Origin of the sequence: Rhizobium leguminosarum, assembly GCF_019798305.1 — a bacterium.
In the GTDB taxonomy this organism is placed as follows: domain Bacteria; phylum Pseudomonadota; class Alphaproteobacteria; order Rhizobiales; family Rhizobiaceae; genus Rhizobium; species Rhizobium leguminosarum_U.
In genome coordinates, this window is record NZ_JAAXDD010000013.1 from 110,057 (window position 1) to 166,271 (window position 56,215).

Sequence of the window (56,215 nt, forward strand, 5' to 3'; positions counted from 1 at the left end):
ATGGAGGAGATCATCGAGCGCTACGGCGAGGTGCAGGCGCGCTACGAGGAGCTGGATGGTTATGCGCTCGAGGGACGCGCCCGCGAAGTGCTCGCCGGCTTAAGCTTCAGCCAGGAGATGATGGACGGCGATGTCGGCGCGCTGTCGGGAGGCTGGAAGATGCGCGTGGCGCTCGCCCGCATTCTCCTCATGCGTCCCGACGTCATGCTGCTCGACGAGCCGAGCAACCATCTGGATCTGGAAAGCTTGATCTGGCTGGAAGAGTTCCTGAAGGGCTACGACGGCGCGCTGCTGATGACCTCGCACGACCGCGAGTTCATGAACCGCATCGTCACCAAGATCATCGAGATCGACGGCGGCACGCTGACGGCCTATTCCGGCGACTACGAATTCTACGAGCAGCAGCGGGCGCAGAATGAGAAGCAGCAGCAGGCCCAGTTCGAACGCCAGCAGGCAATGCTCGCCAAGGAAATCAAGTTCATCGAGCGCTTCAAGGCACGCGCCTCGCATGCCTCGCAGGTGCAGAGCCGCGTGAAGAAGCTGGAGAAGATCGATCGGGTGGAGCCGCCCAAGCGCCGTCAGATCGTTTCCTTCGAGTTCCAGCCGGCGCCGCGCTCCGGTGAGGACGTTGTCAACCTGAAGAACGTCCACAAGAAATATGGCAGCCGCAGTATCTATGAGGGTTTGGATTTTGTCGTGCGCCGCCGGGAGCGCTGGTGCATCATGGGCATCAACGGCGCCGGCAAGTCGACGCTGCTGAAGCTGGTGACCGGTTCCACCGCGCCGGACCAAGGCAGCGTTGCGCTCGGCGCCAGCGTCAAGATGGGCTATTTCGCCCAGCACGCCATGGATATTCTCGATGGCGAGCACACCGTCTTCCAATCGTTGGAACACCGGTTTCCCCAAGCAGGGCAGGGACCTTTGCGCGCGCTGGCCGGATGTTTCGGCTTCTCCGGCGACGATATCGAGAAACGGTGCCGGGTGCTGTCGGGTGGCGAGAAGGCGCGGCTGGTCATGGCGATCATGCTGTTCGATCCGCCGAACCTGCTCGTGCTCGACGAGCCGACGAACCATCTCGACCTCGACACCAAGGAAATGCTGATCACGGCGCTGTCGCAATATGAGGGCACCATGCTGTTCGTCTCGCACGATCGGCATTTCCTGGCCGCACTCTCCAACCGGGTACTGGAGCTGACGCCCGAGGGCATCCATCAATATGGCGGCGGCTATACCGAATATGTGGCGCGCACCGGCCACGAGGCGCCCGGCCTGCGAAGCTGACGATTATCTTTGTGCGGCATGTCGAAACCGTCAGCGTCGAAGCGACCAGTTGAGAGCCGGCCAGCGATATCGGTTGGCCGCTCGAAGCAACGGAGGAGAAAATGCCCATGCTGTTGGATCGGATCGAGGGCGTCACCCTGTTCGTCGATGAGATCGACGCGGCCAAAGCGTTCTACCAAAAGGTCTTTGCGCCAGAGGTCGTCTATCAGGACGCGGTATCGACGGTCCTGAAATTCTCGGGAACGATGATCAACCTGCTCGATGCAGCGCAGGCGCCTCAACTGGTCGAGCCGGTCGCAGTGTCAGCCCCCGGTTCGGGCGCGCGGGTCCTGCTGACGATCAAGGTCCATGACGTCGATTCGGTCTGTGCGGAGCTGCGCAAACTCGGGGTCACGCTGCTCAATGGTCCGATCGATCGTCCGTGGGGCCGCCGTACGGCGGCTTTTGCGGATCCGTCGGGCCATGTCTGGGAGGTCGCGCAGGAATTGCGCTAACTCCTCTCGTGCGCTCCGGCGCCACCTTCGAATTTTGCCGTCATCGGCCGTACGGGCAGGCGGCTTCTTCCACGCGAGGAACGGATTCGGCGGCTATTGCCACGATGATGACCAAATTCCGTGGTGTTCGGAGGCCTCTTCATACAATCGGGACGGGCGCATCGGCATGGACTGGATCAATCGTTATATCGATCAGCCGCTACTGCACGGCGCGGCGGGCTTGCTGCGGAGTTGGCATCTCCGCACGCGGCAACCGCCGGAGCTGCTGGAGCCGACATGGAATCTCGTCGTGCTCTCCTTTCTCCTGATCGCGAGCGGGCAAGTCATGGCCGGCGAGACTTTCACGCTCAGTGTTGCCGCGCTGGTCATGCTGGCGCTGCCGTCCGCGCGAAAGCTGCTTTCGGCTCTGATGGCAGGGCAAGGCGGTTACGGCGCCCGGGAGTACAAGTCGCTGAGAGCGCGCGCCATCGCCAAACGTGAGACGGAGTGGTCGGTGCGGATCATCGTCCTCTTCGCATCGGCCTGCCTTCCATTCATCGCCCGCATCGACGATCCGGTGGGAGCCTGTTTCATGCTGGGAGCCAGCATCTGGTTCGTCCTGACCGGGCCGCTCAAGGCCTATCTCGATGCGGCCGAACCTCCCGAGCCGAATGAAGGCGACCGGATGTACAGCGGCGTCTTTCACGTCGGCTGAATGGAGCTGATGCGACGCTGCATGTGCCGGCCGTCAGACGAACGGGAACCAAATGGGGCGGCCTCCGTTATCTCCGCAGCAACGTACAAGGAGATTGCGATGCTTTATTACGCTCTGGTGTTTCTCGTCGTGGCCTTGATTGCCGGCGTCCTCGGATTTGGCGGCATCGCAGGGGCTTCAGCTTCCATTGCCCAGGTTCTGTTCTTCATTTTCCTGGTGCTGTTCGTCGTATCGCTCGTCATGCAACTGATGCGAAGAGTATAACGCGAACAGATTAAGTGTAAAACCCGGCGAAGCACATCGCCGGGTTTTCTCTATTGGCACATTCGGTTTGACGTCTCCGTCACTGAAGATTGCCGTCCCGGTCGTGGTCGGCGGTCGCGAAATCCGCCATCACCCGTTGCATGAATTCGCTTCGGCTGATGCGGCTGTTGTGGTTCGCATCTGTCAACGTGAATTGCTCGACCGTGAGGATCTGCACCGTCTCCTCGGACTGCAGGCTGCCGTCCTTGTTCTTGTCGAGATTTCCGAAAGCCGTTCCCATGAAGGTCTCGTATTCCGAACGGTCGACGGTCTTGGTGGTATTTGTGTCAAGCCGATCCATCTGGCCCTGATACATCGATCCGGGCTGTTGCTGTTGTTGCGCCACTGCCCCAACGCATTGGCACAGTATGAATGTGGTCACCAAAGCTAAGGTCTTCATCGCTTGATATCCCTCCCCAATTAGCGGCAAGCCAGACGGTTGCCGACGTAACCGCCGCCGCCGATGCCGGCGCCGATAGCAAGCACCTGCCCGGTTCCAGCGCCGATCGTGCTGCCGATCAAGCCACCGACAATCGCGCCGCCGACGGTTCCCGCGATGCAGCCGAATTCGGAATTACGATCCGAGACGGCCTGCGACGTCGGCCCGGACTGGCAGGCAGAGACGGCAAGGCATCCCGCCAGTATGATGTTTGTCCTGCGTATGCGCATCTTTCCCTCCCGATGAATTGCCCGCTATCTCCAATAGAGATCGGCAGGCGTACGATTGTTCGGCCCCGCGAAAATATCGCCTGATTATATTTCTCAAATTCAGACTTAGTTTCTGTTCGAACAGAAGCAGAATTCCCGAAAGCGAGCGGAAATTCTGCGGCAATGCCAGGACATCATGCCGTTTCCTCTCCAGTTACAGTGCCGCATGGAGAGTATTTTCAAAAATAGTACAGCTATCTATATGGCATGGCAACCTGCGCGATCATCGATGGTCTACGCAAATAGGGATGCCTGCGATGTGCATGGTACCGATCGTTGAGAGTTGACAGCGATCGGGATCGTGCCTTTCCGGCAACCATCCCTGACAACATCGTGAAATAACCGGATGACGCGAAAAGATGCCTTCGAAATGTCCCAATAGGGGCTGAACCGTAAGCGTGTTTGTCGCTTGCGCCCTCCCACGCGCTTTGACATGCGATGCGTAAATGATGCCGGTTCGGGATCGTTTTGCGGTTCCGTCCGTAATCTGTTGCCGAATCTGGTGGCGAGTAGCCGGGTATGCTCCCGTCACGATTTGAGAAGGAGAGACTTATGAAGAAAATTGTTGCGACGGCGTTTGCCGCGGTATCGTTGACGCTTGTCGGCGCAGGGGCGGTCAATGCCGCTGACCTCGTCACGAGGACATATGAAGAGCCGGACCTGCGCAATGGCGTGAAGATCGGCTACCTCACCTGCGATATCGGCGGCGGCACGGGTTACGTGCTCGGTTCCTCCAAAGAGGCCGACTGCGTCTTCCAGTCGACCGTCGGCAACGAACTTTCGGATCGCTATACGGGCGAAGTGAGAAAGCTCGGCATCGACATTGGCTTCACCACGCGCAGCCGCCTGATCTGGGCCGTGTTCGCGCCGACGGCCGGCTATCACCGCGGATCGCTCGCCGGCCTCTATGTCGGCGCCACAGCCGAAGCAACGCTCGGCGCCGGTGTCGGCGCCAATCTCCTGATTGGCGGCACCTCCGGTTCGATCCATCTGCAGACGGTCAGCCTGACCGGTCAGCTCGGCCTCAACGTTGCGGCCGGCAGTGCCTCGATGACACTGACGGCAGCGAATTGATATGCCGCTTTGGCGCCTCCCGCCGCATAGCGGCAAGGGGGCGCCACCTCTTCTGAGGAGCGATTTCGCGCCCTCGCACGCCCAAGCCGGATCACGACATCATGGATATTCGAATAGCAACGCCCGACGAGGACGAGGTCTTGGTGGGGCACTATCTGAAGATCTGGGACAGCTACGGCACGCCGCCAGAGAGAAAGACACTTAGGAACCGTCGTCAGATAGCCAAATCCTTAGTTTGCCGACTGACCTGAAGCCGAGCTTTGTCATTTCGTTTAGCGCTGCGCCACTGTCATAGCCGACTAGCGGCACATCGGGTGAAAAGGCGATAGTGGCCAACGAAATGGCATCTCGGAAGGCCTGCGGCGAACCAGTCAAGTTAAAGATGTTGGAGATCCCTACAGCTTGGGGTGATCGATTTACGATGCAGCCCGCATCAAAACCATCGCCGGCCCATCGGCCATAGATGTGCATGTTGGGATCGGAAAGCAGCGCCGGTGTGAAGACGTTGGCATCGGTCGGGCTCCCAGACTCTTTCCAGGAATGTTCCCAGCGATCCAGTGCCGCCGGATCGCGAATGCGTGCCCAATCTTGAGGCATACGCGCTGAAAGTCTGTGAGGTTCAGCCCAAATCCATGATGCGGAAAACAACAACTGGAATCCCTTGTTGACGAGATCGAGCCTGGAAAACCCGTCTTTGAAACCAGGTCGCCGTCCTAGTCGATCTGTCAGTCGACTGATTTCAATCAGCTGTTCCTCTGTTGCGTCCGGGTCGAGTGTCGTCATGTTGGAATAGTAGGGGGGTGCGATCGCATCGCTTGACCAAAATGCACTGGTCCGCTGATCAGGCAGTCCATGGGCACGGAACATCGCCTGATACAGGTCTGCATTGTTCGCGGCACATATGCGCGCTTTTTCTGCATCGGATCGCACCGTGTGTTTCAGGATATTGCTTCGCGAGGAGCTGCCTATCATAAGAAATCCTGTTGCTCGGAGGTCTCTTGCCATCGAGTGGCTGACGCCGCGGTTTCTTTCCCTTCGCCCGCGTAGCGGCATGCCGTCGTTTGTCTGCTCTGAGATCACCTGGCTCGATCTAGCGCGGGCCGTCCGTTCCGCCTACGCTTTCACTCGGCCGGGTGCGATAAAAGTAGCGATCGTCGCCTCGTCATGGCCGGCCTCGCGCAGAAAGCGGCTGGCGAATTCGATGGCAGGGCTTCTAAGCGCATCGTCCGGTCTAATCAGGTGAAAGGCCACATGGTAATCGAGCGTCCGCTCCGAGACAGTGACGACGCGCCCGGCCGCCAGCGCGGCATCCGACAGCGGCGGGCGCGCGAGCGCGATGCCGAGCCCCTGCGCACAGCCATCAATCACCAAATTGTAGTCCTCGAAGCGACGGTCGTGGCCGCGCGGCGTATAGTCGACACCCTCACGGGAGAGCCAGCGGCGCCAGCCTTCAATATTCGAATCATGCAGGATCGGCATCTCGAGCAGCGAAAGGGCATCGGAGCGCTGCCCGAGCCGGTCCGCCAGCATCGGGGCGGCGATCGGAAACGATTTTTCCTGCCAGAGCGGCAGCGCACGCACGCCGGCCCACGGCCCCTTGCCGCAGCGAATGGCGAGATCCGTGCCTTCGCCGAAATCCGCCAGCCGGTGTTCGAGCGTCAACTCGACATGCAGCTCGTTTCCTTCGAGCTTCGGCAGGCGCTGAAACAGCCATAGAGAGGCGACGGAGGGCGTCACCGAAAGGCGCACCACTGCCTTGTTGCGACGAGGCAGCCAGCGCTCGCCGCTATTGCCGAGCAGCGCGAGCGCTTCCTCCGCCCGCGCGAAGAACCGCATACCTTCCGGCGTCAGGCGCACGCCCCGAGCTTCGCGCGCAAACAGCCGTACGCCCATCCAGCGTTCCAGGCGAGAGACCTGTCTCGACACCGCGCCGTGGGTGATGCCGCTTTCCTCGGCTGCAGCCGAAAACGATCCGAGCCGGGCGGCGCGGGCAAAGGTCTCGAGCGTATCGAGCGGTGGAAGCACTGGCGAGCTGTGAACCATACGCACATTTGATCATCGATTGCGATGCTTTTCAAGCACGCATCGAAGGCCTAATCACTGTCGCAGGAACATATGGAGGCGAAAATGAGCATGGCGGCAAGCGCACCGATTTCGACGAAACAGCAAGGCGGGTTTGATCTGGTGGCCCTTGCGGCGATCCTCGTCACCATTCTCTTCTGGGCGTCCTCCTTCGTGGTGATCCGTATCTGTCTCGGACCGTTGACGCCGATCGAACTGGCCACGGCCCGCTATGTGGCAGCCGGTGTCATTGCTCTCGTCTATCTCGTTATCTACCGGCCGCTGCCGGAAAAACGCGATTTCGTTCGCCTCTCCGTTGCCGCCGTGCTTTTCGTCGCCGCCTATGCGGTTCTGCTGAACACCGGCGAGCAGACCGTTGCGGCGGGACCGGCAAGCTTCATCATCAATACCATGCCCGTCTTCACCGCCCTCATCGCCACATTCGCGCTCGGCGAGCGCTTCGGCCGCTGGGGCTGGGCGGGCACCGCGGTTTCCTTCGGCGGTGTGGCGCTGATCGCGGTCGGCTCCGATGGCGGCTTCAAGCTCGATCCGAATGCCGTCCTCATCCTGGGCGCAGCGCTCTGCTCGGCCGCCGCCAGTGTGCTGCAGAAGCCGCTGCTCGGACGGCTGCCGGCGCCTGCCGTCACCGCCTGGATCCTGCTCATCGGTTCCGTGCCGCTGTTTCCGGCCGTTCCAGCGACGATCCAGGCGCTTGCCACCGCACCGGCGGAGGTGAACTGGGGGGTTGTCTATCTCGTCATCTTCCCAACCGCGATCGGCTACCTCACTTGGGCGATCGCCCTGAAGCGGTTGACCGCCGCCCGCGCCTCGAATTTCCTCTATGGCGTTCCGCCGGTTGCCACGCTGATCGGGTTCGTCTGGCTGGGCGAAACGCCGACGGTGCTCGGCGCGGTCGGTGGCGTCATGGCGATCCTCGGCGTGCTGGTCGTCAACGTGATGCGGAAGCGGTAGCGTCGGCCGGGAAGGCGGCCCGGTAACAGATAGGCATTGCGCTGCGGTTCGCTTTCTTTAAAACGAAAGCAGATCGAAAGGCGCGCGCCCATGTTCTTGACCGACCGGCAAATTGAAATCGTGGCGATTGCGAAATCGAGCGGCAGGGTTCTGGTGGAGGAGCTCGCCACCCGCTTTTCGGTGACGCCCCAGACGATCCGCAAGGACCTGAACGATCTCTGCGATGCGCAGCTGCTGACGCGCATCCATGGCGGCGCCACATTCCCGAGTGGGACGGAGAATGTCAAATACGAGGCGCGCCGTCAGATCGCCGCTTCCGAGAAACAGGCGATCGGCATTGCGACGGTCGAGCTCATCCCGAGCGGGGCCTCGCTCTTCATCAATATCGGAACGACGACAGAGGCGGTGGGCGAGGCGCTCGCCAACCATCACGAGCTAATGGTAATCACAAATAACATCAACGTTGCCAATAGATTACGCCTTTTCCCGGCAATCGAGGTGGTAATCGCAGGTGGAGTCGTGCGCGGTTCGGACGGCGGGATCGTCGGTGAGGCGGCCGTCGATTTCATCCGCCAGTTCAAGGTCGACTACGCCGTGATCGGCGCGTCTGCGATCGACATCGACGGTGCGCTTCTTGACTATGATTTTCGCGAAGTGAAGGTCGCCCAGGCGATCATCGCCAATGCCCGACATGTCATTCTCGTTGCCGATTCGACGAAGTTCGAACGCACCGCACCGGTCAGGATCGGCCAGCTTTCCCAGGTTCATACCTTCATCACCGATCACTGTCCGGTGCCGTCGATCCGCAATCTCTGCCTCGAAAACAATGTGAAGCTGATCGAAACCAACGGCAGATTTCGCTAGACAGCCATCTCCCGCCAAACATTCGTTTGACATTCGGATCTCTTTCGTTTTAACTGATCTTGCTTTCGCAATTGCGCAAGTTTTGTGCGATGCGAAATTGGGAGTGGGCTCGGAGGGGATATTGGGCCGGGAGATTTACGACATATTCGTCATTGGCGGCGGCATCAACGGTTGCGGCATTGCGCGCGATGCCGTCGGGCGTGGCTATTCGGTGGCGCTGGCGGAAATGAACGATTTCGCCTCTGGTACCTCGTCGGGCGCCACCAAGCTGATCCATGGCGGCCTGCGTTATCTCGAGCATTACGAGTTCCGCCTGGTGCGAGAATCGCTGATGGAGCGCGAGATCCTCTGGGCGATGGCGCCGCACATCATTTGGCCTCTGCGTTTCGTACTGCCCTACCACAAGGGCGGCATCCGGCCGGCCTGGCTGATCCGGCTCGGTCTCTTCCTTTACGACCATCTTGGCGGCCGCAAGCTGCTGCCACCGACATCGGTGCTTGACATGCGCCGCGATCCGGCCGGTAAGCCGCTGAAGGCGCTGTTTTCCAAGGCCTTTGAATATTCCGACGGCTGGGTCGACGATGCCCGCATGGTGGTGCTGAACGCCCGCGACGCGGCCGACAAGGGTGCGACCATCATGCCGCGTACCAAGGTGGTGTTGGCAAGGCGCGAGAACGGCCTGTGGCATATCGAGACCACCGATACCGTCACTGGCCGCAATGACAGCCATCAGGCCAGAATGCTGGTCAACGCCGCCGGTCCCTGGGTCGATCACGTCATACGTTCCGCTTTCGGCCAGAACGAAGCCCACCATGTCCGCCTCGTCCAGGGCAGCCACATCGTCGTGAAGAAGAAATTCGACGACGTGAGAGCCTATTTCTTCCAGAATCCCGACAACCGCATCATCTTCGCCATCCCTTACGAGGGCGACTTCACCCTGATCGGCACCACGGATCGCGACTACACCGCCGATCCCAAGGATGTCAGGATTTCGGAGGAGGAGACGGCCTATCTCTGCAATGCGGCGTCGGAATATTTCAAGGAGCCGGTCAGGCCGGAGGATATCGTCTGGACCTATTCGGCGGTCAGGCCGCTTTATGACGACGGCGCCTCGAAGGCGCAGGAGGCGACGCGCGATTACGTGTTGAAGCTGGAAGGCGAAGGAAATGCCGCGCCGCTGCTCAACGTCTTCGGCGGCAAGCTCACCACCTATCGCCGGCTTTCCGAACATGCGCTGGAGAAGATCGGCGCTGCGATCGGCGTCAAGGGCGCCCCGTGGACGGCCAAAAGCCATCTACCCGGCGGCGACTTCCCGGTCCAGGGTTACGATGCCGAGGTCGCCGATCTGAAACGGCGTTATCCGTTCCTCGCCGATCGGCATGCCCGCCGGCTGGTTCGCCGCTACGGCACCAGGGCAAAGGCACTGCTCGGCGAAGCCCGCGGGCTCGACGATCTCGGACGGCTGTTCGGCGGCGATCTCTACGAGGCCGAGGTCACTTATCTGGTCGAACATGAATGGGCCCGGCACGCTGAAGACGTGCTGTGGAGGAGAACAAAGGATGGTCTGCGCCTTTCGAAGGAGCAGGCCCAGTCACTGGAGGAGTACATGGCTGCCATACCGGCGATGGCCGGGTAGGAGCCATGTGGTCCCCGCTGCGTGGAGGCACGGGAACAGGAATGCTGGAACTGCGGAAGGCCGCAAAGATGGTGGGAGGAGACTATCATATCCACCCGACCGATCTTGTTTTTGAAAGAGGAACGCTAAACGTTCTGCTTGGGCCGACCTTGTCGGGCAAGACCTCGTTGATGCGTCTGATGGCCGGCCTTGATCGGCCGACGGCCGGTACGATCCATTTTGATGGTGCTGACGTGACAGGTATGCCTGTCCAGAAGCGCAACATCGCGATGGTCTACCAGCAGTTCATCAATTATCCGGCATTGACGGTCTACGAGAATATTGCCTCGCCGCTGCGGATTGCCGGCAAGGATGCCAAGAGCATCGATCTAGAGGTGCGCAAGGCTGCCGAACTTCTGAAACTCGGGCCTTATCTCGATCGCACGCCGCTCAACCTCTCGGGCGGCCAGCAGCAGCGCACGGCGCTTGCCCGTGCACTCGTGAAGAATGCGAGCCTTGTTTTGATGGACGAGCCGCTTGCCAACCTTGACTACAAGCTGCGTGAGGAACTGCGGCAGGAATTGCCGCGCATCTTCGCGCAGTCCGGCGCAATCTTCGTCTATGCCACGACGGAACCCTCCGAAGCCTTGTTGCTGGGCGGCAATACGGCAGCGCTCAGCGAGGGCCGGATCACCCAGTTTGGCCCGACGGTCGAGGTTTATCGCCATCCGCTCGATCTGACGACGGCGAAAACCTTTGCCGATCCGCCGCTGAATTTCATTGATCTGGTCAAATCGGAAGACAACTTCCTGCGCGACGGCGTTTTGCTTTTTGCAGTGCCGCCGCATCTTCAGAATGTGCCGGACGGGCCGGCAACGATCGCGTTTCACCCGCATCATCTTGCACCAACTGCCCAGACGGCTGGTTCGGCGCGGATGACGGCAAGGACGCAGGTTTCGGAGATCACCGGGTCGGAAAGTTTCGTGCATCTGCAATTTGCCGACACCCGCTGGGTGATGCTTGCGCACGGCATCCACAACGTCGACCCGGACACGGATCTCTCCGTTTTCATCGATACGCGCCACCTGATGGCGTTCGGCGCGGACGGCCGGGCGATCACCACTGCCAGGCAGAGGGGCTAGGAGAAGATCATGGCACGTATCACCCTCGATCATATCCGACATGCCTATGGGCCGAACCCGAAGAGCGAGAAGGACTACGCTCTCAAAGAAGTGCACCACGAGTGGAACGATGGCGGTGCTTATGCGCTGCTCGGACCTTCAGGATGCGGAAAGACCTCGCTGCTCAATATCATTTCCGGCCTTATTCAGCCCTCCAAAGGGCGAATTCTCTTCGACGGACAGGATGTTACGAACCTGCCGACGCAGCAGCGAAATATTGCGCAGGTATTCCAGTTTCCGGTCATCTACGACACGATGACCGTCTATGACAATCTGGCTTTCCCCTTGCGCAACCGCGGCGTCGCGGAGCCTGATGTTGATCGTCGTGTCCGCGAAATATTGGAGATGATTGATCTTGCAGACTGGGCCAAGCGTCGCGCGCGCGGTTTGACGGCGGACCAAAAGCAGAAGATTTCGCTCGGCCGCGGCCTCGTGCGCTCGGATGTGAACGCGATTCTCTTCGACGAGCCGCTCACTGTTATCGATCCGCATATGAAATGGGTGCTGCGATCGCAGCTGAAGCGGCTGCATAAGCAGTTCGGTTTTACCATGGTCTATGTCACGCACGACCAGACGGAGGCGCTGACCTTCGCCGACAAAGTCGTGGTGATGTATGATGGCGAGATCGTGCAGATCGGCACGCCGTCCGAACTCTTCGAGCGTCCGAGCCATACCTTCGTCGGCTACTTCATCGGTTCTCCGGGCATGAACTTCATGCCAGCCAAGGTGGAAGGCCGCACGGTTCGGGTCGGCGAGCATGCGCTGACGCTCGACTATGCGCCAAAGACTTCGGCAGCCGCCAAGGTAGAGCTTGGAATCCGGCCCGAGTTTGTTCGGGTCGGCCGCGAGGGCATGCCTGTGACCGTCAGCAAGGTGGAAGATATCGGCCGGCAGAAGATCGTCCGCGCGCAGTTTGCCGGCCAGCCGATCGCGATCGTCGTCCCTGAGGACGAGGACATTCCGGCTGATCCCCGGGTGACCTTCGACCCATCGGCTATCAGTATTTATGCCGACTCTTGGCGCGCCGGACCGGAGGCTTGATGATGGAAAAAACCTGGAACAACAAAGCGTGGTTTCTGGTCCTGCCGGTCCTCGTGCTGGTGGCATTCTCGGCCGTCATTCCCTTGATGACGGTCGTGAACTATTCCGTTCAGGACACTTTCGGAAACAACCAGTTCTTCTGGAACGGAACGGACTGGTTTACCGAAATCCTGCATTCCGACCGATTCTGGGCCGCCCTACAGCGAAACCTGATTTTTTCGTTGATCATTCTCGCTCTTGAGATCCCGCTCGGTATCTTCATTGCGCTCAACATGCCGAAATCGGGCATCGGCGTGCCGGTGTGCCTGGTTCTGATGGCGCTACCACTGCTGATCCCGTGGAACGTTGTCGGCACGATCTGGCAGGTGTTCGGCCGCAACGACATTGGTTTGTTCGGCTATTACATCAATGCCATCGGCATCGATTACAACTATGTGCAGGATCCGTTCGACGCCTGGGTGACGATCATCATCATGGATGTCTGGCACTGGACGAGCCTGGTCGTCTTGCTCTGCTATGCAGGCCTCGTTTCCATTCCGGATGCCTTCTATCAGGCAGCCAAGATCGACGGTGCCTCTCGTTGGGCTGTGTTCCGCTATATCCAGCTGCCAAAGATGAAGCGCGTTCTTCTGATCGCCGTGCTGCTGCGTTTCATGGATAGTTTCATGATCTACACCGAGCCTTTTGTCGTCACTGGTGGCGGTCCCGGCAACGCGACCACTTTCCTGTCGATCGATCTGGTCAAGACCGCCCTCGGACAGTTTGACCTCGGTCCGGCCGCTGCCATGTCGCTGGTCTATTTCCTGATCATCCTGCTGCTTTCGTGGGTGTTCTACACCGTCATGACAAGCCACGACGCGGAGAATTGAAATGAGCGCCTCCAACGAAACGACAGCGAGCCGAAAAATCTCTGGCGTTACCAGTGTCGCAAGCGGTCTCTCCTCCGATGAAGTCAGCCGTCTGATGCGCCGGCGCGGCGAGGAATCACGCTGGTGGTGGGTGGTCCCGACGATCTATATCATTGTGCTCCTGCTGCCGATCTATTGGCTCGTCAACATGAGCTTCAAGACCAATTCGGAAATCGTCAATTCTCTGACGCTTTATCCTCATAACCCGACGATCGCCAATTACGTCACGATCTTCACGGAGAAGGCCTGGTATTCCGGCTACCTTAATTCAATCAGCTATGTCGTCATGAACATGGTGATCTCGGTGGCAGCCGCGCTGCCGGCGGCCTATGCCTTCTCCCGTTATCGGTTCCTTGGTGACAAGCATCTTTTCTTCTGGTTGCTGACGAACCGGATGGCGCCGCCGGCGGTCTTTGCCCTGCCGTTCTTCCAACTCTACTCAGCCTTTGGACTGATCGATACGCACATCGCCGTGGCATTGGCGCATTGCCTCTTCAACGTGCCGCTTGCGGTCTGGATCCTTGAAGGCTTCATGTCCGGCGTGCCGAAGGAAATCGACGAAACGGCCTATATCGATGGCTATTCGTTCCCGCGCTTTTTCCTGAAGATCTTCACGCCGCTAATTGCGAGCGGCATAGGTGTCGCCTGCTTCTTCTGCTTCATGTTCTCTTGGGTCGAGTTGCTGATCGCACGAACGCTGACGACGACCGACGCGAAGCCGATCGCTGCCACCATGACCCGTACCGTCTCTGCATCCGGCATGGACTGGGGCCTTCTCGCCGCCGCCGGTGTTCTGACCTTGATCCCGGGGGCGCTGGTGATCTGGTTTGTGCGCAATTACATCGCCAAGGGCTTCGCCCTGGGGAGGGTTTGATGAGCTTTTCGCTTCCCGATTTTTCATGGATGGCATGGACCTGGCCGACGGCCACTTTCTTCGTCGTCATCGCATTGCTGCTGATCGGCATGGGGGTCTGGGAATACGCCGCTCCGGGCGGCAATCCCCGGATCGGAATCCTGCGCTTCGAGACGACGCGCGGTGACCGGCTTTTCCTTTCGCTGCTCGGCAGCGCCTTTATCCATCTTGCCTGGCTTGGTCTCGCGGGATCAAGCCTCTGGTGGGCTCTCGCTCTCTCCGTTGTCTACGCTGTTGGCGTATTCCGTTACGTGTGAGGCAAACTGATGCAGATGGCCGGAGATTTTTCTGGCCGCCTGAGACTGAAGACTGCAATCGCAAAACCCTGGGAGGATATCATGCGAAGGCATTTATTGACGACGACAGCAGCGGTACTGCTGGCCATGACCGGGTCGGCCTACGCCGGCATGGACGAGGCAAAGACTTTTCTGGACAAACAGATCGGCGACATGTCGACGCTCTCTCGCGCCGACCAGGAAAAGGAAATGCAGTGGTTCGTTGATGCTGCAAAGCCGTTCCAGGGCATGGACATCAAGGTTGTCTCGGAAACCTTGACCACTCACAAGTATGAGTCCGAGGTTCTGGCTCCGGCCTTTACTGCGATTACCGGGATCAAGGTCACGCACGACGTCATTCAAGAGGGCGATGTTGTCGAGAAGATCCAGACGCAGATGCAGACCGGTCAGAACCTTTATGACGGCTGGGTCAACGACTCCGACTTGATCGGTACGCATTGGCGCTATCAGCAGGTGCGCAACCTGACCGACTGGATGGCCGGCGAAGGCAAGGACGTTACCAACCCCGGCCTCGATATCGACGACTTCATCGGCACCAAGTTTACGACGGCACCGGACAAGAAGCTCTACCAGCTTCCCGACCAGCAGTTCGCAAACCTGTACTGGTTCCGATATGACTGGTTCAACGACGAGAAGAACAAGGCCGATTTCAAGGCGAAGTATGGCTACGATCTTGGCGTTCCGGTCAACTGGTCCGCTTATGAGGACATCGCCGAATTCTTCACTGGCCGCGACGTGAACGGCAAGAAGGTCTTCGGCCATATGGACTACGGCAAGAAGGACCCGTCGCTGGGCTGGCGCTTCACCGACGCATGGCTTTCGATGGCTGGCAACGGTGACAAGGGTCTGCCGAACGGTCTTCCGGTCGACGAATGGGGTATCAAGGTCGACGAAAAGTCGCGTCCTGTCGGCTCCTGCGTCGCGCGCGGCGGTGACACCAATGGCCCAGCTTCCGTCTACTCGATCCAGAAGTATCTCGATTGGTTGAAGGCGTACGCACCGCCGGAAGCTCAGGGCATGACCTTCTCGGAATCCGGTCCGGTGCCCGCGCAGGGTAACGTCGCGCAGCAGATCTTCTGGTACACGGCGTTCACCGCAGACATGGTCAAGCCTGGCCTGCCTGTCATGAATGAGGACGGTACGCCGAAATGGCGCATGGCACCGAGCCCGCATGGCGTTTACTGGAAAGACGGCATGAAGCTTGGTTATCAGGACGTCGGTTCCTGGACGCTGATGAAATCGACCCCGACGGACCGCGCGAAAGCTGCCTGGCTCTATGCACAGTTCGTGACCTCGAAGACGATTGACGTGAAGAAGAGCCAGCTCGGTCTCACCTTCATCCGCGAATCCACCATTCGCGATAAGAGCTTTACGGAGCGTGCTCCGAAGCTTGGCGGTCTGATCGAGTTCTATCGTTCGCCTGCGCGTGTTCAGTGGTCGCCAACCGGCACCAACGTTCCCGACTATCCGAAGCTGGCTCAGCTTTGGTGGCAGGCTGTCGGTGACGCCGCTGCCGGCGCCAAGACGCCGCAGGAAGCCATGGATTCTCTTTGCGGCGAGCAGGAGAAGGTCATGGGCCGTATCGAGAAATCGGGCGTCCAGGGCGATATCGGCCCGAAACTCGCCGAAGAGCATGACCTCGCTTACTGGAACGCGGATGCGGTGAAGAAGGGCAACCTTGCGCCGCAGCTGAAGATCGAGAACGAGAAGGAAAAGCCGGTCACGGTCAACTACGACGAACTCGTCAAGAGCTGGCAGTCGAAGTAAGGCGGACCTCGGCCGGAGGCAACGAGGCTTCCGGCCATCACTTCCCGCCACCGGCCGCAAGCCGGTGGCACCCATAATCTTTCTCTCATGAAATCTCCGCATCCGCCCTCTTTGCCAGGCGGCGCGGTTTCGTGCGAGCCGGAGACGGATATGAGCGGCTATATTCTTTCGATCGACCAGGGCACAACGTCGTCGCGCGCGATCATCTTCGATGGCGGCATGAAAATGGCCGGCTCGGCGCAGACTGAGATCACCCAATATTATCCGCAGCCCGGCTGGGTGGAGCATGACGCCGCCGAAATCTGGCAATCCGTCATCGATACTGTGCGCAGGGCGATCGCCGATGCCGGTATTGATGCCGCCGACATTGCCGCGATCGGAATTACTAATCAGCGCGAGACGGCGGTCATCTGGGACCGACGGTCAGGCGCGCCGCTTCACCGGGCGATCGTCTGGCAGGACAGGCGCACAGCCGAAATGTGCGAGAGCCTGAAAGCCGATGGCTATGAGAAGCTGTTCAGCGCCAAGACCGGCCTGCTGCTCGACCCCTATTTCTCCGGAACGAAGCTGCGCTGGCTGCTCGACAACGTCGATGGCCTGCGTGAGAAGGCCGAGGCCGGCGATGTCTGCTTCGGCACGATCGACAGCTGGCTGATCTACAATCTGACTAATGGAAGCGTGCATGCCACCGATGCGACCAATGCGTCGAGAACGCTGCTCTATAATATCGACGACGGCGTCTGGGACGAAGAGCTTCTCGGCATTCTCCGCATTCCGGCCGCCATGCTTCCTGACGTCAGGGAATGTGCCGATGACTTCGGCCGCGTCGACAAGGCGCTGTTTGGCGCGGAACTTCCGATCCTCGGGGTCGCCGGCGACCAGCAGGCTGCGGCGATGGGCAATGCCTGCTTCGAGCCCGGCATGATGAAATCCACCTACGGCACCGGCTGCTTTGCCCTGTTGAACACAGGCCGGGATCGTGTTTCTTCCTCCAACCGAATGTTGACGACGATCGCCTGCCGGCTCGACGGCGAGACGACTTATGCGCTCGAAGGCTCGATCTTCATCGCCGGTGCCGCTGTGCAATGGCTGCGCGACGGCCTCGGCATCATCGGCCAGGCATCCGAGGCCGGGGGGCTTGCCGCCAAGGCCGATCCCGGGCAGCAGGTCTACATCGTTCCGGCCTTCACCGGCCTCGGCGCCCCCTATTGGGATCCGGCGGCGCGCGGCGCGATCTTCGGTCTGACGCGAAACAGCGGGCCGGCGGAATTTGCCCGCGCCGTGCTTGAATCCGTCGCCTACCAGACGCTCGACCTGCTGGTGGCGATGAAGAAGGACTGGGGCGCCAACCAGTTGGAAACGGTGCTGCGCGTTGATGGCGGCATGGCGGATTCGGATTGGACGATGCAGTGCCTGGCCGACATGACCGGAAACCCTGTCGACCGCTCGGCGATCCGCGAGACGACGGCGTTGGGCGCAGCCTGGCTTGCCGGCTCGAAAGCCGGAATCTGGCCCGGCAAGCGGGATTTTGCCAAAGCTTGGGCCTGCGACCGCCGCTTCAGCCCTTCGATGGATGAGACCGAGCGGCAGGGCAAGATCATCGGCTGGAAGAATGCCGTCTCCAGAATGATTTCCGACGCCTCGGCGGGGTAGAGCCGCTTCCGGCTCTTACGCGCCGGCGGCCTTTCTGTTGATGAAGCTCAGGGCGAGCACGGCGAAGATCAGCGTTCCCGTGCCGACCTGCTGCCAGTAGAAGTTCAGATCGGTCAGCAGCAGCCCATTGGCGACGATGCTGAGCAGCAGCGCGCCGAGAACGGTCCCGCCGACATTCGGCCGTCCGAGCGGGCTGAGCGTCGTGCCGATGAAGGTCGCGCCGATCGCATTCAGCAGGAAGGCATTGCCCGAGGAGGGAATGTAGGTGGTGACGGTTGCGGTCAGGATCAGGCCGGCGATTGCCGCGATCAACCCGACCAGGATGAAAGTCACCGCGACATGGGCCGGCGCGGCGATGCCGGAATAGCGCACGACCCCCGGCTGGATGCCGATCGACAGGATGACGCGGCCGAAACGCGTGCGGGCAAAAACAACGGCGGCGGCTACGATGACGACGATGGCAGCGGCAAGCGGTACCGGAAAGCCGGCGATCGTGCCATGGCCGAGAAAACGGAAGGCTTCCGGCACGCCGTTCGGCGGCAGATAGACCGGATTGCCGCCATTGGTCAGCAGCTGCTGAACGCTGCGGCCGATGAATAGCGTGCCGAGCGTGGCGAGGAACGGCGACACGCCGATCGCTGAAATCAGCAGCGCGTTGAAGGCGCCGACGAACGCTCCGGCGGCCAATCCCGCGAGTGCGGCGACTGCCACCGGCTGCCCGGCGAGAACGAGCGAAACGAACGCGAAACTGGCGAAATCCATCGCCGTTCCCACCGAAAGATCGATGCCGCCCGATGCGACGGCGAAGGTCATGGCGATGGAGACGATGGCAAGCAGCGTGAAATTGTTGACCAGGATGCTCTGCAGATTCGCAGTCGTCAGGAATGTCGGCGTTGCCACGGAAAAGGCGGCAAACACCGCAACCAGGGCCAAGATCAAGCCATAGCGCACCAGGCCACCGGCGAGAAGACGCGGCAGGTCGATGCTGGCGGGGGGAGGGGTCTGGAGCGACATGGTCAGGCCTCCTGCCGGCGCAGCAGCGTGGTGGCGGAAACGACGATGAGAATGAGAAAGCCCTGGACGCCGCTGACCAGCGTGCTCGAAATGTTCAGCAGCTGGAAACCGTTGACCAGGAAGCCGACCAAAAGGGCCGACAGCAGCGTGCCGGTGATCGTCGGAACCAGCCGGCGTGAAAAGACCGAGCCGAGTAGGGCCGTCACCACGACAGGCAACAGCATCTCGCCGGCGCCGGTCGTGCTGCCGCTCAGATAGGAAACCGACAGGATGCCGGCGATGCCGCCGGAGACGCCGCTGGCGACGAAGGCGCCGGCAAGCAGCCGACGAAGCGGCAGACCGGCGGCACGGGCCGCATCCGGAAACTCACCGACGGCATAGAGGCGCAGGCCGAGCGGGGTATATTGCACGATCGCCGTGGTGATCGCCGTGAAGCCGAGGAGCACATAGGCGAGAACCGGGATGCCGAAAGGATCCGAGGCCGAAAGCGCCGACAGGAAAGGCGTCGAGGCCGGCAGGACGGTATTGCCGGTCAGTACCAATTCCAAGCCGGCGACGACGTTCATGACGGCAAGCGTGGCCAGCAGCGGCACAATGCCGGCATAGACAACGGCAATGGCATTAACTGTGCCGATCAGCGCGCCGGTGAGGATCGCCCCGGCAACCGCCGTCGCATCGCCGTAGCCGAGTTGCGTCAGGCTCGCATACACGGCGGCACTGAGACCCATATTGGCCGCCAGCGACAGGTCGATGCCACCGGTGACGACATTGGAGCCGCCGGCGATCAGCACGAGCGTCAACCCAATGGCAAGCACGCCCGAGATGGCCGATTGGCCAAGCACGTTGCCGATATTGCCGATGCTGAGGAAATAGGGTGCGGTCAGCGAAAAGATGATCAGGATGGCGGCGAAAGCGATCAGCGAACCGAAGCGCAATGCCGCAGCGGCAATATTGCCGGCCGGCCGGGGAGGCGGTTCAGCAGCGGAAAAACCGGAAGGCGCGAATTCCACTTCAGCCGACATGGCGATGTCCCTCGGATGATCCGGTCGATTGAGCAAGCACCGCATCCGCCGTGGTCTCCGACGATATGAATTCCCGCGCCACGCGGCCACGGAAGAGCACCAGGATGCGATCGGTGATGCCGACGAGTTCGGGCAGATCCGAAGACAGCACGATGACGCCGGCGCCGCGCGATGCGAGTTCACCGATCAGCGTATAGATCTCGACCTTGGAGCCGATATCGACGCCGACCGTCGGCTCGTCGAGGAGATAGACCTCGGAACGGCGGCTCAGCCACTTGGCGATGGCGATCTTCTGCTGGTTGCCGCCCGAAAGCGTGCGCAGCAGGGCATCGGGCCCACTGGTCTTCACCCGCAGCCGCGCAATCAGAGCGTCCACTTCTTTCTGTTCGCGTCTGCGATCGAGAAAGCCGAAACGCGTGAAGCGGCCAAGGCTGGAAAGGCTGATATTTTCCGCGATGCTGAGGTCGAGCGCGACGCCGTGGCGACGCCGATCTTCCGGCACCAGGGCGATCTCATGACCGGCTGCCTGGGTGGGATTGCTGAAACGGGCAGCCTTGCCGCCGATCTCGATATGGCCGGAAGCCGGCGTCTCCAGACCGAAGAGCGTGCGGACCAGCTCCTTTGCGCCGGAGCCGAGCAGGCCGGTGAGGCCGAGCACCTCACCGCGGCGAAGCGTGAAACTGACGTCGCTGTATTTCCCCGGCGCCGACAGCTGCTCGACCTTGAGGATTTCCGCGCCCGGCGTCACCTGCGGCTTCGGAAACATCTCCTTGATGTCGCGTTCGACCATCAGCCGCGCAATCGCGCCGGCCGAAGTCTCCCCGATCGGCAGAGATGCCACGTCGAGCCCATTGCGCAGCACGGTGACGTGGTCGCAGAGCTCTTCGATTTCGTTCAGGTAGTGCGAGATATAGATGATGGTAACACCATCGTCGCGCAGACGGCGGATCAGCCGGAAGAGGATATCGGCCTCGCGGCGCACCAAGGCCGCCGTCGGCTCGTCGAAGACGAGCACGTTCGGCTGATTGAGGAGCGCGCGGGTAATTTGCACGATCTGCTTTTCGGCAGTCGACAATTCGCTGATCAAGGCGGCGTTCGGCAACCGGATACCGAAATAGTCGTTGAGAATATCAGACGCGCGACGCTGCATCAGTCGCCGATCGAGGAACGGTGTGCCGGATATCCGCGGTTCCCGGCCAAGGAACAGGGCTTCGCCAACGGCAAAGGTCGGCACCAGCAGCCGATCCTGGTGAATGAAGTGGATACCGAGCTCTTCGGCAAGATGTGGTGTCAGCCTGTCGAATGTTTGCCCTTCGATCTCGATCCGGCCGCCATCCGGCTGGTGAAGACCGGCAAGCAGCTTGATCAGCGTCGACTTGCCGGCGCCGTTCTGGCCGACGAGACCGTGGATGGTGCCGCGCCTGACGATCAGCGACGCACCGGCAAGCGCCTGGGCACCGCCGAAATGCTTGACGATGCCTTCAAAGCGGATGATGTCGTCGCGTGCCGTCACCGGCTGCTTCAACGAAATGGCCGTCATGTCGATCTCTCCGGGCGGGCAGATTCCGTGTTAGCCGATGCCGAGCTTCTTGGTGACTTCGCCGACATTGGCCTTGTTGGCGAGCAGGGCCGGAACATAGGTCTCGCGCGGCAGGGTCTGGCCGGCGAGCAGCTTGGCGATGTTGCGGATGGCGGTGCGGCCGATTTCTGCCGGCTGCTGGGCGACATCGGCGCCGGCCGGCGAATTCGGATCGGCGATGAGCTGCAGCACTTCCGGGCTGCCGTCGACACCGTAGGTGCGGATCTCGGTCCGTCCGGCGGCCGCCAAAGCCTGGGTCGCGCCAAGCTGCGGAATGTCCCAGGCCGACCAGATCGCCTTGATCGAACCCTTTTCCGGATATTTGTTGAGGATCGCCGTGATCTGCGTGAAGGCGTCCTGCACGGTATTCGGGATGACGTCGCGCAATTCCGGCTGGAGGATTTTGACCTTCGGGAAATATTTGACGACATTGACTAACTGGTCGTAGCGGATCGCGCAGGGGGTTACGCCGTAGAAGCCGTTGAAGACGACAATATTGCCTTCGCCGCCGATATCGGAGACGAGCTGCAGCGCCAAATCCTTGCCGATGCCCCAGTTATCGGAGGTGGTGTTGTTGATCGAATTGGTCGAGCCGACGTCGACGGTCAGAATCGGGATTCCGGCATCGCGCGCCTTCTTCAGCCAGGGATCGATGACGCTGAGCGTGCCGAGGATTTGAACGATCGCATCCGGCTTCTGGGCAATCAGCGTCTGCAGCTGCGAGACCAGCTTGCCGTCATTGCGACCGGCATCGACGGCGATCGGCTCGCCGCCGAGACGCTTTACCTCTTCGATCTGGGCATTATACGCCTGCAGGTCGAAGAAGTGATCGGTGCCGGTTGCGCTGATGGCGATGCGCTTGCCTTTCAGCGACAGTTCTTCGCCCGCGGCAAAAGCCGGCTTCTGTCCGATGAGCGATGCACCGGCAACGGCGACCCCGGCCGCCGCAGACAGTTTCAGCAGCTCTCGTCGTCCGAGAGCGTTTTCAGACTTTTCGATACTCATCGCAACTTCTCTCCAGTTAATTATGTCTATAGATTAAATGGATTAATGCCGGTGGATAGGAACGAATTTCCAAAAGAACGATCTCCGGGGAAAAGAGTGACGGAACGAAAGCTCATCCCTGGCCGCGGTTTCCCGCGATTGATCGATAGAGCGTGGCAAGGCCTCCCGCTGTTGTCTCGGGAGGCCTCGGTTCCGCTATTCGTTCATGATCTCCCCGATGTCGGAGAGATCAATGCCATGGGTGTCGAACCACCAGTCGGGACTCATCTCGGAATGGCGATCACGCAGACGCAGATATTTGGCGCGCAGCCGCTTCTGGCGCTCGACCTCTTCCGCGAAGAAGGGATGGTCAAGCGTGCCGCCCATCTTGTGGATGCGACGGAGCAGTTTTCGCAAGACGTATCCTTGCTCCTTGTTGCCCGGCCGGTAGCCGCTTTCCACGATCGTCATGACCGTCTCGGACAGCGTTCCCAGCGCATCGACCTGCGGCGTGCCGTTGACAATCATGTCGAGACGTTCCGCGCCGAAGCCGACGTCGATGCAGGTTCCGAGCGGATTGACGATGTTTCCGATCTCGACGCCATCCTTATAGAACTCGGTGCAGTATCCGCTGATGCTGCCATCGCTCCAAATGCATTCAGGATCCGGCATGATGGGCACGCGCCCGCGATAGAGCGGCGTCCATTCCACCAGGCGGTCGGGATGGATCGTCACATGATCCGGCACGAGCCCCAGAGTTCCAAGAAATTCGAGCCAGAAATCGATGGCGTTGCCGACGGTCAATTTCCGGAAGGAGAAAAGGCCGAGCATGGTGAAGTGGAGAAGGTGGGTTCCGTCGCCGATCTCGTCGAGGTCACCCATGCGCAGGCAAGCCTGGCTGTTTGCGACTGTTCCACTATGGAAGGGATCGGAGAAGAGAGGTTTGTACTGCTGCATTCCAGCGCTGCAGAAGAGCGTGGTATCATCATGCGGCCGTACGGATTCGATGCGTATGAAATCGATGCCTTTGGAAAGGCAGAAGAGTTGATATTGCTGGATCAGGCGTCCCGCGGTGACATAGGCAACCTCCTTCATTGTTCGTGTGCCTCAAGGAAAGATAGCGATCTCCCGCGCGCAGGGCAATCCGCCGCTATCGAAGACAAGCCGGGATGGCACTCTTGAACATTGCATCACTTGAGGCTAAATATAACCTCAAGTGAAAAGGAGCTTTGCCATGACGGGATTTGCAGTCATCGCCGACGTTCTCGGACTGCCCGCCAGGGAACCGGCGTCGCGCTCGGCCTTTGGCCTGCTTTCCAGCATCGAGGAAGGTTTGCCGGTCAAGGCCCTTGATCGCATGGCGCTGCTTCTGGCGCCTGATGATACCCAGTTCAAATATAGGCTCGTTCCGAAGGCCACCTATGAGCGGCGCAAGTCCAAGCATCGGCTCTCCTCCGACGAGGGCATAAAGCTCGCCCGTCTGGCGCGCGTCTGGGGATCGGCGCTCGATGTCTGGCAGACCGAGGCCGAGGCGCGCGATTTCCTGTTTCGGCCGCATGCAATGCTGGAGGACAGGAGGCCGATCGACGTGGTCATCCAAAGCGAGATCGGCGGCGAGCTCGTGCTCGATATCCTCGGAAGCCTGAAATACGGCAGCGCTGCGTGAGCGCACAGGTTCTTGACCGCACACTCACATCCGTTCGCATCGGAGATCCCCATGGAACCTATCCGATCTTCGACGCCACCGGCTCGACCATCGCGCCGGGGCGGTGGAACACATCGGGCAGCCCGATCATCTATACGAGCGAGCACTATTCGACCGCACTGCTCGAAAAGCTCGTCCATGGCAGCGGACGGCTGCCGCCCAACCAGCACTATGTCACGATCACTCTACCGCGTGGGCTAAGCTACGAGGTCCTCTCCGAGCCCGCGCTGCCCGGCTGGGACAGCATGCCGGCAAACGTCAGCAAGGCTTTCGGCGAACGATGGTGCCAGGAAAAGCGCAGCGCCATCCTGCTGGTCCCAAGCGTCGTCGCCCGCGTCGACCGCAACGTGCTGATCAATCCGGCCCACCCGGAATTCCCGTCGATCACGACAAGCCTTCACCAACCGGTTTTCTGGGACCGCCGTTTGTTTGGTATGTGATGGGGAGGGGCCTTCAGTCAGTGCTCCTGCATCCTCGATCGGGATCATGCTCTACAGCTCCTTTGCGGGCTGGCCTTCGAGCTGCTCCGCATCGGGCTCCGCATCGGTCGCGACCCCGGCAACCTTACCGTTGATGATGCCAGGCGCTTAGCAAACTGGGAATGGAGACACTGACCGAAAAAACCCATCGCCCGTTGTACCAGAATGTACATTGCGCCTTGGCCTACTATCCCAAAACCTGAGATTCTATATCTTCCCAGTTAGATAAAAACGAAACTTACTTCGACAATATAATCGCCACACACGCGGTCAGCAGTACTCCGAATCCGAAAATCATGAACGGAGTACCGAAACAAACCCTTGATTTGTTAGAAACGAGATCTTTTTCGTCGGTTGAATCGCCATTGTACAACCTCAGTCCGACGTTGCTGTCTAAATCAAAGTTCCAATTATTTCTTTTATAGAATATAATCTCTCGAACTTCCTGAATAACCAAAGATAAAACCACAATCGACAAGATTGTCGCGCCGACAGCGACGCCATCCGCTTCAAGATATTTCTCTACTGAAAACATATTCTTCCCTTTAAGTGCCGCCATTTCCGGATGCCGCTAGCTCGAAATCGCCCCGGTCAGATGGCTTCCCGAGACACACGCCGCCGCCGGCACGCAATAACCGGTCCGTCTGGTTGACGGCCGGCCCGTCTTCACATGCACCAGGACCTGCCGGGCGCCCCCGAGTCCTCGACTAGGCGACCTTAAGGCTCATGCAGCCATAAGACATTTTATCAACATGGAATGCAATTCGCTCATGCCGGAGGCTGCGACAGTGGAGGGGATTTCGACGTCAGAGGACTGGGTTTCTGCGGTGAGCGTTGGTTGCGGGGCTGTTCACGCGCCCATCTCCCATGGATTTATCACTGCTGCGCCGGTATCGCCGAAATCGCCGACATTGCGAGTGACGACAATCAGATCATGAACGATTGCGGTTGCGGCGATCAGCCCGTCGATATCACCACGCGGCCGGATGGCGCCGATGCGGCCCCATTCGACGGCGATCTCGTCGGTCACCGCCAGGATCCGGTCGCCATGATCATAACGCAGCTTGCGCAGCCACTCGGTGAGATGGGCCGCGGTCTTCGGATCCGACTTCTGTTTGAGGGCAATGCCGCGCATGATCTCGCCAAGCGTCAGCGCGCTCAGGTGGATGGTGAGCGGGTCGACGGAGCGCAGCCAGGAGACCGCCTGCGGCGTCCCGCGTCGCGCCTCCGAGACGATGTTGGTATCGACCAGATACATCAGACGGCGACGTCGCGGCTTGGGCTCTTGTTGCGTGCTTCGACCGCATCGGCGAACTCATCGTCCCAGGCGGGGCCACCGAGCAGGTCGTCGACGAGGGTCGGCCTGCCGGCGCGCAAGGCGTCGTAGTCGCGGGCGGACAGAACGACGGCCGTGCGCTCGCCACGCACGGTCACTACCTGCGGCCCTTCTTGTCGGGCCTTCTGCACGACCTTCGAAAATTGGTTCTTGGCGTCCTGCAGTTGCCATTCCATCGATTCCGCTCCTAGCTAGACTGTCTAGCTATGTAGGCGCGGAATGCTGGCGCGTCAACGGCGGGACGTTCCTGAACGACAGAGTCCGGTTCTGAGGTGTCATAACGAAGTTCGACATCTTTGTGTCGGTAATCGGCGCCTGTCGTCCTTCTGGAAGCCGCAATCACCCCTCCCGCCGCGGCGAGCGGGCCATCAGCCTGGCGTAGGCGATGGCCGAGAGCATGTTGACGTGGTTGGCCTTGCCGGTGCCGGCAATGTCGAAGGCGGTGCCGTGATCGACCGAGACGCGGTCGATCGGCAGGCCGAGCGAGACGTTGACCGCCGTGTCGAAGGCGACGAGCTTGATCGGGATATGACCCTGGTCGTGATACTGGGCGATGACGAGATCGAAGGCGCCGTTATAGGCGCGGGCAAACACCGTATCGGCCGAGATCGGCCCGACGACGTCGATACCCTTTGCCTGCGCCTGCTCGACGGCGGGCGCCAGGAACTCCATGTCCTCGGTGCCGAACAGGCCGTTTTCGCCGCAATGGGGATTGAGGCCGGCGACGGCGATGCGCGCTGTTTTGCCAAGCCGCAGGAAGTGGCGATGGCCAGCTTCGATGGTGGCTAGAACACGCTCGGTCTTGGCGCGCTCGATCGCACCCTTCAGCGAGATATGGGTGGAGACGTGGATGGTGTTCAGCCGCTCGGAGGCAAGCAGCATGAAGGAGCTCTTCGAGCCGGTGAGATGCGCGAGCAGCCCGGTATGGCCGTCATGGTGATGGCCGGCGAGGTTCATCGCCTCCTTGTTGATCGGCGCGGTCACGATGACGTCGGCTTGACCCGACATGGCGAGATCGACGGCGCGGGTGATGTAGCGCACCGAGGCATCGCCGGCGACGGGGCTGACCTTGCCGATCTCGGGCAGGGCGGCGGCGAGCGCGACTTCGTCGACGGCGATCCTGTCGTCACCGGGTGCATCGGCAGGCCCGAACCGCAGTGCGGTGCCGCTGACGCGGTCGGCGCGTTCCAGCGCTTCGACATTGCCGACAATGACGAAATCGCGGCGCTCTTCCTTCGGAAGGGCTGCAAGCGCCTTGACGATCACCTCGGGGCCGACGCCGGCCGGATCGCCAAGCGTCACGGCGACTTTCGCATTCCTGTCCATCGATCGAATCCCTTCTAAAAAACCTTACCGCTTAAAAGGCAGCCGCGTAAATCGCGCGAATGTCGGCGCGCGAGAGATCGCGCGGATTGTTATCGAGCAGACGGCGAATGGCAAAGGCGTCGTCGGCCATGGCGTCGAGATCACTTTCCGGCACGCCGAGGCCTGAGAGCTTCATCTCGATGCCGAGTTCGGCGCAGAAAGCGTAAGCCGCATCGAAGACAGAGGTGATGTTGCCGGAGGTTTCACACCCAAGCGCTTCCATCACCGCCTTGGTTTTCTCGGGCGCGGACGGTGTATTGAAGGCGAGAACATGCGGAAAAATCAGCGCATTGGCCGCGCCATGGGCCACATGCCAGCGCGTTCCGAGGGGATAGGCGAGCGCATGGCCGCCGGCGGTGTTGACCGGGCCAAGGCAGAAACCGCCGTAAAGCGAGGCGAGCGAGAGGCCGGCACGCGCTTCGGCGTCGTTGCCGTCCTTGACGGCGCGGGCGAGATATTTGCCGACGAGCCGCGTTCCCTCGATCGCGTAGATGTCGACCATCGGATGGGCCTTGCGGTTGGTGAAGGCCTCGACGCAATGGGCCATGGCATCGACACCGGTGGCCGCCGTCGTGCGAGCCGGGACGCTGAAGGTCAAAGCAGGATCGATGACGGCGATATCGGCCAGCATATGCAGGCTTTCCACCGCAAGCTTTGCCATCGTTACCGGATCGGTCACGAGCGCACGGATGCCGGCCTCGCTGCCGGTGCCCGATGTCGTCGGCACTTGGGCGAGCGCTACCTTGCGCGGCCCATGCACCTTGTTCGGACCGACGACCTCGTGCAGCGTCTGGGCAGAGCCGGCAAGCACTGCGGCAAGTTTTGCCAGATCCATGGCGCTGCCGCCGCCGAAGCCGACGATCAGCTCGGCATCGGCGGCGTTTGCCGCCGCCAGCACCTTTTCGAGATTGGGCGTATCCGGTTCAGGCGTCACTTCGGCAAAGACGGTTACCTCGCCCTTCAGCTCCAGCACGTCGATGCGCGAGGCGTTGAAGGCATCGGAGATGACAAGCGTGCGCCGATAGCCCTTTTCGGCCGCCCATTTGCCGAGCTTTCCCGCCGTACCGACCCCGAATTCGATCAGATGCGGCCGAACTATCGTGATCGGCGAATCCAAGCTGGCCATGAACCGGTCCTCCCTGCAAGATCTTGCGGCACTATGCGTCGCCCTCTTTAATGTAAAGTTGTAAGATCAATGTCAAGCCGGCATTCCAGCGAGCGGAATTTTTTATCATCTGATGTGCGCTCGGTCGCGCGCTTCAAGGCGGCGTTGCCGTGCTCGTATCGATAAAGATATCAGCGTCTTATGAAATCCATCATCATCAAGACGACATGTCAGACCCCAACTGGCCATCATCTTTGCGGCGGCGTTGAATTGTCCGACCCTGTTGTCAATTTTCCTGTCAGTCAACCTCACACTCGCTGTCATCCCGCACCCTTTCGCATGCGAGCGGATGCAGGATGACAATTTTCCGGCCGCCGCTTTGTTTACGGCAGGAATTGCGGGGCGAGGCGCACATATTTGATGGCGCGCCGGTAGTAGGTGTAGGCGATATGGAGCGTGCCGTCGCCGCCCTGGACGATCGAGGGATAGGAGAATTCGCGATTCAGCGAATCCTTCGAATTGTTGCTGAGGCAGAAGCCGTCGCCGGTATCGAGATCGATGCGATGCGGAAAGCTTTTGCCGCCATCCCTTGATATCGCCAGGCTCAGTGGCGCACGCGGACCCCCCCACACCGCCTTGCGTGCGCTGCTATCGGCAACGACGGCGGTCTCTCCAGCCTCGCCACCCTCTATTTCGTCATAGAGAGACTGGCGCCGCGCGTCCGACATGGCGGCATTCGAATGGTTGTAAACCATTGCGATTGCTCCATCATTGAGGATCGTGGCCTGGATCGAGGAGTTGTTGTTCGGCAGTTCGGCGGGCTCGGGCGCGCTCCATGTCTCGCCGCCGTCGGATGATCGGCTGGACAGGATGTTTTCGGCAAAACGGTTGCGGTAGAAGGCGATCATCTCGTCACCGCCAAGCGGCAGGATGTTCATGTGCACCGCGCCGATACTGTCTGGAATATCGCGCATCTGCCAGCTCGCGCCGCCATCACGCGACATCAGCACCGCAGCCGTATCGGCATCGCCGCTCCAGTGTTGGCCGTTCAGGCCGACGCAACGGAACACCGGAAGCAACCAGTCGCCCCTGCCGTTGACGACGATCTGCTGGCGAACGAAGGTGCCGGGACTGTCGCAGAGGATCTGGACCGGGCCGAAGGTCTGGCCGCCATCACTTGAAATCCGGCATTTGACAACCGAGCCGTCCTGATTTCCGGAAGTCTGCGAGGTATAGAGCAGCCATATTTTTCCGTCTGGAGCCTTGAAAATCAACGGGTTCTGTTCGGATTTCTCCGGATCGTCGCTCATCTTTTCCGGCACGGACCAGCGCTCGGAGCCAAGTGTCAGTCGCGACATGTAAATCGAGATATCGCCCATGCCCTCCATCGTGCCGCCGAACCAGACGCAGGTCAGCGTACCGTCGGGCAGAAAGGCGAGATTTGCGGCATGGTTTTGGATGCAGGGGGAGGGCAGATAGGCATCAGCACGACCCTCGACCGTGGGGTGAGGGGCGATGGCCCCGGTCATCAAGGCCGGAACAGCTTCCGGAGGCAGGCCGGTAAAACTCATGGCGGATCTCCTCAAGGCAGTTTGGCATAGCTTTCGGCGAGTGCGGCATAGTCGGCATCGCCGAGCGGCATTAGCGGCGCGCGCGTGCGCTTCCAGGCGGGATTGCCGGTCTTCAACCCCACCATCGCCTTGATGGTCGGGATCTGGACGTAGGAATTGGAAAGCGTGCGATAGGCGTTGATGCGCGCCTGCGCCGCCTCGACATCGGCGGCGCGCGCCTCGTCATGGACATGGTCGTAGACGGTGCGCAGCGAATTCGCCACGAGATTGGAGGTGGCGGTAATGCAGCCTGCGCCGCCCGCCTTCAGCAGCGGCAGCAGCAGCGGATCAGCGCCTGCAAGCACCGAAAAACCGGGATAGGCGGCGATGATCGCCTGCATGTTGTTGAAATCGCCAGCAGATTCCTTGATGCCGACAACCGTTTCCGGGAAGGCCGCAATCAGTCGCCCGATCAGCGGAATGGATAGCGGAACGCCTGAGACCTGCGGAATATGATAGAGGATGACCTGCAAGCGCGCGTCGGCGACCTTCTCCAGCACCTGCGAATAGGCGGCGAAGAGACCATCGTCGGAGACGCCTTTGTAGTAGAAAGGCGGCAGCATCACCACCTTGGTGACGCCAAGCGACAGTGCGTGCCGGGTCAATTCAACAGTCTCGGGAATGGCGACGACTCCGGTGCCCGGCAAAAGCCTGTCGGCAGGAATGCCGGCCTTCAGTGCTGCTTCCAGAATGGCGCGGCGCTCGGCGCCGGAGAAGGAATTGGCCTCGCCCGTTGTGCCGAGCAGCGCCACGCCATGACATCCCTCGGCCAGCAACTGCCGGCAATGATCGGTGAAAAGGGCGAAATCCGGCGTATTCTCTGCTGTCAGCGGCGTTGCGGCCGCGCTGAAAACGCCTGTGATCCTGTGATGGCTCATTCCGCCCTCCTCGGCGCGTCCTGTCTTGCCGATCCGTGTTCGAACCGGGGACTACGCATTGCAATTGTCATCCGTCTGTCGTGATGGAGTGCAAAGAACTTTTATATTGCCGCGCTTTTGTCAAGAAGACAAAATGCTGGGGCGTCACTCCAAAAAGTTATCTATCTGTTATAACGTGTTTATTTTCAGGATAAAATTTTGTTGGAATTGAAATCGCGATTTTTTGTTGACATATTTACAATAACGAGAGAACGATACGGAACGGATTGTGCTGCGCCTGGCAGGTGCAGGGAGAGCGCTGCCGAATTCACTCTGGGAGGAATGCCATGTCTGATCAATCGGATAAAACCAATATATCACGTCGTAACGCGCTGAAGCTCGGCCTTGCAGCCGGCGTCGGCCTCACCGTTTTCGGGATGAATGCCCGCATCGTCATGGCCGATGAAGGCCAGGTCCTGAAGGTCGCGCATCCGGCCTTCGACCAGGACTGGTCGCCGCTGCGCGGCGGCGGCAGGACGTTCCGCTGGAATTCGATCTGGTGGGCATCGCCGATGTATTTCGACAGCCAAGGCAATATCAAACCTTACGTCTTCACCAGCTGGGAATCGGCTGACAACACTGTTTGGACCTTCAAAATTGACCCCAAGGCCGTCTTCTCCGACGGCAGCAAGATCACCTCGGCCGACGTCAAGGGATCGTGGGAAGTCGCCTCGATGCCGAATACCAAGAGCCAGCGCGCCGACCAGGTGCTGAGCAAGGTTAAGGGTTATGCCGAAATCTCCGCCGGCTCCGGCAACGAGCTGACGGGTGTCGCGACACCCGACGAGGGGACGGTCGTCGTGACGCTGGCCGCCGCGGATCCGATCTTCTTCATGCGCCTGGCAAACCACATCGCGCCGATCACCAAGGCATCGCAGTCGCGCGGTAGCGACGGTGAGGAGATCATCGATTGGTATAAGCCCGATAGCAAGCCGGTCTTCTCAGGTCCCTTCAAGCTGACGAGCATCGATATCGACGCCGGCAAACTCACTTTCGAGCCGAATGAGAACTTCTTCGGACCGAAGCCGAAGCTTGCGCGCATCGAGGTCACCTCGATCGAGGACAATGTCAGCGCGACGTCGCTGATCAAGTCGGGAGAGTTCAACGCCCATACCGAGCTGATTACCTCGACCATCATCCAGGATCTCGGCCCGGAATTCTCGGCCGGCCCGCTGATCCCGACCAGCCAGCACTTCTGGTTCAACATTTCTCGTGCGCCGATGGACGATCCGAAAGTCCGCCAGGCACTGATCATGGCCGTCGATCGCGATGGCCTGTTCAAGGCGTCCTATCCCGACGGGCCGCATAAGAAGGCGGATCAGATCCTCAACTCGGTTCCGGGCGCGGAGAATTCCGGCTTCGAGCCCTATCCCTATGATCCGGAGGCTGCCAAGAAGCTGCTTGCGGAATCGACCTACGGCGGCCCGGAGCGCCTGCCGAAGATCCTGTTCGTCGGCATCTCGGGGCCAGCCATTCAGGCTGCCGCCCAGTTCATTGCCGAGCAGTGGCGCCAGAATCTCGGCATCACCGCCGTCGACATGAAGCCGCAGCAGGATTCCTATGCGGGTCCGGATCAGAACTCGGTCCAGATCTTCCGCGACGACGTCGGCACCCGGGTACCGGATGCCGTCTCCTATCTGGCGGGCAGCATCGCCTCAACCTCGTCGAACGCCCAGAACAAGCTCGGCGGATACAAGAACGACAAGGTCGACAGTGCTCTTGCCGAGGCCACGACCAAGGCTGCAGATGATCCGCAGCGTATTGCTCTCGCTCAGGAGGCCCAGAAGGCGTTCCGCGAGGATTGGGCCTTCATTCCATGGTATTCTCAGGCGATGTCGCGCTGGGCCACAAAGGACGTCAAGGGCCTGGAAAAGAACCTTGACTGGCAGGTCGTCGAACCCTGGAACATTTCCATCGGTTGATCCGGCGGAACCGTCCCAATCGACAATAACCCGCGCGAAGGCCGCAAGGCCTTCGCGCAAGTTTCAAGAAGAAGAGATGCGATCGCAGCCAAAAGCGGGAACGCATCGAACAACCGGTGAGAGGTGGCCATGCTGCGCTACGTGCTAACCCGATTTGCCATCTGGATTCCGTCCGTTCTGGTGGTGATGCTGGCGGTCTACGCGCTGGCCTTCTATGGCGCCGGCGATCCGATCAAGCTGATCTTCCTGCGCGCGCCGGGCGACGTCGCCTATAATCCGCAGCGCATCGAAGCCATTCGCGAAAGTGCCGGCCTCAACAAACCCTTCATCGTCCAGTTTGGCCTTTACATCTGGAACCTGCTGCACGGCCAGTTCGGCAATTCGCTGACCTCGGGCCGCTCCGTCTGGGCGATGGTCTCGGCTGCTGCACCTGTCTCCTTCCAGCTTGCCATCTGTTCCATCATCCTGACGGCCGTCGTCGCGATCCCGCTCGGCATGATCGCCGCACTCAACCAGAATTCACGCATCGATTATGCCATTCTGGGCTCCGCGCTATTCCTGTGGGCGATCCCGGCCTATGTCGCCGGCCCGCTGCTGATGGTCGGCCTCATCGTGCTGCTGCCGGGTGCGAGCGTGCCTTATGGCTGGGGTGGCATCCTCGATGTCCGTATCCTGCTGCCGCTGCTCGTCCTTTCTTTCCAGCCGATCGCGCTGATCGTGCGTCAGACGCGTGCCGCCGTCATCGAGGTACTATCGGAGGATTTCGTCCGGACCGCCCGCGCCAAGGGCGTACCCGAGATCATCGTGGCTTTGCGCCATATCTTGCGGCCGGTGCTGACGCCCGTCGTCACGCAGCTCGGCCTGATCATGATCACCATCGTCAATGGCGCGATCTTCGTCGAACTCGTTTTCGGCCTGCCGGGTCTCGGCCGGTTGACGGTGCAGGCGCTGATCAATTCCGATTATCCGGTCATTCTGGCGATCACGCTGATCGGGTCATTCCTGGTGATGGTCTCGAACCTCCTGGTGGATGTGCTCTATCCGCTGCTCGATCCGCGCGCCAATGATTCAAGAAGGAGCCGCTGACCATGTCCGCAATCCCTCTTTCGACCATCGAAACCGTCGAAGAGCCGGTCAGCCTGTGGCGCGACGCCTGGTATCGGCTGAAGCGCAACAAGCTCGCCGTCTTCGGTCTCGTCATCGTCGTGATCCTCGGCTTCACGGCGATCTTCGGGCCTTATCTCACGCCCTATGACTATCTGAGCCAGGATCTCAACGCCCGCAATGTATTGCCGTCGATGAGCCACCTCTTCGGAACCGACGATCTCGGTCGCGACGTCTTCAGCCGCGTGGTCTTCGGCACGCGCACCGCTTTCCTCGTCGCCGTCATCGTCACCGTCTTCGCCGTGGTGATCGGTCTCGTGCTCGGCGCCGTCGCCGGTTTCTTCGGCAATCCATTCGATCGCATCATCATGTGGCTGACCGACGTGACGATGTCGGTTCCCAACCTGCTGCTCGTCGTCGTCATCAACGCCTCGCTGAAATCGCCGATCAGCAAATGGATGGAAGCGCGTTATCTCGAGACCCTCAATCCCTTCTATCGCGAAACCATGTGGGTGGATTTCGCCCTCGTCTTCGGGTCTATGGCGCTGATCTCCTGGCCGCCATACGCTCGGCTCGTGCGCGCCCAGGTGCTGTCGATCCGCAGCCGGCCCTATATCACTGCGGCCCAGGCGCTCGGGCTTTCGAACTGGATCATCATCAAGCGTTATGTCATTCCGAATGCGCTGGGCCCTCTGATCGTCTCGGTCAGCGCCGGTCTTGGCACGGCGATGGTGCTGGAAAGCGCCTTCAGCTTCCTTGGCGTCGGGGTCAATCCGCCAACGCCGAGCTGGGGCAACATGATCTCGGACGGCCTGCGCGTCTGGCAGCATTATCCCCACCTTCTCGCCGCTCCGGCGGCCGTGCTCGGCCTTGCCTCGGTTGCCTTCAGCTTCCTCGGCGACGGTCTCAACGACGCGCTCAATCCGCGGGGCAGCAAATGATGGACATGAAAAGCACCGACCGCCTGCTCGATGTCAGGGGCCTTACCGTCGAAATCGATGGCCGCAACGGCCCCGCCGTGGTCGTCGACGGCATCGATCTCCATATCGACAGGGGCGAGACCCTTGGGGTCGTCGGCGAATCCGGCTGCGGCAAGAGCCTGACCATGCTCAGCCTGATGCGGCTCCTGCCGAACAAGATCAAGGTCACAAGGGGATCGGCGACATTCGACGGCCGCGACCTGCAGACGATGTCGAACAGGGAGCTGCGCAAGGTGCGCGGCGGCGATATCGGCTTCGTCTTCCAGGATCCGATGACCTCGCTCAATCCGGTCATGCGTGTCGGCGACCAGATATGCGAGCCGCTGATCTATCACCGCAAGATGCGCAAGGCCGAAGCTCGCGCCCGTGCTGTCGAACTCTTGCGTCTCGTCGGCATCCCCGGTCCGGAAGAGCGCCTGCAAGCCTATCCGCACGAGCTTTCCGGCGGCATGCGCCAGCGCGTGATGATCGCGATCGGCCTTGCCTGCAATCCGAAGCTTTTGATTGCCGACGAGCCGACGACCGCGCTCGACGTCACCATCCAGGCCCAGATCGTTGACCTGGTGAAGGATCTCAGGACCAAGCTCGGCATGTCGGTTGTCTGGATCACCCATGATCTGGCGCTGATCGCCGGCCTCGTCGATCGTGTCGCCGTGCTTTATGCCGGCACGGTGGTAGAAGATGCGCCAGTCGACGAGCTCTATGCCCGCCCGAGCCATCCCTATACGCGCGGTCTGCTGTCTTCGATCCCGAAGCTCTCGGACCCGCCGGCAGGCCGGCTGAGCTCGATCGGCGGCACGCCGCCGGAGCCTGGCCGCCGGCCGAAGGGTTGCCCATTCGCGCCGCGCTGCCCGCTTGCCGAAGCCATCTGCCATGAGAAGGTGCCGCAGCTCGAACCGCTGAGCGGCAGCAGCAATCACCGCGCCGCCTGTTTCGTCGTCCAGAGAATGCAGGAGGCCGCGTGATGGGTGCTCAACCGCTGCTCAAGATCGAAAACCTGGTCAAGCATTTCCACGTCAAGCTCGGCGCCTTCGGCGAACGCTCGGCAACCGTCTATGCACTCGACAATGTCAATCTCGACATTATGGAAGGCGAGACGCTGAGCCTGGTCGGCGAATCCGGCTGCGGCAAGTCGACGACCGGTTTCACCATCCTCAACCTCTACAGGGCGACCAGCGGCAAGGTCGTTTACAAGGGCCAGGATCTCGCGACGCTCGACGAAAAACAGATGCGGCCGTTCCGCCGCGACCTGCAGATCGTTTTCCAGGATCCGTACTCGACACTCAATCCGCGCATGACGGTGGGCGAGGCGATCGGCGAGCCGATCCTCTTCCACAAGCTCTGCACCAAGGCCGAGCTGAAGGACAGGGTCGCGACGCTGCTGACCGATGTCGGCCTGCCGACTCGGTTTGCCCAACGTTACCCGCACGAGCTTTCCGGCGGCCAGCGCCAGCGCGTCGTCATTGCCCGCGCGCTCGCCTGCCAGCCGAAATTCATCGTCTGCGACGAGGCGATTTCGGCGCTCGACGTGTCGATCCAGGCACAGATCATCAACTTGCTGCTCGATCTGCAGGAGAAATACGGGCTGACCTATTTGTTCATCGCCCATGATCTCGCGGTCGTGCGCCATATCAGCACCCGTGTCGGCGTCATGTATCTCGGGCGGCTGGCCGAACTTGCCACCCGCGAGGAACTCTTCGACAATCCGCTGCATCCCTATACCAGGGCGCTGCTGTCGGCCGTTCCGGAGACCGATCCGGAACATGAGCGCACGCGCCAGCGCCAGATCCTGCAGGGCGACGTGCCGAGCCCGCTGAACCCGCCGACCGGCTGCCGTTTCCACACGCGCTGCCCGATTGCCATGGATGTCTGCAGCAAGGTCATCCCCGCGTGGCAAGAAGCAAAACCCGGCCATCTCGTCGCCTGTCACGCCGTCAACACCGGACAGACCGCATGACGCTGAAGGCCGTCATCATTGCCGATGATCTGACCGGCGCGCTCGATACAGGCACGCCCTTCGTCGAAGCCGGCCTTTCGATTTCGGTTGCCGTTGATGTCGAGGCCGCAGAGGATGCCATCGCCACTGGCTGTGACGTCGTCGTTATCAATACCGCCTCGCGCGCTCTCGGCGAGCGCGAAGCTGCCGAAAGGGTGCGCTTCGCGACCGAGGCTCTTCGTGGCGTGAAGCCCGCAATCGTGATGAAGAAGATCGACTCCCGCCTGAAGGGCAATGTCGCGGCGGAAAGCCTGGCGCTGGCAGATGCGCTCGGCCTGGAGACTATCCTCGTGGCGCCCGCTATTCCCGATCAGGAGCGTGTGACCTACAAAGGCTGTGTTGTCGGCCGCGGCGTCGACAAGCCGCTGCCGATCGCCGATCTGTTCGAGAGCCGCGCAGGCAGCGTCACCGTTGCCGATGCGCAGAATGACAGTGATCTCGACCAGATCGTTACCGATCATGACTGGGGCCAGACGCTTGCGGTCGGCGCACGGGGTCTGGGTGCTGCTCTTGCCCGCCAAGTCGGCGAAGCGGGGCGGCAGCCGGTGCCGGAATTTGCAGCGACCCGGCGCACCCTTTTCGTCTTTGGCTCGCGCGATCCGATTACCGCTACCCAGATGGACCGGCTCGAAGCCTCGGGTGTCCTTCGCATGGTGGTGGACGCGCCGATGGGGCAGGTCGAAGTCGGGGAGGGCATGGCGCTGCCGGCGCTGCTGCGCTGCACCGGCGATAAGACAGCCGATGCAGCAGAGGTCGCCCGCCGTTTTGCTGCAGGCGTCAGATCGGTCATCGACGATACCAGGCCTGATATGCTGATGGTCGGCGGCGGCGACACGGCGCTTGCCGTTTTCCAGGCGCTCGGGGTCAGAGTTCTGGCGCCGCAGGGCGAAATCGAAGCCGGCGTGCCGTGGTTCGACGTCACGGCCGTCGACGGACGGCATTTTCGATGCGCCGTGAAGTCGGGGGGCTTCGGCAAGCCCGATAGTTTGCTAAGACTGGTCCTATGGAATCGGGCGGCATAGTAAGATACCGCCGGGGAGAATGACGTGGCTGAAGTGAATGGCGAATCTTTGAACGCGGAAGCCGGCCCGCCGGGCAAACCCGAACGCGGCAAGGCCGTCAAGCTGGTCGATCGCGTCTTCGACCAGCTGCTCGAGCGTATCCGCGGCGGAAACTATTCGCCAGATTCACGTCTTCCCGGCGAGCATGAGCTTGCCTCGATGCTGGGTGTGTCGCGGCCGATCGTCCGTGATGCCTTAGCGCGCCTGCGCGATCAGGGTATGGTCTATGCCCGGCAGGGCGCCGGCACCTTCGTCAGCGCGCATGGATCGCCGACGACGCAGCTTGCCTATTCGCCGGTGAAGACGATCGCCGACATTCAGCGCTGCTACGAATTCCGCCTGACGATCGAGCCGGCCGCCGCCTATTTCGCCGCCAAGCGCCGCAATGAGCAGGCGATCCAGAAGATCGCCAGCGCGCTTGCGGATCTGCGCGAAGCGACCAGCCATCAGCTTCACCGCACCGACGCCGATTTCCTCTTCCACCGCGCGGTGACGGAGGCTGCCAACAATCATTATTACACGGCCTCGATCGATGCGCTGAAGGCCCATATCGCCGTCGGCATGCATCTCCACGGCCTCTCTTTGCTCGGCCCCCGCCAGGGGCTCGAACAGGTCTACGAAGAGCATAACGCCATCTACAGGGCGATCGCCGACGGCCGGCCTGACGATGCGCAGAGACTGATGAAGGCGCATCTCGAAGGTTCTCGCGATCGTCTGTTCGAGGGCAGGGTGCTCGACCTATCCTTCTGAAGCGCGTCCCACAGCTGGCAACTCGAAATTGCCAGAGAGTTCCTGCCATACCGCGGGATGCTCCTTCGCTGGCAATTGTCAGCCGGATTTCTGCTTCTTGATGATGCTGATGTTGCCGCTCACTTCGAGGATGGCAAATTTTATCTCCGTAACGCTCTCAATGCCTTCCTGGCTTCGAGCCGCTTGCATGACGTCTTCCTTCTGCAGTCGGGCGCCTTTGAGCGCGCGCTCATCGTAGACGCCATCCGTCACCAGAACGGTCGGAACGCCATCGATGATATGAGCTGCGCGAGGCCACCACCTCTTCACGTAAGACAGGCCGATGTCGGTCGTAAACAGCGTGAGGATCAGGATGACGGCGTTGGTGATCGAGAAGTCATCGCCCAGCATCGCCTGCTGGGTAGTCTCGGAGATCACCAGCACGATGACCAGATCGAACGGGGTCATCGGGGCCAATGTCCGTCTTCCCGACAGACGGATGATCACAAGCAGCGTGAAATAGATTGCCAATCCGCGTAATACTGCATCCACCGTGCCGCCCTCATGGAAAGATGAACGTGGATTGGCTGCGAGTCTCCCCGCCCATGCCGATAGTGGCGCGGCGAGGGCCGGCGAGTTGCGTTTGCAGACGGAAGACGATCTGTGTCGGTTCTGCCGGGTCGGCAGGAAACACATAGCCTATCCGGACATCGCGCGCGAAGGTCGCCTTTTGAGGCGGATCGATGCCCTGGACCGAAAAACCTTGAAGAAAGGCGGCATTGATCGTGAAGACCCTGTCTTCGGATGACGGCGCGAAGGTCACCGTCATGTCCTCGGGAGCATTCCATCGGGAGATGACGGGAAAATCCCCGGATCCTTCGGGCAGTATGAGTGTTTGCCGCGAAAACGGACCGCCTCTTTCAAGCAAGCCCAGCAAGCAGGTCACTAGAAGAAGCGTGAAAACCATCCAGGAAATACGTTGAACTGCCGAGAATTTTTGCTGAAATTCGCTATGATCGAGCACGCTTTCCGGCAACGCGGGCAACTTGTGTATCTTTCCCATGCCCCTCCCTGTGCGTCTTGCGGAGAACTTGGCTCGGAGGCAACTGTTCCGGGCAAGGAGGGGGCCGTCGCCGTGTACATCGGATGGGTAGCGGTCCAGGCGTCTTCGCCTATCAAGGGAACGAAGATTACCCCGCCGAGATCTTCTTCTTCGAACGTGGTATCCCCGGTACGGGTGAGGCGTTTCAGGCGCTGCCCTTGACCGCGGCCGACCGGAATGATCAGCCGCCCTCCGAAGCCCAACTGTTCTTTCAAGGCGGTTGGCACCTCGGGCGCGCTCGCAGAAACAATAATGGCATCGAACGGAGCGGCTTCCACCCAGCCCTTGCTGCCGTCGCCGACGCGAACGTCAATGTTGCGGTATTCCAGCTTCTCGAACCGTTCCTTGGCTTGAAGCGCCAGCCCTTCATGGCGCTCGATGGAATAGACATGCCTTGCTATCCGGCTCAGGAGGGCTGAAGCATAGCCGGAGCCCGTTCCGACCTCGAGCACTGTATCGCCGGCATCCAGATTGGCTTTTTCGAGCATCAGAGCCACGATGAACGGCTGCGAAATTGTCTGGCCTTCACCGATCGACAGTGGCGCATCCTCATAGGCGAATTCCTCGGAGCCTGGAGGAACGAATTTTTCGCGCGGCACCGTGCGCATCGCTTCGGTCACGCTTGGATCGCGAATGCCACGGCGCGTAACGTGGTGCTCCACCATGCGATCTCGGATGCGTGTCATATCCATGGATCAGCTCCACTGTCGCCGCTTGCACCTTGGGCAAACATCTGGGTGGTGCAGAATGTAAAACAAGTGAGCGGCTGGGGAGTTCCTGAGAGGAGCAGGTTTTCGGAAAGCGCCAAGGGTATCGCAAAGCGACACGCAAGATCACCAAGGCGAAACATTGTAAACATTAGCATGTCGCAGTAGGACCCGGCTACACACATTTGCGGCGTAATGCATGTTATGGAACTGCCTACATCTATGTTATTACAAAGACTTAAGTTCCGCACTTTCCTTTGTAGCAGCATGGCCGCAAAGTTGACGTGTCTTGTTTCTGCAAAGTTGGAATGTCACACCCGCGCGTTGAATAGCACGGCCAGCGATCGAAGAACGAGACCGGCGACTCGATAGCTCCGGGTCTTCAAATCATGCCTGGAACCAGGTTAGATCAGCCTAGCCACGAAGCGCTTTCGCGGAAGTCTGGATATCAGCAAGCGTTGCACCAACCTTGGAATTCGAAACCCACTAATGAACTGCACCAACATCAATGTCCCTTCTCCGATCCTCCTATCAAGGATCAGAAAACTTTCTCATGATCAATCATACCAGTGTCTATTCGATGCCCGGAACGTGTTTTTTCGATCTGGCTCCTGCTGCGGGCGGCGAGCCCTATCGCATATTCCTTTCCATTCCGGCGGAGAGACCGCCAATGGGAGGATGGCCGCTTCTCGTTCTGACGGACGGCAACGCCACTTTCCCCTTCGCGGTCGCCAGCTTGGTCACGCAGGCTCCTTATCCGACGGGGACGAATGTCGGTTGGGGGGTGATCGCGGCGATCGGCTACCCGTCCGACGAGCCCTATGATCCGCTCCGCCGGTCTTGGGACCTGGGGCCTCCGCCGGTCAAATCCTATCCGCCGTTCGTTGAGGGCGGTCCGCCGGTGGTCATCGGAGGGACCGGCAAACTGCTGGATTTCATCGACAACGAGCTTATCCCGCGGATTGCAGAGATGGTGATTTTGGATCCGATGCGCCGATCGCTTTTCGGACATTCCTTCGGCGGCCTCTTTACTCTCTATGCCCTGTTCGAGCGTCCAGGTCTGTTTGCCAATTGGATTGCGGCCAGCCCAACCATCTATTGGGAGAACAGCGAAATCCTCAAGAACGAGGCGCAACGTCAAGAGGCACCGGGGAATGCACCCTTCCTGCATTTGTCCGCCGGAGAATACGAAGGCGATGAGTTGGCACCCTTCCAGTACCGGAACGAGGATGCCCCTGCGCGCCTGGAGAAGAGGAAGATCGAGCGGACCGCCCTCCTGGCGCGGGAGATGGCGGAGCGATTAGACGGCACTGCCGACGGAGTGCGTACCGAATTCGAGCTTTATGCCGGTGAGACCCACATGTCCGTTCTTGCGGCGGCCGTGAATCGTGCGGTGAGCATCGCGTTCGCCGTCCAGAGGTTGACCGACAGGTGACGCTCTCTACAAGGTTTTCATCGGTGAATACGATCCGGCGGTTAGACGATCGTACTTGAAGTCGGTTCCGGCTGGGGCCGAAATGGGGCACTCCATATTGACAGAATCAGAGCGATAACACATCGAAGTAATGGTAGAAATCTGGCAGGCCAATCATGGACAGGGTAATGGATAGTCTTAAAACGCTGATGACGGACCCTGCAACGCGGGCACGCGTGGACAATGAATGGGATAAGCTGGGGACAGATTTTGCCGCAGCTTATGCCGCGATGCCAGCCAAGTACATGTCGCGGACAGAATTGTCTTTTCATTCTTACGTCAAGCTTTTGGGATTTCTCAGTATCGACGTGGCCTCACTCGAGGGAGACATCGTTGAGATCGGAGTCTGGAAAGGCAAGTCTCTCGCCTTTATGCAAAGGCTTTCGTCACCTTCAACAAAACTCGTTGGAATTGATCCATTCGAACTGCAAGGGCAGCTTCAAGAAGTCGATTATTTTCGCAATATTCTTTATAGAACCTGCATTTTGATAAGAGGTTACTCGCAGAATGCAGTCGAGCGCACACTGCAGGCTTCCCAACGGTTCAAGATTTTGCATATTGATGGCGGTCATGCGAGCGAGAATGTATGGGCAGATTTCCTTCTTTATGAGCGATTTGTCGTACCTGGTGGCTATGTCGTCTTCGACGACTATGGCGATTTTGCCCATTCACCAGAAGTGGGACCCGCCGTAGATCGGATACGTGCAGCGGGCTTATTCGAAAGCTATGATATCTTGGGTCAATTGCCGGAGTATGAGCACAGCTACGTCCTGCGAAAGCGATAGGGCGAGTGAAATTCGCCGCTTCTCGAACGCCAGCGAGCCCTCAGCCAGCTTTCGAGCCGCCTGAATTGCCTTAGAAAAGATCTATTGTCATTTTGGAAGAGACGATGAATTCTGTCTTGATGCCGAGATAATCGCAGATTTTCGTGATTGAATTGAATACGTAAGAATCTCGTGGAACGCACTTGCGAATGCCCGAGGGCGTGCCCCGTTTCTCCCAAAAATTATCTATGTATTGGGCGAGATCAGGGCCTTTTTTCCGCTTGTGCCTCTTCCTCTGCACAAGCCTCGCGTAACGTCCGCGCTCTATGATCATGGCAAGTAGTCTGCTTCGGTCGTTCGGAGCGCCGATCACCGCTCTCGCCGACGGAGGCTGGAGGGGGCGTCTCAAGGGGAGAAACATTTGCCGCGCGTATCGATCTGTATCCCGGCCTATAAGCCCGATTTCTTTGAACTCGCCCTGAAGAGCGCAATCGCGCAAAGTTTCGATGACACGGAAATCATAGTCTCTGACGATTGCCCGACGGATGCAATCGAGAAAATCTGCGAGAGATACTCAGGCGTTATCCAGTACAGCCGCAATCCGGATCCGGCCGAGTACAAGAACGTCATACGGCTCGCCGGGCTCGCCAGCGGCGAGTACATCAAATACCTCTTCGACGACGACGTCCTTAATCCGTTCTGCATCCAGTACCTGCTCCAAGCGCTTGAAGCCACACAGAACAGAGGAACGAAACTCGCGTTTTCCCCGCGCTATTTCATCGACGAGCGGAACCAGGTTACAAATCTCGGCAACGGATTGATGGTCGAAGGCTCGCTGAAGGTGATCGAGGGCCGCGACTTCATACGCATCACTGCCGTCAAGCATCATAATCTGCTTGGCGAGTTCTCATCGGCGCTCTTGAGAACGGCCGATTGCTTTGATGAATCCGGCCGTTTCAGTCTTTTCAAGGTCGTGGACGGCATCATTTCCGGACCGCTCGATCTTTCATCCTGGGTTGGGCTCTCCCTCCGCGGAGCGATCGTCGGGCATCCCATGCCCCTCTCCTATTTCCGTCAGCATTCCAATTCGCAGTCCAATCCAGCGGCCAACCGCTATTTCATCTACTCGATCACCTACTACGAGGAAGTGCTCGATCTCGCGATCGAGAAGGGCTACCTGCAGCCCTCCGATCTGCCCATCGCCTATCGGAACCTCATCAATCACTATTCCTACTGGAGAGGATCGTTCCCGGAACTGGATGAACGGATCGCCCGCATCAGCACACGTCTCTAAGTCCCACGCAGGCGCAAGAGAAATCGCAAAGGATTAAATCACGATGGACGGAATCACGGGATCAGAGATGCAGAAGCTCATTGAAAGTGCCGCGGCGTTGCGCCCGGCGCTTGCTGCGAAATCGGGAGTTTACGAACTGAAATTGCGAGCGCTTCTGGAACTCGCCGACGAATTGAAAATTGCGAACGAGTACACCGCCAGTCTGCCGCCGATTGATATCGGCAGCATCACGCTTGTCGACCAGGTTGTCCTGGTGTTGCTCGCCAAGATCGTGAAGCCCCGGAAGATCATCGAGATCGGCACGTACAAAGGTTTCACCACACGCCTTCTCATCGAAAACACGCCGGAAGACTGCGACGTGGTCTCCATCGACCTGCCGAAGGGCCTCACGGCGCATCTAGCCGAGACTGACGAGCGTAGCGCCTTGTCATCCGCCGAGCAGAATGACGACTATCTCCGCAAGCGCCAGGAAATCGATGGCGAGGCCTATCTGGCGTCGATCACCGAGACGCAAAGGAAGCGCCTCACACTCGTCAAGGAAGACTCAACGACGATCAATTTCAAGGAGGCCTTCCAGTCGGCCGAGATGATCTTCATCGATGGCGGACATGAGAACCAGATCGTCCGGGCGGATACGGAAAACGCATTCGGCATCGTCAAGCGCGGCGTCATCGTCTGGCATGACTACAATTCCAAGATCCACGGGGACGTCACCGAGTATTTGGCGGAGTTCTCGAAATCGCAGGTGGTCTTCCATGTCGCAAACAGCCTTGTGGCCTTTGCGTTGGTTAATATAGAGCTCTGATCATGGGTGCTAGCGAGATCAGAATGGGCAGCCTGTTGACGAAGGACGAGTTCCGGGACCTCACGGCATCGAACGACCGGATCGCTTATTCCCACCTCGCGCTCAGGATCGGCATCCATGCCGGCCTGCTTTTCGCGATGGTCCGCGCATGGGAAGGCGGCTATCCCGCGCTTGCTTTCGCAGCCTTTTATCTTAACGCCGTCCTATGGCAGTTCGCCGGCTATGCCGGCATCGGCCATGAGCTGTTTCACAAGAAGGTCTTCAGCAGGAAATGGCTGAACACTCTGTTCTTCAAGCTGTTTTCCTATGTGACCTGGAACAATCCGAGCTATTTCGAAAAAAGCCATCAGTTCCACCACGCTTCGACTTTCCATGAGGATGACAGCGAAATCTATCGCGATTTTCCGCTCAACTTGCTGGGCGCAGCGCGTCTCGTCCTGCTTGATTATCAAAGCCTTTGCAGGCGGATCCTCTATGCGCTCTGCAACGCCTTCGGCTACGAAGCGTATTTCGGCAAAGGCATCCGATTGAAACTGATGCCCGCCGAACGACGCGCGGCGCAATCCGATGCGATCTTTATGCTTGCGCTCAACGCCATCTGGCTGGCGCTGTTTTTCCTTGCGACGCGGTCGCCTGCCCTGACGTTCATGTTTTTCATCACACCGTTCGTCGGATCGCTCCCAAATCGTGTTCTGGCGCTAGCGCAGCACGTCGGCCTCGAAGATCACAAGGACGAAAGCGCGCTTCTTTTTTCAAGAACGGTCAATTTGCCGACACCGATTGCATTCTTCTATGCCAACATGAATTATCACGCCGAGCACCACCTGCTGCCATCGGTTCCCTATTACAATTTGCCGAAGCTGCACGATATCTTGAATGCCAAGCTCAAAGTAGAGCGCGAGGAAAAGGAATTCGGCTACCTCTTCACCCGGGACTTCTGGAGCTCGGTGGGAATATCGGCAAGATTGGAAGGCAGTGCCGTGCCTGAATGACAGGCTGGAGCGCTTGTGTGCGCACCAACCTGTCGACGCAATCAGCCTTTGGGCGTCAAGAGCATGAAGCGCATGATATTTGGCCGCCCCTCGGAGCAAATGAGGTAGCGGTTGTCGTCGGTGAAATCGTTCAATTCCGGAAATTGCGTCAGATCTCTGATGGCGGGCGCAATGAATTCGACATTGAATAACGCTGAAGCCGAGGTGAGGAGACGGGTGTACTTGTCCCAGAAACCCTCGACCCAGTTGTGGATCTCGATGACAATCGTCGCCTGTTTCAATGCCGATAAGGAGTCATCGTCAAGGATTTCGAACTCCGCACCCTCGGCGTCAACGAGGACGACTGTTTTCGCCAGATCAAGATGGCTGAGCTTTTCATAAAACAGCCTGTCTGCGGCGCCGAATATTTCGATCCTGTCCGACGCGGAATTCGCCTTGGCGTTCGATGCAATGGTGCGCTGCCCTTCCTCGCTCAGTTCAAAGCAGACGGCGTTTTTCGCCCGACCCGACCGAACCATGCCGATCGCGTAATATCCGTCGGCGGCGCCGACATCGACGAAGCTCTCAACGGCATCCAATCTTTCGGAGAACAGGAAATCCAGTACTTCCTTCTCATAAAGGCCCAAGAGCATCGACCCGAAGTCGCCACCGCCCCACCAGTTGTTCTTCGCAAGCGACAGCCCCTTGAACGGACCGTATTTCACGACCCCACCAAGCAGATCGTAGATCTCAGACGACACGCGTCTTCTGCGCTGAAGAATCGTTTCCGCGCGCCATTGCTCCCGCATCTCCATTGTCGCGCGGGACTGCCGTTCGAACACCTTTTGGAAGAAGATACGCTCACCTTCAATCAGATCAGGCAGTTTTTCGTTCATTGCGCGGTGTCTCTTTTCGCAGCTGCAGTCTGCATCTTTGTCCGATGCCGACGTTGGAATCACAGCCGAAAGCGTATGAGATGGTACTCGGCTTAACAAGGCGGCCCGTTTGCTTCCCACAAGCAAGGCAACAACGCCGACAGACGCCCAGACATCCAGGCGGCAAGCCTCGGGTAACGCCCGCATCCTATGACTGTCGCTATCACGTCCGTTTCAGTTTTTCGCATATCAAAAACGGACGAAGTGGGACTGCACACCCTGTTTCGGCTGTGCCGTTCCAACAGGCCAGCCCGGGTGCGTGGAATGGATTTGAAAATGACCAAGAAAGCATTGCTCGTCGGCAGTAACTTCAGCGCAGTTCCTCTTCTATTCGCTTTGAAAAGGCGCGGCCTCCATATTTCCGTTTGCGGAAACCGGCCAGACGAGCCCTGCCATGCGCATGCGGATCAATCGCATTTCATCGACTACAGCGATCGGAACGCGCTGCTCGCCCTCGTCGAGAACTGTGATTTCGATTTCATCGTGCCGACGGGCAATGACGTCGCCTATATGTCGACCACCTTCGTTGCCGGAAAACTTGAATTTCCGCGCTTCGATTCGATGGAGACCGCAACCATCATTCACACGAAGCAGGCATTCCGTAGCTTTACTGAGCGGTACGATATCCCTGCCCCGCGCTCGGTGCGCCTGCAGGGCGATTCGCCAATCGAGACCGAGGCGCTGCGTTATCCGCTGCTGGTGAAGCCGAGCGACAGCTTCAGCGGCCGCGGCGTCACAAAGGTTTTCGACCGGACTGAACTTGCCGCCGCCATCGCCGATGCCCGGCGAAACTCGCGCGCGGCGGAGATCGTTATCGAGGAATTCATCGAAGGCAGCCTGCACAGCCATTCCGCCTTCATCAAGGACCAGGAGATCGTCTTCGACGTCTTCGTCGACGAATATTGCACGGTCTATCCATACCAGGTCGATTCATCGAACCATCCGTCGCGCCTTTCCGAAACTGTCCGCTCGAAGACGCGGGCCATTATGGCGCGCGTCGTCAAGCTGCTCGGACTGCAGGACGGCCTCATTCACACGCAGTTCCTGTCGAATGGCGACGATGTCTGGATCGTCGAATGTATGCGGCGCTGCCCGGGCGATCTTTACGGCTCACTTGTCGATCAGTCTCTCGGCATCGATTATGCCGACCTCGTCATAACGCTGCTGCTGGGTGAGGAATTTTCGGCCGAACCGCGCTTCGATCCACCGCTGTTCTTCGGGCGCCACACCATCACCTCCGACACCCCCTCGACGCCGTTTTCCTTCTCGCATTCCATTCCATCATCCGATGTCCGCATCACGCAGCTCAAGACCACCGGCAAACCAATGAATGCTGCACCGCTCGACAAGCTCGCCATCCTATACGCCCGTTTCGAGTCGCGGGACGAGATGCTGAAGGTGGTGCCGGATTTCAAAACGTTCATTTCGCTCCAAACGATGCAAGGAGATCTCGCATGATCCGCTCAAATCAGGGAGTACCGGAGAAGCTGCGCCTCGCCTTTCTAGGCGGTGCCGTCAATTCCGCTGTGGGTCGCGCTCATCGCGATGCGATCGAGCTTGATCAGAAATTCGATCTTGTCGCCGGCTGCTTCAGCCGCCATGGCGACATCAATCGCGAAACGGCGCGGCAGTACCGCATTTTGCCGGAGCGCTGCCACGCCGACTTCGATACCTTGCTCTCGAAAGAGGCCGCCAACATCGACGCTCTCGTCGTGCTGACGCCGACGCAGCAGCATACGAAGCAGGTCGTCGTCGCACTCGAGGCAGGTGTTTCGGTGATCTCGGAAAAGGCCCTTGCCGGATCGAGCGCCGAGACGCGCATGATCGGCAATGCCCGCAGTAGCGGGGCCTTTTTGGCCGTAACCTACAACTACACGGGATATCCCATGCTCCGCGAAATCCGCAGCATGGTCGAGCATGGTGTTTTTGGCGAATTGCAGCAGATCCATATTGAGATGCCGCAGGAGAGTTTCCTCCGTTTCCGCCGCGACGGGACGCCGATGACGCCGCAGGACTGGCGCCTACACGACGGCGCCGTACCGACAGTTTCGCTCGATCTCGGTGTTCATGTGCACTCGCTGCTTCATTTCCTCACGCAGCGGGAGCCGGAAGAAGTCTGCGCAACCAGCCACAGCTTCGGTCACTTTCCGCAGGTACTCGACAATGTGCAGGCGCTCGCGCGCTGCGCCGGTGGCCTGCATTGCAGCATGTGGTACGGCAAGACCGCGCTCGGGCAACGCAATGGCCTGCGTGTGCGGCTTTATGGCTCCAAGGCATCGATCGAATGGCTTCAGGAAACCCCCGAGCTTGCCTATTTCTATGACTGCAACGGCCGCAAGCAGATCCTCGATCGAGCCAGCCCGGATATCATGATCGCTAACAATACCCGCTACGAGCGGTTCAAGCCAGGCCATCCGTCTGGCTTCATCGAAGCCTTCGCGAATTATTATGCCGATCTTGCCGATGCCCTGCTGCAAAGCAAGACCAATACCGCACGCCTGCCTCATCCCTACGTGCTTGGGCTCGATGAGGCGGAGGAAGGACTGCGGCTGCTGGAAGCGATCGAATGCTCGCGGCTTGAAAACCGCTGGGTCGAGATTGAGCCACGGGGCGTACGGCGCCCGGTGACGGAGCGGCTCGAAATCCGACCTCCGCAACTGGCGCTTTAAATCTGGCGTCTATGAGATGAAGAAAGCGGCGTGATCGATGGTCACGCCGCTTTCATATGAGCAGCCACCTGCAATACGCCGGCTCGCGATTTCTTATCTGGCAGGCAGAGCCCGCGCTTCAAGTCTTTGCTGACAGATGAGGCGGCTAGAATAGGATGTCGCCCGAAAACCACACTTCTCGGCATCATGCTCGGGTGGCCTATTGGCGCACGATCTTGCACCGCATATACCTTCGATCTGCGGTGCAAGATGACAGTCGGAATACGTTTTTTTAGGCCGACTCGATCAGCGCGCAGACCTTGTCGACGATCTCCAGCTCCATGTCCGGATAGATGGGAAGGCAGAGCACCTGTCGTGCGGCTTCGCTTGCGACCGGCAGATTCGAGGGCTGCGAGGAAGGCAGGCTGCGGTACATCGAGAAGCTTGAAATCAACGGATAGAAATAGCGGCGCGGATGAATGTTGTTTTCCTTCAGCCGTTCATAGAGCTCATCGCGTGAAATGGGATAGCCAGGGCGCACGAGGATCGGGAAATAAGAGAAGTTGGAAACGGTCTCGCCGGAACGGTCCAGGCATTCTATGCCGCCCACGCCGCGGAGCCGCTCACGGTATGCACTGTCGATGAACCCACGTCTTTCGAGCGCGAGCTTGATGTATTTCAGCTGCAACAGGCCGAGCGCAGCGTTGAACTCGCTCATTTTGCCATTCGTGCCTGGCGCCACCACGGTCACTTCGTCGACATAACCGAAGTTCTTCAGCTGATCGATGCGGGTCTTCGTCTTGGCGTCCGGGCAGATGATGGCCCCGCCTTCGAATGTGTTGAAAACCTTCGTCGCATGGAAGCTCAGGATGGAAAGGTCGCCGTGATTGAGAATGCTTCCCCGCTCGTCTTCCACGCCGAAGGCATGGGCAGCGTCATAGATGACCTTCAGATTGTAGAGGTCGGCGATCCTCTGGATCGCATCGACGTCGCAAGGGTGGCCGTAGCAATGCACCGGCATGATCGCCGTCGTCTGCTGCGTGATCGCCGCCTCGATCTTCGCCGGATCGAGATTAAGGGTCACCGGGTCGACGTCGACGAAGACGGGCTTCAAGCCGTTCCACAGAAGCGAATGCGAAGTGGCCACGAAGGAATAAGGCGTGGTGATGACTTCGCCCGTGACGCGGAGCGCCTGAAGCGCCGTCAACAGCGCGACCGTGGCGTTGGAAAAGAGGCTGATGTGCTTCACGCCGAGATGGTTACAGAGCTCCTGCTCCAGCTGCTGGTGGAATGGCCCGCCATTGGTCAGGATGCGGTTGTTCCAGATCGCTTCCAGCGACGGAATGAATTCTTCGAGCGGCGGCAGGCTGGGCTTCGTTACATAGATCTTTTCGTTTTTCATGACGCCGTCGAGGAGGTTGGGCATTATCGCGCAATGGGCCTGGTCCGAACATCACGGCTTAACCTGTTCCCAAGCTGACCAGAGCATGATGCCGAAAAGTGTGAGTGGTTTTCGGATGACATTATGCTCTAATTATAATCGGGAGATTGCCTTCGCGGGATCGCGGCCGAGATCGATCGCAGCCTGATGAAAAAGATCCTTGCTGATCTTCAGCCGCAGGATCATACATTCGCGGTCGTCCTCCCAGACGCCATCAAGGCCGGCTGGCACCACGTCGATATCGCCATGCTTCTGCAGTCGGCGATGCTCCCCCCCGTCACAACGGCATTGCGCCCGCACCGGCCGGCCGACATGGATTCCGAGGCGATGATACGGCGTGCCCGAGATATGCGTGCGGCCAGGCGGAATGCGCACCAGATCGGCCTCCAGACCGTGCCAGCCGCGTCCCCTGCTCGTTGCGAGGATTGTCGCGCTCCCTGCCTGCGGGTGATCGTTCATCGGTCCGTTCCATTCGCTCTTGAATGGAACGGAGACTATCTCAAGCGCCACTGCCGCGGCAAGAAACGGCGTTGTCAGCGTGGACGAGTTTTCTCAATCGTGCCGTGACAGGAAACCGGAAACGGTCGCCAGGCAAAGCTGCTTTTCCTCGACATGCGGCATATGGCTTGAATTTTCGAAGAGCACCCATTCGCAGCCGGGAACGCGTTCGAGATAGGGCCTTACCACCAGGGGCGTCGCCTCGTCGTATTTTCCCGAGATCAGCAGCGTCGGAGCTTCGATGCGGTCCAGCCTGTTCTCGATCGTCCAGTCCTTCATGGTGCCGATGACGTGAAATTCGGTCGGGCCGTTCATGTTGCGGTAGACGGTGTTGTCCTCGTCCATGATCGCAAAGGTCCGCGCCACTTCAGGCGGCCACGGCACCACCCGGCAGACATGGCGGTCATAGAAGATGCGTGAGGCAGCGATATAGTCCGGATCGGTCAGGCTCCCCGCCAGCTCGTGCTTCAGCAGCGTGTCCTGCACCTCCTTCGGCAGTTCCTGCCTCAGCCGGTTTGCCTCCGAAACCCAGGTATGCATGTTGGCCGGCGAGTTGGCGATGACCAGCGCCTTCAGGCCTTGCGGCCGGCGCACCGCATGTTCGGCGCCGAGCATGCCGCCCCAGGACTGGCCGAGGAAGGCATAGTGCTGCTGGATGCCGAGATGGGAAAGCAGCGCGTCCAGCTCCTCGAGGAACAGACCGACCGTCCAGAAATCCGGGCCCATTTCCGGAAGTCGGGTGGAATTACCATTGCCGAGCTGGTCGTAATGGATGACCGGACGGCCGTCGAGGGCGGCGATATCCTTGAAGGAATCGACATAATCATGGGTGCAGCCAGGCCCGCCATGGGCGACGACGAGGGGCAGCTTGCCGCTCTCCAGCGAACCGGTGACGCGATACCAGGTGCGATAGTCGCGAAAGGGCAGGTAAGCTTCTTTGGTCGTGACTTCGCCCACTGGTATCTCCATCTCATTAGCAATGATGAAAACCATAATGCGGCGGCGACGGCGAAGGCAGCTATCACAAGTTATAGGGTGGCCAATTATGGGTCGGCCGGTCTTCGAGCAGGCGGTAATGGGTGGCGCGCACCACGGCCTGGGTTCGGTTGCGGGCGCCGAGTTTCTTTGTCGCGGCGTTCAGATGCATCACGACGGTCGGTATGGAACGGTCGATGATGCGGGAAATTTCCTTGGCGGAATAACCTTCCGCCGAATGGCGCAGGCATTCCCGTTCTCGCTCGGTCAGGCGGACAGTGCCGACGCTCTTTGCCCGCGTGTCGAAAAGCGAATAGGCGGTCTCATGAAAAACATGGGCAAGCAGGTTGAAGTCGGCGATATAGCGCAGTGCGTGCCGTTCGAAATCTTTGTTCCGGCCGAAGCGGATACCGGTGACTGTGGCATAGTCGCCGCGTGGCATATGAACCGGAACGGTGACGCCGGTCGACATATCGCGTTCGCTCAAATAGCGCGTCACCGGCGCGGTGTCGTCGTTCATGAAACGGTTGATCAGCGTGTCAGCGTCCGAGTCGTAGTTCCAGAAGAAAGGTGCGGAGGTGCGCAGCGCCACCTGCTGCACCGGATCGATACGGAAATAGCCGCGATTGAACCAGTAGTCGTGCATATCGTCGGAGATATTCCGCAGCTTCAGCAGCGATGGTATCATGATCGCGCCGTCGAGATCGTAAGGCACCGGCGTATAGTCGTAGATCAGCGCCTCGAAGCCGATCTGCTTCATCGCCTCGAAGGCCTGGTCGATCCGGCCGTCCAGCGTTTCGTGCGCTGTAAACTGCCGTCTGATCGTTCCGATATCGTCAAGAATGGGGTCGTCAAGCATTGGCTGCTCCCGGGTTCGGCATTGCGGCCCACCCTATCACTTCTTATAGCTGGCACTGAATGCGGTTTAAGGTAAAAATTTAGCCGTGCCCAAATATTGAGCAAGCGAAATCTTCTGCCGGAGCGATCAATGTGGCGTGAAATACGGCCGGACGAGCGATTCGAGATCGATGTCGATGGCCATCGCGTCGTTGCCTATAGTTTCGGGACCGGCAGCGAGACGGTTTTCTGCCTGAACGGCGGGCCGGGTTTGCCCTGCGATTACCTGCGCGAATCGCATTCCTGCCTCATCGACAAGGGCTATCGCGTCGTCGCCTTCGATCAACTCGGCACCGGCGCTTCCGACCGGCCGGACGATCTCACGCTCTGGACGATCGGCCGTTATGTCGAGGAGACGGAGACGGTGCGCAAGGCGCTGGGGCTCGGCAAGGTCCACATGCTCGGCCATTCCTGGGGCGGGTGGCTGGCGATCGACTATGCGCTGACCTATCCCGAAAACCTCAAGACGCTGATCCTCGAAGATACCGTCGCCGACATGCCGCATCTGATCTCGGAACTGGAACGGCTGCGCGCAGCGCTCGGTTCCGAAACCGTCTCGATGATGCAGAAGCACGAGGCGCAGGGCACCTACAATCATCCGGAATATCTCGCCGCCGTCACCATCCTCAACTATCGCCATGTCTGCCGTCTGCCGGAGTGGCCGGCGCCGGTGCGCCGCTCGCTCGACGATTGGAACATGGGACCTTACGAGACGATGCAGGGACCGAACGAGTTTCTCTATATCGGCAACCTCAAGGATTGGAACCGCATCCCCGACCTGCCGCGGCTGACGCTGCCGGTGCTCATCACGACCGGAGAGCATGACGAGCTGACGCCGGCCTGTGCGCTCAGGATGAAGCTTGCGCTGCCGAACGCCGAACTCAAGGTGTTTGCCAATGCCAGCCATATGCCGTTCTATGAAAACCCGCAGGATTATTATCCGGCGCTTCTCGATTTTCTCGCCCGGAACGAGGCAGGCTAATGCAAGAGGAAACGCACCGAACCCGACGAAGACAAAGGGGCGATCGCCGTCATGCATCGCTATAAATTCGTTTTGACGCGACCGCTGCAGTTCCTGCCCGTCATCTTCGGCATCAGCGTCATCACTTTCATTCTGGTCCGGCTGATCCCCGGCGATCCGGCGCGCAATATCCTCGGGACGCGTGCGACGCCGGCGGCTCTCGCCAGCATCCGTGCCCAGTACGGTCTCGACCAGCCGATGTGGCTGCAATACGTCTATTTCCTCAAGAACCTCGCCAATGGCGAAATGGGCAAGTCGATCCTCTACAAGATCGACGTGCTGAAGCTGATCGTAACCCGCATCGAGCCGACGCTTGCGCTTGTCGTCTCCAGCGTCGTGCTGTCGATCCTGATCGCGGTGCCGATGTCGGCGATCGCCGCACGCAATGCCGGCCGGGCGCCGGATCATGCGGTGCGCATCGTCTCGACCTTCGGCATCGGTTTTCCGCCCTTCTGGCTGGGGTTGATGCTGATCATCCTCTTCAGTGTCGAACTCGGTGTGCTGCCGGTTTCGGGCTATGGTGCAACGATCGGCGAAAAGCTGTCGCATCTGGTGCTGCCGAGCCTGACGGTCGCGCTGTCGCTCTCGACCGTGCTGACGCGCAGCTTACGGGCGGCGATGATCGAGCAGCTGAAATCGGATGTCGCGACGGCGGCGCGCGCCCGCGGCATGCCGGAGGGAATCGTCTTCTGGCGGCATGTCCTGCCGAATTCGCTGGTGCCGACGATCAATCTGCTTGCCGTCAACATCGGCTGGCTGATCGGCGGCACGGTGGTGGTCGAGAGCGTCTTTGCGCTGCCCGGCATGGGGCAGCTGCTGGTCAGGGCGATCTTCTCACGCGACTACATGGTGGTGCAGGGCGTCGCCATGGTCTTTGCCTGCGCCACCGTGCTCATCAACTTCATCGCCGACATCGTCACTGTCGCCGTCGATCCGAGGGTGAAGCTATGAGCATCGAGGCGTTCGTCCCCGCCTCGCCCGGCTGGCGCCGGTTCTTTGGCCGGCGGCCGATGCTTGTGTTCAGTGCCGGCCTGCTGCTGTTCTTCGTCCTGCTGGCGATCGGCGCACCCATCTTCGCGCCTTACGATCCGATCATGCAGAATGCCGAGGTGCGTCTGCAGGCGCCTTCGCTGTTGCATCCTTTCGGCACCGACAATTTCGGCCGCGATATCCTCTCCCGCGTCATCTGGGGCGCGCGCCTCGATCTGCAGATGGCGCTGATCGGCGTCATCTTCCCCTTCGTGATCGGCACGACGGTCGGCACGATCGCCGGCTTCTTCGGCGGGATCGTCGATGCGCTGTTCATGCGTCTTGTCGATATCATCCTCGCCTTTCCCTTCCTCGTGCTGATGCTGTCGATCATCGCGATCCTCGGCCCGGGCCTCGGCAGCTTCTACATCGCCATGGCGCTGGTCGGCTGGGTCTCCTATGCGCGGCTGATCCGGGCGCAGATGCTGGTGCTGAAGGGCAGCGACTATGCCGTTGCCGCCGTCAGCCTCGGCTTCAGCCGCCCGCGCATCATGTTCCGCCATCTGTTGCCGAACGCGATCGCCGGCTCGGTCGTCTTTTCGATGTCGGATGCGACACTGGTGCTGCTCAGCGGCGCTGCCGTCAGCTATCTCGGCCTCGGCGTCCAGCCGCCGACCGCCGAATGGGGTGTCATGGTCGCAGAGGGACAGAGCTTCATCACCACGGCATGGTGGATCACTTTGTTTCCCGGCCTCTCCATCGTCTGCCTCGCCTTCGGCTTCAGCATACTGGGCGATGCGCTCGGCGAACTGCTGGGGGTGCATGAATGAGCGGCTCCGTGCTGTCCGTCCGTGATCTCACCGTCAGGGCGCATGTCGATTCCGGCCCGCGCACGCTGCTCGATGCGGTCTCACTCGACCTCGGCAAGGGCGAGATCCTCGGTCTCGTCGGCGAGAGCGGCTCGGGCAAGAGCCTGTTCTG

At 59.9% G+C, this 56,215-nt stretch carries 56 protein-coding genes and 3 pseudogenes (2 of these 59 cut by a window edge); 36 read left to right on the forward strand and 23 right to left on the reverse strand.

All coding sequences use genetic code 11. The features are described 5' to 3' along the window. The 4 genes and pseudogenes from HFO99_RS22880 to HFO99_RS22895 form a co-directional block, all read left to right on the forward strand. On the forward strand, positions 1–1,281 hold the 3' portion of the coding sequence (locus HFO99_RS22880) for an ABC-F family ATP-binding cassette domain-containing protein (RefSeq protein WP_222363807.1). 342 nt of this gene lie to the left of the window's left edge; only the last 1,281 of its 1,623 coding nucleotides appear in the window; its start codon lies beyond the left edge, outside the window; its stop codon occupies positions 1,279–1,281. A 101-nt stretch (positions 1,282–1,382) separates the two neighbouring features. Further along, entirely contained in the window at positions 1,383–1,775 is a 393-nt protein-coding gene (locus tag HFO99_RS22885) for a VOC family protein (RefSeq protein ID WP_222252563.1), read from the forward strand. A gap of 104 nt (positions 1,776–1,879) precedes the next feature. After that, positions 1,880–2,469: pseudogene (locus HFO99_RS22890) on the forward strand (hypothetical protein). Positions 2,470–2,568: 99 nt separating this feature from the next. Continuing rightward, on the forward strand, positions 2,569–2,733 hold the full coding sequence (locus HFO99_RS22895) for a DUF1328 domain-containing protein (protein ID WP_064496048.1): 165 nt from the start codon (positions 2,569–2,571) through the stop codon (positions 2,731–2,733). A gap of 79 nt (positions 2,734–2,812) precedes the next feature. Here HFO99_RS22895 and HFO99_RS22900 read toward each other — a convergent pair whose 3' ends face one another. After that, entirely contained in the window at positions 2,813–3,172 is a 360-nt protein-coding gene (locus HFO99_RS22900; protein WP_222335518.1) for an EF-hand domain-containing protein, read from the reverse strand. 20 nt (positions 3,173–3,192) lie between these two features. Then, positions 3,193–3,441 (reverse strand): hypothetical protein, encoded by a 249-nt coding sequence (locus tag HFO99_RS22905; protein WP_170278359.1) that lies wholly within the window; start codon positions 3,439–3,441, stop codon positions 3,193–3,195. 591 nt (positions 3,442–4,032) lie between these two features. Here HFO99_RS22905 and HFO99_RS22910 point away from each other — a divergent pair. Together HFO99_RS22910 and HFO99_RS33565 are read left to right on the forward strand one after the other, a co-directional pair. Then, the gene (locus tag HFO99_RS22910) at positions 4,033–4,554 is read left to right on the forward strand and encodes a DUF992 domain-containing protein (RefSeq protein WP_222363810.1); all 522 of its coding nucleotides are present in this window, start codon (positions 4,033–4,035) and stop codon (positions 4,552–4,554) included. A 101-nt stretch (positions 4,555–4,655) separates the two neighbouring features. Further along, positions 4,656–4,745, forward strand: a pseudogene (locus HFO99_RS33565) (GNAT family N-acetyltransferase); the annotation flags it as partial. A 10-nt stretch (positions 4,746–4,755) separates the two neighbouring features. On the opposite strand, the gene HFO99_RS22915 reads toward HFO99_RS33565, so the two are convergent. Then, the gene (locus HFO99_RS22915; RefSeq protein ID WP_222363811.1) at positions 4,756–5,526 is read right to left on the reverse strand and encodes a hypothetical protein; all 771 of its coding nucleotides are present in this window, start codon (positions 5,524–5,526) and stop codon (positions 4,756–4,758) included. Positions 5,527–5,667: 141 nt separating this feature from the next. After that, positions 5,668–6,597, reverse strand: coding sequence for a LysR family transcriptional regulator (locus HFO99_RS22920; RefSeq protein ID WP_222252601.1), 930 nt, complete (start codon positions 6,595–6,597; stop codon positions 5,668–5,670). Between the two features lie 72 nt (positions 6,598–6,669). On the opposite strand from HFO99_RS22920, the gene HFO99_RS22925 reads away from it, so the two are divergent. From HFO99_RS22925 to glpK, 10 genes are all read left to right on the forward strand, one after another. Continuing rightward, positions 6,670–7,587, forward strand: a complete 918-nt coding sequence (locus HFO99_RS22925; RefSeq protein ID WP_222363812.1) for a DMT family transporter — start codon at positions 6,670–6,672, stop codon at positions 7,585–7,587. A gap of 90 nt (positions 7,588–7,677) precedes the next feature. After that, positions 7,678–8,451 carry a DeoR/GlpR family DNA-binding transcription regulator gene (locus HFO99_RS22930; RefSeq protein WP_222304576.1) on the forward strand — a complete coding sequence of 258 codons (774 nt, stop codon included), beginning with the start codon at positions 7,678–7,680 and terminating at the stop codon, positions 8,449–8,451. A gap of 121 nt (positions 8,452–8,572) precedes the next feature. Beyond that, positions 8,573–10,087: a glycerol-3-phosphate dehydrogenase gene (glpD, locus tag HFO99_RS22935; protein ID WP_222363814.1), complete on the forward strand. Its 1,515-nt coding sequence runs from the start codon at positions 8,573–8,575 to the stop codon at positions 10,085–10,087. 41 nt (positions 10,088–10,128) lie between these two features. After that, entirely contained in the window at positions 10,129–11,208 is a 1,080-nt protein-coding gene (locus HFO99_RS22940; RefSeq protein ID WP_222363816.1) for an ABC transporter ATP-binding protein, read from the forward strand. Positions 11,209–11,217: 9 nt separating this feature from the next. Continuing rightward, positions 11,218–12,288 (forward strand): ABC transporter ATP-binding protein, encoded by a 1,071-nt coding sequence (locus HFO99_RS22945; RefSeq protein ID WP_222335491.1) that lies wholly within the window; start codon positions 11,218–11,220, stop codon positions 12,286–12,288. A gap of 2 nt (positions 12,289–12,290) precedes the next feature. After that, positions 12,291–13,157 carry a carbohydrate ABC transporter permease gene (locus HFO99_RS22950; RefSeq protein WP_012759894.1) on the forward strand — a complete coding sequence of 289 codons (867 nt, stop codon included), beginning with the start codon at positions 12,291–12,293 and terminating at the stop codon, positions 13,155–13,157. Between the two features lies 1 nt (position 13,158). Further along, positions 13,159–14,070: a carbohydrate ABC transporter permease gene (locus HFO99_RS22955; protein WP_222363818.1), complete on the forward strand. Its 912-nt coding sequence runs from the start codon at positions 13,159–13,161 to the stop codon at positions 14,068–14,070. Further along, positions 14,070–14,366: a DUF2160 domain-containing protein gene (locus tag HFO99_RS22960; protein ID WP_003552210.1), complete on the forward strand. Its 297-nt coding sequence runs from the start codon at positions 14,070–14,072 to the stop codon at positions 14,364–14,366. Before HFO99_RS22955 ends, HFO99_RS22960 begins: the two co-directional genes overlap by 1 nt. A gap of 81 nt (positions 14,367–14,447) precedes the next feature. Further along, entirely contained in the window at positions 14,448–16,172 is a 1,725-nt protein-coding gene (locus HFO99_RS22965) for an ABC transporter substrate-binding protein (RefSeq protein ID WP_222363820.1), read from the forward strand. Between the two features lie 150 nt (positions 16,173–16,322). After that, positions 16,323–17,825, forward strand: a complete 1,503-nt coding sequence (glpK, locus tag HFO99_RS22970; RefSeq protein WP_222363822.1) for a glycerol kinase GlpK — start codon at positions 16,323–16,325, stop codon at positions 17,823–17,825. A 15-nt stretch (positions 17,826–17,840) separates the two neighbouring features. Here the strand turns inward: glpK and HFO99_RS22975 are convergent, their stop codons facing one another. The 5 genes from HFO99_RS22975 to HFO99_RS22995 form a co-directional block, all read right to left on the reverse strand. Next, entirely contained in the window at positions 17,841–18,839 is a 999-nt protein-coding gene (locus tag HFO99_RS22975; protein WP_222363824.1) for an ABC transporter permease, read from the reverse strand. 2 nt (positions 18,840–18,841) lie between these two features. Beyond that, positions 18,842–19,861, reverse strand: coding sequence for an ABC transporter permease (locus HFO99_RS22980; RefSeq protein ID WP_222363826.1), 1,020 nt, complete (start codon positions 19,859–19,861; stop codon positions 18,842–18,844). Beyond that, a complete protein-coding gene (locus tag HFO99_RS22985) occupies positions 19,851–21,401 on the reverse strand; it encodes a sugar ABC transporter ATP-binding protein (protein WP_222363828.1) in 1,551 nt (516 codons plus the stop codon). The genes HFO99_RS22980 and HFO99_RS22985 overlap by 11 nt, the downstream gene beginning before the upstream one ends. 30 nt (positions 21,402–21,431) lie before the next feature. Then, the gene (locus HFO99_RS22990; protein ID WP_222363830.1) at positions 21,432–22,445 is read right to left on the reverse strand and encodes a sugar ABC transporter substrate-binding protein; all 1,014 of its coding nucleotides are present in this window, start codon (positions 22,443–22,445) and stop codon (positions 21,432–21,434) included. A gap of 195 nt (positions 22,446–22,640) precedes the next feature. Continuing rightward, positions 22,641–23,519 (reverse strand): alanine--tRNA ligase-related protein, encoded by an 879-nt coding sequence (locus HFO99_RS22995; protein ID WP_222363832.1) that lies wholly within the window; start codon positions 23,517–23,519, stop codon positions 22,641–22,643. 139 nt (positions 23,520–23,658) lie between these two features. On the opposite strand from HFO99_RS22995, the gene HFO99_RS23000 reads away from it, so the two are divergent. Next, positions 23,659–24,090 carry an antitoxin Xre-like helix-turn-helix domain-containing protein gene (locus tag HFO99_RS23000; RefSeq protein WP_017969355.1) on the forward strand — a complete coding sequence of 144 codons (432 nt, stop codon included), beginning with the start codon at positions 23,659–23,661 and terminating at the stop codon, positions 24,088–24,090. Continuing rightward, complete coding sequence (locus tag HFO99_RS23005; RefSeq protein ID WP_222363833.1) at positions 24,087–24,569, forward strand: RES family NAD+ phosphorylase; 483 nt, start codon at positions 24,087–24,089, stop codon at positions 24,567–24,569. Before HFO99_RS23000 ends, HFO99_RS23005 begins: the two co-directional genes overlap by 4 nt. A 277-nt stretch (positions 24,570–24,846) precedes the next feature. Here HFO99_RS23005 and HFO99_RS23010 read toward each other — a convergent pair whose 3' ends face one another. The 7 genes from HFO99_RS23010 to HFO99_RS23040 all read right to left on the reverse strand — a co-directional run bounded on the left by HFO99_RS23010 (position 24,847) and on the right by HFO99_RS23040 (position 30,902). Further along, positions 24,847–25,167 (reverse strand): hypothetical protein, encoded by a 321-nt coding sequence (locus HFO99_RS23010; RefSeq protein WP_222363835.1) that lies wholly within the window; start codon positions 25,165–25,167, stop codon positions 24,847–24,849. Positions 25,168–25,458: 291 nt separating this feature from the next. Continuing rightward, the gene (locus tag HFO99_RS23015; RefSeq protein WP_222363838.1) at positions 25,459–25,866 is read right to left on the reverse strand and encodes a type II toxin-antitoxin system VapC family toxin; all 408 of its coding nucleotides are present in this window, start codon (positions 25,864–25,866) and stop codon (positions 25,459–25,461) included. Beyond that, entirely contained in the window at positions 25,866–26,120 is a 255-nt protein-coding gene (locus HFO99_RS23020) for a type II toxin-antitoxin system Phd/YefM family antitoxin (RefSeq protein ID WP_222363839.1), read from the reverse strand. The genes HFO99_RS23015 and HFO99_RS23020 overlap by 1 nt, the downstream gene beginning before the upstream one ends. Positions 26,121–26,283: 163 nt before the next feature. Beyond that, positions 26,284–27,270, reverse strand: coding sequence for a 4-hydroxythreonine-4-phosphate dehydrogenase PdxA (pdxA, locus tag HFO99_RS23025; RefSeq protein ID WP_222363841.1), 987 nt, complete (start codon positions 27,268–27,270; stop codon positions 26,284–26,286). Positions 27,271–27,301: 31 nt separating this feature from the next. Beyond that, positions 27,302–28,435: an iron-containing alcohol dehydrogenase gene (locus HFO99_RS23030; RefSeq protein ID WP_222363843.1), complete on the reverse strand. Its 1,134-nt coding sequence runs from the start codon at positions 28,433–28,435 to the stop codon at positions 27,302–27,304. Positions 28,436–28,797: 362 nt separating this feature from the next. Then, positions 28,798–29,985 carry a sialidase family protein gene (locus tag HFO99_RS23035; RefSeq protein ID WP_222363845.1) on the reverse strand — a complete coding sequence of 396 codons (1,188 nt, stop codon included), beginning with the start codon at positions 29,983–29,985 and terminating at the stop codon, positions 28,798–28,800. An 11-nt stretch (positions 29,986–29,996) separates the two neighbouring features. Beyond that, complete coding sequence (locus tag HFO99_RS23040; protein ID WP_222363847.1) at positions 29,997–30,902, reverse strand: dihydrodipicolinate synthase family protein; 906 nt, start codon at positions 30,900–30,902, stop codon at positions 29,997–29,999. Between the two features lie 326 nt (positions 30,903–31,228). Here HFO99_RS23040 and HFO99_RS23045 point away from each other — a divergent pair, with 326 nt between their 5' ends. The 7 genes from HFO99_RS23045 (at position 31,229) to HFO99_RS23075 (ending at position 38,754) form a co-directional block, all read left to right on the forward strand. Beyond that, complete coding sequence (locus HFO99_RS23045; RefSeq protein WP_222363850.1) at positions 31,229–32,863, forward strand: ABC transporter substrate-binding protein; 1,635 nt, start codon at positions 31,229–31,231, stop codon at positions 32,861–32,863. A gap of 129 nt (positions 32,864–32,992) precedes the next feature. Continuing rightward, positions 32,993–33,949 (forward strand): ABC transporter permease, encoded by a 957-nt coding sequence (locus tag HFO99_RS23050; RefSeq protein WP_222363852.1) that lies wholly within the window; start codon positions 32,993–32,995, stop codon positions 33,947–33,949. A 2-nt stretch (positions 33,950–33,951) separates the two neighbouring features. Further along, on the forward strand, positions 33,952–34,908 hold the full coding sequence (locus HFO99_RS23055) for an ABC transporter permease (RefSeq protein ID WP_129416889.1): 957 nt from the start codon (positions 33,952–33,954) through the stop codon (positions 34,906–34,908). Then, positions 34,905–35,912, forward strand: coding sequence for an ABC transporter ATP-binding protein (locus HFO99_RS23060; RefSeq protein WP_222363854.1), 1,008 nt, complete (start codon positions 34,905–34,907; stop codon positions 35,910–35,912). Before HFO99_RS23055 ends, HFO99_RS23060 begins: the two co-directional genes overlap by 4 nt. Beyond that, entirely contained in the window at positions 35,912–36,904 is a 993-nt protein-coding gene (locus HFO99_RS23065) for an ABC transporter ATP-binding protein (protein WP_222335460.1), read from the forward strand. The genes HFO99_RS23060 and HFO99_RS23065 overlap by 1 nt, the downstream gene beginning before the upstream one ends. Beyond that, a complete protein-coding gene (locus HFO99_RS23070; RefSeq protein ID WP_222363856.1) occupies positions 36,901–37,965 on the forward strand; it encodes a four-carbon acid sugar kinase family protein in 1,065 nt (354 codons plus the stop codon). The genes HFO99_RS23065 and HFO99_RS23070 overlap by 4 nt, the downstream gene beginning before the upstream one ends. A 24-nt stretch (positions 37,966–37,989) precedes the next feature. Then, on the forward strand, positions 37,990–38,754 hold the full coding sequence (locus HFO99_RS23075; protein ID WP_222363857.1) for a FadR/GntR family transcriptional regulator: 765 nt from the start codon (positions 37,990–37,992) through the stop codon (positions 38,752–38,754). Positions 38,755–38,832: 78 nt separating this feature from the next. Here the strand turns inward: HFO99_RS23075 and HFO99_RS23080 are convergent, their stop codons facing one another. Together HFO99_RS23080 and HFO99_RS23085 are read right to left on the reverse strand one after the other, a co-directional pair. Then, complete coding sequence (locus tag HFO99_RS23080; RefSeq protein ID WP_222363858.1) at positions 38,833–39,285, reverse strand: DUF421 domain-containing protein; 453 nt, start codon at positions 39,283–39,285, stop codon at positions 38,833–38,835. A 10-nt stretch (positions 39,286–39,295) separates the two neighbouring features. After that, positions 39,296–40,527, reverse strand: a pseudogene (locus tag HFO99_RS23085) (protein-L-isoaspartate(D-aspartate) O-methyltransferase). A gap of 568 nt (positions 40,528–41,095) precedes the next feature. Between HFO99_RS23085 and HFO99_RS23090 the strand changes: the two are divergent. The 5 genes from HFO99_RS23090 (at position 41,096) to HFO99_RS23110 (ending at position 45,871) form a co-directional block, all read left to right on the forward strand. Then, the gene (locus HFO99_RS23090) at positions 41,096–41,977 is read left to right on the forward strand and encodes an alpha/beta hydrolase (protein ID WP_222363860.1); all 882 of its coding nucleotides are present in this window, start codon (positions 41,096–41,098) and stop codon (positions 41,975–41,977) included. A 167-nt stretch (positions 41,978–42,144) separates the two neighbouring features. Then, a complete protein-coding gene (locus HFO99_RS23095) occupies positions 42,145–42,801 on the forward strand; it encodes a class I SAM-dependent methyltransferase (protein WP_261323288.1) in 657 nt (218 codons plus the stop codon). Positions 42,802–43,201: 400 nt separating this feature from the next. After that, complete coding sequence (locus tag HFO99_RS23100) at positions 43,202–44,074, forward strand: glycosyltransferase family 2 protein (protein ID WP_222281237.1); 873 nt, start codon at positions 43,202–43,204, stop codon at positions 44,072–44,074. Positions 44,075–44,141: 67 nt separating this feature from the next. Beyond that, positions 44,142–44,879 (forward strand): class I SAM-dependent methyltransferase, encoded by a 738-nt coding sequence (locus HFO99_RS23105; RefSeq protein ID WP_020486317.1) that lies wholly within the window; start codon positions 44,142–44,144, stop codon positions 44,877–44,879. 2 nt (positions 44,880–44,881) lie between these two features. Further along, positions 44,882–45,871, forward strand: a complete 990-nt coding sequence (locus tag HFO99_RS23110; RefSeq protein WP_222363867.1) for a fatty acid desaturase family protein — start codon at positions 44,882–44,884, stop codon at positions 45,869–45,871. A 41-nt stretch (positions 45,872–45,912) separates the two neighbouring features. Here the strand turns inward: HFO99_RS23110 and HFO99_RS23115 are convergent, their stop codons facing one another. Then, the gene (locus HFO99_RS23115) at positions 45,913–46,932 is read right to left on the reverse strand and encodes a hypothetical protein (protein WP_222281235.1); all 1,020 of its coding nucleotides are present in this window, start codon (positions 46,930–46,932) and stop codon (positions 45,913–45,915) included. A gap of 129 nt (positions 46,933–47,061) precedes the next feature. On the opposite strand from HFO99_RS23115, the gene HFO99_RS23120 reads away from it, so the two are divergent. Next, on the forward strand, positions 47,062–48,243 hold the full coding sequence (locus HFO99_RS23120) for an acetyl-CoA carboxylase biotin carboxylase subunit family protein (RefSeq protein WP_261322765.1): 1,182 nt from the start codon (positions 47,062–47,064) through the stop codon (positions 48,241–48,243). Next, a complete protein-coding gene (locus tag HFO99_RS23125; protein WP_222363869.1) occupies positions 48,240–49,454 on the forward strand; it encodes a Gfo/Idh/MocA family protein in 1,215 nt (404 codons plus the stop codon). The genes HFO99_RS23120 and HFO99_RS23125 overlap by 4 nt, the downstream gene beginning before the upstream one ends. A gap of 271 nt (positions 49,455–49,725) precedes the next feature. On the opposite strand, the gene HFO99_RS23130 is transcribed toward HFO99_RS23125, so the two are convergent. The 4 genes from HFO99_RS23130 to HFO99_RS23145 form a co-directional block, all read right to left on the reverse strand. Beyond that, positions 49,726–50,835 carry a DegT/DnrJ/EryC1/StrS family aminotransferase gene (locus HFO99_RS23130; protein ID WP_222281232.1) on the reverse strand — a complete coding sequence of 370 codons (1,110 nt, stop codon included), beginning with the start codon at positions 50,833–50,835 and terminating at the stop codon, positions 49,726–49,728. Positions 50,836–50,967: 132 nt separating this feature from the next. Further along, positions 50,968–51,333, reverse strand: a complete 366-nt coding sequence (locus HFO99_RS23135) for a hypothetical protein (protein WP_261323289.1) — start codon at positions 51,331–51,333, stop codon at positions 50,968–50,970. A gap of 93 nt (positions 51,334–51,426) precedes the next feature. Then, positions 51,427–52,329 carry a proline iminopeptidase-family hydrolase gene (locus HFO99_RS23140; protein WP_222363871.1) on the reverse strand — a complete coding sequence of 301 codons (903 nt, stop codon included), beginning with the start codon at positions 52,327–52,329 and terminating at the stop codon, positions 51,427–51,429. Between the two features lie 64 nt (positions 52,330–52,393). Next, on the reverse strand, positions 52,394–53,206 hold the full coding sequence (locus HFO99_RS23145) for a helix-turn-helix transcriptional regulator (RefSeq protein ID WP_222363873.1): 813 nt from the start codon (positions 53,204–53,206) through the stop codon (positions 52,394–52,396). A gap of 129 nt (positions 53,207–53,335) precedes the next feature. Between HFO99_RS23145 and HFO99_RS23150 the strand changes: the two genes are divergently transcribed. The 4 genes in view from HFO99_RS23150 to HFO99_RS23165 are tightly spaced (at most 51 nt apart) and all read left to right on the forward strand, a layout consistent with a single transcriptional unit that may run on beyond the window. After that, positions 53,336–54,226, forward strand: coding sequence for a proline iminopeptidase-family hydrolase (locus tag HFO99_RS23150; protein ID WP_222363875.1), 891 nt, complete (start codon positions 53,336–53,338; stop codon positions 54,224–54,226). Between the two features lie 51 nt (positions 54,227–54,277). Next, positions 54,278–55,216 (forward strand): ABC transporter permease, encoded by a 939-nt coding sequence (locus tag HFO99_RS23155; protein WP_222281228.1) that lies wholly within the window; start codon positions 54,278–54,280, stop codon positions 55,214–55,216. Further along, entirely contained in the window at positions 55,213–56,064 is an 852-nt protein-coding gene (locus HFO99_RS23160) for an ABC transporter permease (RefSeq protein WP_222363876.1), read from the forward strand. The genes HFO99_RS23155 and HFO99_RS23160 overlap by 4 nt, the downstream gene beginning before the upstream one ends. Continuing rightward, a protein-coding gene (locus HFO99_RS23165) for a dipeptide ABC transporter ATP-binding protein (protein WP_222363877.1) crosses the window boundary here: on the forward strand, positions 56,061–56,215 show its start. 1,555 nt of this gene lie beyond the right edge of the window; 155 of the gene's 1,710 nt are visible here — the first part of the coding sequence; the start codon lies at positions 56,061–56,063; its stop codon lies off the right edge, out of view. Before HFO99_RS23160 ends, HFO99_RS23165 begins: the two co-directional genes overlap by 4 nt.

Bases quoted from the DNA above. Each gene is read 5' to 3' on its own strand.
- HFO99_RS22885 (WP_222252563.1), top strand. From the start codon at position 1,383: ATGCCCATGCTGTTGGATCGGATCGAGGGCGTCACCCTGTTCGTCGAT.
- HFO99_RS22895 (WP_064496048.1), top strand. From the start codon at position 2,569: ATGCTTTATTACGCTCTGGTGTTTCTCGTCGTGGCCTTGATTGCCGGC.
- HFO99_RS22900 (WP_222335518.1), bottom strand. From the start codon at position 3,172: ATGAAGACCTTAGCTTTGGTGACCACATTCATACTGTGCCAATGCGTT.
- HFO99_RS22905 (WP_170278359.1), bottom strand. From the start codon at position 3,441: ATGCGCATACGCAGGACAAACATCATACTGGCGGGATGCCTTGCCGTC.
- HFO99_RS22910 (WP_222363810.1), top strand. From the start codon at position 4,033: ATGAAGAAAATTGTTGCGACGGCGTTTGCCGCGGTATCGTTGACGCTT.
- HFO99_RS22915 (WP_222363811.1), bottom strand. From the start codon at position 5,526: ATGATAGGCAGCTCCTCGCGAAGCAATATCCTGAAACACACGGTGCGA.
- HFO99_RS22920 (WP_222252601.1), bottom strand. From the start codon at position 6,597: ATGGTTCACAGCTCGCCAGTGCTTCCACCGCTCGATACGCTCGAGACC.
- HFO99_RS22925 (WP_222363812.1), top strand. From the start codon at position 6,670: ATGGAGGCGAAAATGAGCATGGCGGCAAGCGCACCGATTTCGACGAAA.
- HFO99_RS22930 (WP_222304576.1), top strand. From the start codon at position 7,678: ATGTTCTTGACCGACCGGCAAATTGAAATCGTGGCGATTGCGAAATCG.
- HFO99_RS22940 (WP_222363816.1), top strand. From the start codon at position 10,129: ATGCTGGAACTGCGGAAGGCCGCAAAGATGGTGGGAGGAGACTATCAT.
- HFO99_RS22945 (WP_222335491.1), top strand. From the start codon at position 11,218: ATGGCACGTATCACCCTCGATCATATCCGACATGCCTATGGGCCGAAC.
- HFO99_RS22950 (WP_012759894.1), top strand. From the start codon at position 12,291: ATGGAAAAAACCTGGAACAACAAAGCGTGGTTTCTGGTCCTGCCGGTC.
- HFO99_RS22955 (WP_222363818.1), top strand. From the start codon at position 13,159: ATGAGCGCCTCCAACGAAACGACAGCGAGCCGAAAAATCTCTGGCGTT.
- HFO99_RS22960 (WP_003552210.1), top strand. From the start codon at position 14,070: ATGAGCTTTTCGCTTCCCGATTTTTCATGGATGGCATGGACCTGGCCG.
- HFO99_RS22965 (WP_222363820.1), top strand. From the start codon at position 14,448: ATGCGAAGGCATTTATTGACGACGACAGCAGCGGTACTGCTGGCCATG.
- glpK (WP_222363822.1), top strand. From the start codon at position 16,323: ATGAGCGGCTATATTCTTTCGATCGACCAGGGCACAACGTCGTCGCGC.
- HFO99_RS22975 (WP_222363824.1), bottom strand. From the start codon at position 18,839: ATGTCGCTCCAGACCCCTCCCCCCGCCAGCATCGACCTGCCGCGTCTT.
- HFO99_RS22980 (WP_222363826.1), bottom strand. From the start codon at position 19,861: ATGTCGGCTGAAGTGGAATTCGCGCCTTCCGGTTTTTCCGCTGCTGAA.
- HFO99_RS22985 (WP_222363828.1), bottom strand. From the start codon at position 21,401: ATGACGGCCATTTCGTTGAAGCAGCCGGTGACGGCACGCGACGACATC.
- HFO99_RS22990 (WP_222363830.1), bottom strand. From the start codon at position 22,445: ATGAGTATCGAAAAGTCTGAAAACGCTCTCGGACGACGAGAGCTGCTG.
- HFO99_RS22995 (WP_222363832.1), bottom strand. From the start codon at position 23,519: ATGAAGGAGGTTGCCTATGTCACCGCGGGACGCCTGATCCAGCAATAT.
- HFO99_RS23000 (WP_017969355.1), top strand. From the start codon at position 23,659: ATGACGGGATTTGCAGTCATCGCCGACGTTCTCGGACTGCCCGCCAGG.
- HFO99_RS23010 (WP_222363835.1), bottom strand. From the start codon at position 25,167: ATGGCGGCACTTAAAGGGAAGAATATGTTTTCAGTAGAGAAATATCTT.
- HFO99_RS23015 (WP_222363838.1), bottom strand. From the start codon at position 25,866: ATGTATCTGGTCGATACCAACATCGTCTCGGAGGCGCGACGCGGGACG.
- HFO99_RS23020 (WP_222363839.1), bottom strand. From the start codon at position 26,120: ATGGAATGGCAACTGCAGGACGCCAAGAACCAATTTTCGAAGGTCGTG.
- pdxA (WP_222363841.1), bottom strand. From the start codon at position 27,270: ATGGACAGGAATGCGAAAGTCGCCGTGACGCTTGGCGATCCGGCCGGC.
- HFO99_RS23030 (WP_222363843.1), bottom strand. From the start codon at position 28,435: ATGGCCAGCTTGGATTCGCCGATCACGATAGTTCGGCCGCATCTGATC.
- HFO99_RS23035 (WP_222363845.1), bottom strand. From the start codon at position 29,985: ATGAGTTTTACCGGCCTGCCTCCGGAAGCTGTTCCGGCCTTGATGACC.
- HFO99_RS23040 (WP_222363847.1), bottom strand. From the start codon at position 30,902: ATGAGCCATCACAGGATCACAGGCGTTTTCAGCGCGGCCGCAACGCCG.
- HFO99_RS23045 (WP_222363850.1), top strand. From the start codon at position 31,229: ATGTCTGATCAATCGGATAAAACCAATATATCACGTCGTAACGCGCTG.
- HFO99_RS23050 (WP_222363852.1), top strand. From the start codon at position 32,993: ATGCTGCGCTACGTGCTAACCCGATTTGCCATCTGGATTCCGTCCGTT.
- HFO99_RS23055 (WP_129416889.1), top strand. From the start codon at position 33,952: ATGTCCGCAATCCCTCTTTCGACCATCGAAACCGTCGAAGAGCCGGTC.
- HFO99_RS23060 (WP_222363854.1), top strand. From the start codon at position 34,905: ATGATGGACATGAAAAGCACCGACCGCCTGCTCGATGTCAGGGGCCTT.
- HFO99_RS23065 (WP_222335460.1), top strand. From the start codon at position 35,912: ATGGGTGCTCAACCGCTGCTCAAGATCGAAAACCTGGTCAAGCATTTC.
- HFO99_RS23070 (WP_222363856.1), top strand. From the start codon at position 36,901: ATGACGCTGAAGGCCGTCATCATTGCCGATGATCTGACCGGCGCGCTC.
- HFO99_RS23090 (WP_222363860.1), top strand. From the start codon at position 41,096: ATGATCAATCATACCAGTGTCTATTCGATGCCCGGAACGTGTTTTTTC.
- HFO99_RS23095 (WP_261323288.1), top strand. From the start codon at position 42,145: ATGGATAGTCTTAAAACGCTGATGACGGACCCTGCAACGCGGGCACGC.
- HFO99_RS23105 (WP_020486317.1), top strand. From the start codon at position 44,142: ATGCAGAAGCTCATTGAAAGTGCCGCGGCGTTGCGCCCGGCGCTTGCT.
- HFO99_RS23110 (WP_222363867.1), top strand. From the start codon at position 44,882: ATGGGTGCTAGCGAGATCAGAATGGGCAGCCTGTTGACGAAGGACGAG.
- HFO99_RS23115 (WP_222281235.1), bottom strand. From the start codon at position 46,932: ATGCGGGCGTTACCCGAGGCTTGCCGCCTGGATGTCTGGGCGTCTGTC.
- HFO99_RS23120 (WP_261322765.1), top strand. From the start codon at position 47,062: ATGACCAAGAAAGCATTGCTCGTCGGCAGTAACTTCAGCGCAGTTCCT.
- HFO99_RS23125 (WP_222363869.1), top strand. From the start codon at position 48,240: ATGATCCGCTCAAATCAGGGAGTACCGGAGAAGCTGCGCCTCGCCTTT.
- HFO99_RS23130 (WP_222281232.1), bottom strand. From the start codon at position 50,835: ATGAAAAACGAAAAGATCTATGTAACGAAGCCCAGCCTGCCGCCGCTC.
- HFO99_RS23135 (WP_261323289.1), bottom strand. From the start codon at position 51,333: ATGAACGATCACCCGCAGGCAGGGAGCGCGACAATCCTCGCAACGAGC.
- HFO99_RS23145 (WP_222363873.1), bottom strand. From the start codon at position 53,206: ATGCTTGACGACCCCATTCTTGACGATATCGGAACGATCAGACGGCAG.
- HFO99_RS23150 (WP_222363875.1), top strand. From the start codon at position 53,336: ATGTGGCGTGAAATACGGCCGGACGAGCGATTCGAGATCGATGTCGAT.
- HFO99_RS23155 (WP_222281228.1), top strand. From the start codon at position 54,278: ATGCATCGCTATAAATTCGTTTTGACGCGACCGCTGCAGTTCCTGCCC.
- HFO99_RS23160 (WP_222363876.1), top strand. From the start codon at position 55,213: ATGAGCATCGAGGCGTTCGTCCCCGCCTCGCCCGGCTGGCGCCGGTTC.